Annotated in this window: 57 protein-coding genes and 1 pseudogene (2 of these 58 only partly in view); 28 read left to right on the top strand and 30 right to left on the bottom strand. The window is 59.3% G+C overall.

The genetic code is table 11. From position 1 onward, the window contains the following. Positions 1–613: the 3' portion of a M24 family metallopeptidase gene (locus tag ACN2TU_RS17740; RefSeq protein ID WP_435157216.1), read on the top strand. It extends 500 nt beyond the left edge of the window; 613 of the gene's 1113 nt are visible here — the last part of the coding sequence; the start codon falls outside the window, past its left edge; it ends in the stop codon at positions 611–613. Positions 614–696: 83 nt separating this feature from the next. Here ACN2TU_RS17740 and ACN2TU_RS17745 read toward each other — a convergent pair whose 3' ends face one another. From ACN2TU_RS17745 to ACN2TU_RS17765, 5 genes are all read right to left on the bottom strand, one after another. Next, positions 697–1500 (bottom strand): lamin tail domain-containing protein, encoded by an 804-nt coding sequence (locus tag ACN2TU_RS17745; RefSeq protein WP_435157217.1) that lies wholly within the window; start codon positions 1498–1500, stop codon positions 697–699. Between the two features lie 233 nt (positions 1501–1733). Continuing rightward, positions 1734–2606: an ABC transporter ATP-binding protein gene (locus ACN2TU_RS17750; RefSeq protein ID WP_435157218.1), complete on the bottom strand. Its 873-nt coding sequence runs from the start codon at positions 2604–2606 to the stop codon at positions 1734–1736. Continuing rightward, a complete protein-coding gene (locus ACN2TU_RS17755; protein ID WP_435157219.1) occupies positions 2603–3454 on the bottom strand; it encodes an NAD(P)/FAD-dependent oxidoreductase in 852 nt (283 codons plus the stop codon). Before ACN2TU_RS17755 ends, ACN2TU_RS17750 begins: the two co-directional genes overlap by 4 nt. Next, positions 3454–4545, bottom strand: coding sequence for a FecCD family ABC transporter permease (locus ACN2TU_RS17760; RefSeq protein WP_435157220.1), 1092 nt, complete (start codon positions 4543–4545; stop codon positions 3454–3456). Before ACN2TU_RS17760 ends, ACN2TU_RS17755 begins: the two co-directional genes overlap by 1 nt. Before the next feature lie 247 nt (positions 4546–4792). Next, complete coding sequence (locus ACN2TU_RS17765) at positions 4793–5971, bottom strand: ABC transporter substrate-binding protein (RefSeq protein ID WP_435157819.1); 1179 nt, start codon at positions 5969–5971, stop codon at positions 4793–4795. Between the two features lie 170 nt (positions 5972–6141). Here ACN2TU_RS17765 and ACN2TU_RS17770 point away from each other — a divergent pair, with 170 nt between their 5' ends. After that, entirely contained in the window at positions 6142–7290 is a 1149-nt protein-coding gene (locus ACN2TU_RS17770) for a hypothetical protein (RefSeq protein WP_435157221.1), read from the top strand. On the opposite strand, the gene ACN2TU_RS17775 is transcribed toward ACN2TU_RS17770, so the two are convergent. Both ACN2TU_RS17775 and ACN2TU_RS17780 read right to left on the bottom strand, forming a co-directional pair. After that, the gene (locus ACN2TU_RS17775) at positions 7256–8533 is read right to left on the bottom strand and encodes a TIGR00341 family protein (RefSeq protein ID WP_435157222.1); all 1278 of its coding nucleotides are present in this window, start codon (positions 8531–8533) and stop codon (positions 7256–7258) included. The two genes, ACN2TU_RS17770 and ACN2TU_RS17775, sit on opposite strands and share 35 nt — an antisense overlap. Positions 8534–8564: 31 nt before the next feature. Next, positions 8565–10958 (bottom strand): PAS domain S-box protein, encoded by a 2394-nt coding sequence (locus ACN2TU_RS17780; protein ID WP_435157223.1) that lies wholly within the window; start codon positions 10956–10958, stop codon positions 8565–8567. 466 nt (positions 10959–11424) lie between these two features. Here ACN2TU_RS17780 and ACN2TU_RS17785 point away from each other — a divergent pair, with 466 nt between their 5' ends. Next, positions 11425–13152 carry a MutS-related protein gene (locus tag ACN2TU_RS17785; protein ID WP_435157224.1) on the top strand — a complete coding sequence of 576 codons (1728 nt, stop codon included), beginning with the start codon at positions 11425–11427 and terminating at the stop codon, positions 13150–13152. Between the two features lie 11 nt (positions 13153–13163). Here the strand turns inward: ACN2TU_RS17785 and ACN2TU_RS17790 are convergent, their stop codons facing one another. Further along, on the bottom strand, positions 13164–13646 hold the full coding sequence (locus ACN2TU_RS17790) for an SHOCT domain-containing protein (RefSeq protein ID WP_435157225.1): 483 nt from the start codon (positions 13644–13646) through the stop codon (positions 13164–13166). 119 nt (positions 13647–13765) lie between these two features. Here ACN2TU_RS17790 and ACN2TU_RS17795 point away from each other — a divergent pair, with 119 nt between their 5' ends. The 7 genes from ACN2TU_RS17795 (at position 13766) to ptsP (ending at position 20569) form a co-directional block, all read left to right on the top strand. Further along, positions 13766–14731 carry a lamin tail domain-containing protein gene (locus ACN2TU_RS17795; protein ID WP_435157226.1) on the top strand — a complete coding sequence of 322 codons (966 nt, stop codon included), beginning with the start codon at positions 13766–13768 and terminating at the stop codon, positions 14729–14731. A 73-nt stretch (positions 14732–14804) separates the two neighbouring features. Beyond that, on the top strand, positions 14805–15770 hold the full coding sequence (locus ACN2TU_RS17800; protein WP_435157227.1) for an aldo/keto reductase: 966 nt from the start codon (positions 14805–14807) through the stop codon (positions 15768–15770). Between the two features lie 100 nt (positions 15771–15870). Further along, positions 15871–17409 carry a glycerol kinase GlpK gene (glpK, locus tag ACN2TU_RS17805; protein ID WP_435157228.1) on the top strand — a complete coding sequence of 513 codons (1539 nt, stop codon included), beginning with the start codon at positions 15871–15873 and terminating at the stop codon, positions 17407–17409. 1 nt (position 17410) lies between these two features. Beyond that, positions 17411–18325 (top strand): MIP/aquaporin family protein, encoded by a 915-nt coding sequence (locus ACN2TU_RS17810; protein ID WP_435157229.1) that lies wholly within the window; start codon positions 17411–17413, stop codon positions 18323–18325. Next, positions 18326–18586 carry a hypothetical protein gene (locus ACN2TU_RS17815; protein WP_435157230.1) on the top strand — a complete coding sequence of 87 codons (261 nt, stop codon included), beginning with the start codon at positions 18326–18328 and terminating at the stop codon, positions 18584–18586. It abuts the gene before it with no gap. A gap of 40 nt (positions 18587–18626) precedes the next feature. Then, a complete protein-coding gene (locus ACN2TU_RS17820) occupies positions 18627–18893 on the top strand; it encodes an HPr family phosphocarrier protein (RefSeq protein ID WP_435157231.1) in 267 nt (88 codons plus the stop codon). Further along, positions 18890–20569, top strand: coding sequence for a phosphoenolpyruvate--protein phosphotransferase (gene ptsP, locus ACN2TU_RS17825; protein WP_435157232.1), 1680 nt, complete (start codon positions 18890–18892; stop codon positions 20567–20569). The genes ACN2TU_RS17820 and ptsP overlap by 4 nt, the downstream gene beginning before the upstream one ends. Positions 20570–21080: 511 nt before the next feature. Here the strand turns inward: ptsP and dhaM are convergent. The 5 genes from dhaM to dhaK all read right to left on the bottom strand — a co-directional run bounded on the left by dhaM (position 21081) and on the right by dhaK (position 25072). Continuing rightward, positions 21081–21458, bottom strand: a complete 378-nt coding sequence (gene dhaM, locus ACN2TU_RS17830; RefSeq protein WP_435157233.1) for a dihydroxyacetone kinase phosphoryl donor subunit DhaM — start codon at positions 21456–21458, stop codon at positions 21081–21083. Next, positions 21459–22193, bottom strand: a complete 735-nt coding sequence (dhaL, locus tag ACN2TU_RS17835) for a dihydroxyacetone kinase subunit DhaL (protein WP_435157235.1) — start codon at positions 22191–22193, stop codon at positions 21459–21461. A gap of 95 nt (positions 22194–22288) precedes the next feature. After that, positions 22289–23476 carry an MFS transporter gene (locus ACN2TU_RS17840; RefSeq protein ID WP_435157236.1) on the bottom strand — a complete coding sequence of 396 codons (1188 nt, stop codon included), beginning with the start codon at positions 23474–23476 and terminating at the stop codon, positions 22289–22291. 127 nt (positions 23477–23603) lie between these two features. Then, entirely contained in the window at positions 23604–23960 is a 357-nt protein-coding gene (locus ACN2TU_RS17845) for a hypothetical protein (protein WP_435157237.1), read from the bottom strand. Between the two features lie 107 nt (positions 23961–24067). Further along, positions 24068–25072: a dihydroxyacetone kinase subunit DhaK gene (gene dhaK / locus ACN2TU_RS17850; protein WP_435157239.1), complete on the bottom strand. Its 1005-nt coding sequence runs from the start codon at positions 25070–25072 to the stop codon at positions 24068–24070. 197 nt (positions 25073–25269) lie between these two features. Between dhaK and ACN2TU_RS17855 the strand changes: the two genes are divergently transcribed. Both ACN2TU_RS17855 and ACN2TU_RS17860 read left to right on the top strand, forming a co-directional pair. Continuing rightward, a complete protein-coding gene (locus ACN2TU_RS17855; RefSeq protein WP_435157240.1) occupies positions 25270–25455 on the top strand; it encodes a hypothetical protein in 186 nt (61 codons plus the stop codon). 244 nt (positions 25456–25699) lie between these two features. Next, a complete protein-coding gene (locus tag ACN2TU_RS17860; RefSeq protein ID WP_435157242.1) occupies positions 25700–26140 on the top strand; it encodes a hypothetical protein in 441 nt (146 codons plus the stop codon). Positions 26141–26309: 169 nt separating this feature from the next. Here ACN2TU_RS17860 and ACN2TU_RS17865 read toward each other — a convergent pair whose 3' ends face one another. Both ACN2TU_RS17865 and ACN2TU_RS17870 read right to left on the bottom strand, forming a co-directional pair. Beyond that, positions 26310–26603 (bottom strand): hypothetical protein, encoded by a 294-nt coding sequence (locus ACN2TU_RS17865; protein WP_435157244.1) that lies wholly within the window; start codon positions 26601–26603, stop codon positions 26310–26312. Between the two features lie 388 nt (positions 26604–26991). Then, the gene (locus tag ACN2TU_RS17870) at positions 26992–27285 is read right to left on the bottom strand and encodes a hypothetical protein (protein WP_435157245.1); all 294 of its coding nucleotides are present in this window, start codon (positions 27283–27285) and stop codon (positions 26992–26994) included. Between the two features lie 202 nt (positions 27286–27487). On the opposite strand from ACN2TU_RS17870, the gene ACN2TU_RS17875 reads away from it, so the two are divergent. Next, positions 27488–28054: a HalX domain-containing protein gene (locus ACN2TU_RS17875; RefSeq protein ID WP_435157246.1), complete on the top strand. Its 567-nt coding sequence runs from the start codon at positions 27488–27490 to the stop codon at positions 28052–28054. Here ACN2TU_RS17875 and ACN2TU_RS17880 read toward each other — a convergent pair. After that, positions 28047–28640: an HdeD family acid-resistance protein gene (locus tag ACN2TU_RS17880; protein ID WP_435157248.1), complete on the bottom strand. Its 594-nt coding sequence runs from the start codon at positions 28638–28640 to the stop codon at positions 28047–28049. The genes ACN2TU_RS17875 and ACN2TU_RS17880 overlap by 8 nt on opposite strands. Positions 28641–28909: 269 nt before the next feature. On the opposite strand from ACN2TU_RS17880, the gene ACN2TU_RS17885 reads away from it, so the two are divergent. Beyond that, on the top strand, positions 28910–29137 hold the full coding sequence (locus ACN2TU_RS17885) for a hypothetical protein (protein ID WP_435157249.1): 228 nt from the start codon (positions 28910–28912) through the stop codon (positions 29135–29137). A 117-nt stretch (positions 29138–29254) separates the two neighbouring features. On the opposite strand, the gene ACN2TU_RS17890 is transcribed toward ACN2TU_RS17885, so the two are convergent. From ACN2TU_RS17890 to ACN2TU_RS17900, 3 genes are all read right to left on the bottom strand, one after another. Beyond that, complete coding sequence (locus tag ACN2TU_RS17890; RefSeq protein WP_435157251.1) at positions 29255–29740, bottom strand: GNAT family N-acetyltransferase; 486 nt, start codon at positions 29738–29740, stop codon at positions 29255–29257. Positions 29741–29818: 78 nt separating this feature from the next. Then, positions 29819–30349: a DUF192 domain-containing protein gene (locus ACN2TU_RS17895; RefSeq protein WP_435157252.1), complete on the bottom strand. Its 531-nt coding sequence runs from the start codon at positions 30347–30349 to the stop codon at positions 29819–29821. A 95-nt stretch (positions 30350–30444) separates the two neighbouring features. Continuing rightward, complete coding sequence (locus ACN2TU_RS17900) at positions 30445–30924, bottom strand: DUF456 domain-containing protein (RefSeq protein WP_435157254.1); 480 nt, start codon at positions 30922–30924, stop codon at positions 30445–30447. Between the two features lie 79 nt (positions 30925–31003). Between ACN2TU_RS17900 and ACN2TU_RS17905 the strand changes: the two genes are divergently transcribed. From ACN2TU_RS17905 to ACN2TU_RS17920, 4 genes are read left to right on the top strand one after another with little or no spacing between them, the layout of a single operon-like run. Next, positions 31004–31882, top strand: a complete 879-nt coding sequence (locus ACN2TU_RS17905; RefSeq protein WP_435157821.1) for an NAD(P)H-binding protein — start codon at positions 31004–31006, stop codon at positions 31880–31882. 5 nt (positions 31883–31887) lie between these two features. Further along, positions 31888–32577: a DUF7530 family protein gene (locus ACN2TU_RS17910; protein WP_435157822.1), complete on the top strand. Its 690-nt coding sequence runs from the start codon at positions 31888–31890 to the stop codon at positions 32575–32577. A 33-nt stretch (positions 32578–32610) separates the two neighbouring features. After that, positions 32611–33000, top strand: a complete 390-nt coding sequence (locus ACN2TU_RS17915) for a hypothetical protein (RefSeq protein WP_435157255.1) — start codon at positions 32611–32613, stop codon at positions 32998–33000. A 50-nt stretch (positions 33001–33050) separates the two neighbouring features. Continuing rightward, a complete protein-coding gene (locus tag ACN2TU_RS17920; protein WP_435157257.1) occupies positions 33051–33698 on the top strand; it encodes a hypothetical protein in 648 nt (215 codons plus the stop codon). Here the strand turns inward: ACN2TU_RS17920 and ACN2TU_RS17925 are convergent. Further along, a complete protein-coding gene (locus tag ACN2TU_RS17925; protein ID WP_266080104.1) occupies positions 33695–33994 on the bottom strand; it encodes a PadR family transcriptional regulator in 300 nt (99 codons plus the stop codon). The genes ACN2TU_RS17920 and ACN2TU_RS17925 overlap by 4 nt on opposite strands. Before the next feature lie 369 nt (positions 33995–34363). On the opposite strand from ACN2TU_RS17925, the gene ACN2TU_RS17930 reads away from it, so the two are divergent. From ACN2TU_RS17930 to ACN2TU_RS17950, 5 genes and pseudogenes are all read left to right on the top strand, one after another. Then, entirely contained in the window at positions 34364–37333 is a 2970-nt protein-coding gene (locus tag ACN2TU_RS17930) for an FAD-binding and (Fe-S)-binding domain-containing protein (protein ID WP_435157259.1), read from the top strand. A 108-nt stretch (positions 37334–37441) separates the two neighbouring features. Then, a pseudogene (locus tag ACN2TU_RS17935) lies at positions 37442–37651 on the top strand (hypothetical protein); the annotation flags it as partial. A 54-nt stretch (positions 37652–37705) separates the two neighbouring features. Beyond that, complete coding sequence (locus ACN2TU_RS17940; protein ID WP_435157261.1) at positions 37706–37987, top strand: DUF7521 family protein; 282 nt, start codon at positions 37706–37708, stop codon at positions 37985–37987. 138 nt (positions 37988–38125) lie between these two features. Beyond that, complete coding sequence (locus tag ACN2TU_RS17945; protein ID WP_435157263.1) at positions 38126–38887, top strand: HpcH/HpaI aldolase family protein; 762 nt, start codon at positions 38126–38128, stop codon at positions 38885–38887. After that, positions 38884–40170, top strand: coding sequence for a threonine synthase (locus ACN2TU_RS17950; RefSeq protein ID WP_435157264.1), 1287 nt, complete (start codon positions 38884–38886; stop codon positions 40168–40170). Before ACN2TU_RS17945 ends, ACN2TU_RS17950 begins: the two co-directional genes overlap by 4 nt. 396 nt (positions 40171–40566) lie before the next feature. Here ACN2TU_RS17950 and ACN2TU_RS17955 read toward each other — a convergent pair whose 3' ends face one another. Genes ACN2TU_RS17955 through ACN2TU_RS17965 form a run of 3 tightly spaced genes read right to left on the bottom strand, consistent with a single transcriptional unit; the run spans position 40567 to position 44073 of the window. Beyond that, the gene (locus tag ACN2TU_RS17955) at positions 40567–40794 is read right to left on the bottom strand and encodes a CDGSH iron-sulfur domain-containing protein (RefSeq protein WP_435157266.1); all 228 of its coding nucleotides are present in this window, start codon (positions 40792–40794) and stop codon (positions 40567–40569) included. Between the two features lie 57 nt (positions 40795–40851). Then, the gene (locus tag ACN2TU_RS17960; protein WP_435157267.1) at positions 40852–42684 is read right to left on the bottom strand and encodes a DEAD/DEAH box helicase; all 1833 of its coding nucleotides are present in this window, start codon (positions 42682–42684) and stop codon (positions 40852–40854) included. 33 nt (positions 42685–42717) lie between these two features. Then, the gene (locus ACN2TU_RS17965; RefSeq protein WP_435157269.1) at positions 42718–44073 is read right to left on the bottom strand and encodes an oxidoreductase; all 1356 of its coding nucleotides are present in this window, start codon (positions 44071–44073) and stop codon (positions 42718–42720) included. A gap of 396 nt (positions 44074–44469) precedes the next feature. Between ACN2TU_RS17965 and ACN2TU_RS17970 the strand changes: the two genes are divergently transcribed. Continuing rightward, entirely contained in the window at positions 44470–44700 is a 231-nt protein-coding gene (locus ACN2TU_RS17970; RefSeq protein WP_435157271.1) for a hypothetical protein, read from the top strand. Positions 44701–44739: 39 nt separating this feature from the next. Here ACN2TU_RS17970 and ACN2TU_RS17975 read toward each other — a convergent pair whose 3' ends face one another. Beyond that, on the bottom strand, positions 44740–45153 hold the full coding sequence (locus ACN2TU_RS17975) for a DoxX family protein (protein ID WP_435157273.1): 414 nt from the start codon (positions 45151–45153) through the stop codon (positions 44740–44742). A 110-nt stretch (positions 45154–45263) separates the two neighbouring features. Further along, the gene (locus ACN2TU_RS17980; RefSeq protein ID WP_435157274.1) at positions 45264–45872 is read right to left on the bottom strand and encodes a thioredoxin family protein; all 609 of its coding nucleotides are present in this window, start codon (positions 45870–45872) and stop codon (positions 45264–45266) included. Positions 45873–46039: 167 nt separating this feature from the next. On the opposite strand from ACN2TU_RS17980, the gene ACN2TU_RS17985 reads away from it, so the two are divergent. Continuing rightward, on the top strand, positions 46040–47635 hold the full coding sequence (locus ACN2TU_RS17985; protein ID WP_435157276.1) for a right-handed parallel beta-helix repeat-containing protein: 1596 nt from the start codon (positions 46040–46042) through the stop codon (positions 47633–47635). 53 nt (positions 47636–47688) lie between these two features. Here the strand turns inward: ACN2TU_RS17985 and ACN2TU_RS17990 are convergent, their stop codons facing one another. Both ACN2TU_RS17990 and ACN2TU_RS17995 read right to left on the bottom strand, forming a co-directional pair. Continuing rightward, positions 47689–48141: a DUF4112 domain-containing protein gene (locus ACN2TU_RS17990; RefSeq protein ID WP_435157277.1), complete on the bottom strand. Its 453-nt coding sequence runs from the start codon at positions 48139–48141 to the stop codon at positions 47689–47691. A 55-nt stretch (positions 48142–48196) separates the two neighbouring features. Beyond that, positions 48197–49603 (bottom strand): Nramp family divalent metal transporter, encoded by a 1407-nt coding sequence (locus ACN2TU_RS17995; RefSeq protein ID WP_435157279.1) that lies wholly within the window; start codon positions 49601–49603, stop codon positions 48197–48199. 169 nt (positions 49604–49772) lie between these two features. On the opposite strand from ACN2TU_RS17995, the gene ACN2TU_RS18000 reads away from it, so the two are divergent. From ACN2TU_RS18000 to ACN2TU_RS18010, 3 genes are all read left to right on the top strand, one after another. Continuing rightward, entirely contained in the window at positions 49773–50282 is a 510-nt protein-coding gene (locus ACN2TU_RS18000; RefSeq protein ID WP_435157281.1) for an LUD domain-containing protein, read from the top strand. Next, a complete protein-coding gene (locus tag ACN2TU_RS18005) occupies positions 50279–52528 on the top strand; it encodes an LUD domain-containing protein (RefSeq protein WP_435157282.1) in 2250 nt (749 codons plus the stop codon). The genes ACN2TU_RS18000 and ACN2TU_RS18005 overlap by 4 nt, the downstream gene beginning before the upstream one ends. A gap of 68 nt (positions 52529–52596) precedes the next feature. Then, complete coding sequence (locus ACN2TU_RS18010; RefSeq protein WP_435157824.1) at positions 52597–54264, top strand: AMP-binding protein; 1668 nt, start codon at positions 52597–52599, stop codon at positions 54262–54264. 15 nt (positions 54265–54279) lie between these two features. On the opposite strand, the gene ACN2TU_RS18015 is transcribed toward ACN2TU_RS18010, so the two are convergent. The 3 genes from ACN2TU_RS18015 to chrA form a co-directional block, all read right to left on the bottom strand. Next, on the bottom strand, positions 54280–55188 hold the full coding sequence (locus ACN2TU_RS18015) for an acetamidase/formamidase family protein (RefSeq protein ID WP_435157284.1): 909 nt from the start codon (positions 55186–55188) through the stop codon (positions 54280–54282). Between the two features lie 47 nt (positions 55189–55235). Continuing rightward, positions 55236–56228 carry a glutathione S-transferase family protein gene (locus ACN2TU_RS18020; protein ID WP_435157286.1) on the bottom strand — a complete coding sequence of 331 codons (993 nt, stop codon included), beginning with the start codon at positions 56226–56228 and terminating at the stop codon, positions 55236–55238. Between the two features lie 255 nt (positions 56229–56483). Beyond that, positions 56484–56640, bottom strand: the end of a protein-coding gene (gene chrA, locus ACN2TU_RS18025; protein ID WP_435157287.1) for a chromate efflux transporter. Its footprint extends 1190 nt past the window's final position; 157 of the gene's 1347 nt are visible here — the last part of the coding sequence; its start codon lies off the right edge, out of view — the gene reads right to left on this strand; it ends in the stop codon at positions 56484–56486.

Here is a 56640-nt window from a genome sequence, read left to right on the forward strand (position 1 = left end):
CGGCGAGGAAGCGATCGGCATGACCGAGCGAGAACTGGTCCGAGAAATCGAATCCCGACTCGGCGACGCGGGTGGCGAGGAACCGGCCTTCGACACCATCGTCGGTTCCGGATCAAACGGGGCGAAACCTCACCACGGCCACGGCGACAGACAAATTGGCTACGGCGACCCTGTCGTCCTCGATTTCGGCGCGTTCGTTGACGGCTATCCGGGCGACCAAACCCGAACCGTCGTCTTCGCTGGCACGCCACCCGAGGAGTTCGACCAAGTTCACCGCGCCGTCCGTGAAGCCCAACAAACGGGCGTCGAGGCGGTTGAACCCGGCGTCACCGCCGAAGCAGTGGATACGGCGACCCGCGAGGTCATCGAATCCTACGGCTACGGCGAGGGGTTCATCCACCGAACCGGCCACGGCGTCGGGTTGGACGTTCACGAAGGTCCGTATATCGTCTCGGGGAACGACGTAGAACTCGAACCCGGCATGGTGTTCAGCATCGAACCCGGCGTCTACATTCCCGGCGAGTTCGGCGTCCGAATCGAGGATTTGGTCGTCGTCACCGAAGATGGCTGTGAGCGACTGAACGATTCGCCACGGACGTGGCAGGCGTTGTAGGATAGCTTTCTTCGTTTTTCCTCGGTGCCGTCTGTTTCTCCGTACCGGATGATTTCGAAAAAATGAGAGTGCGTCGGAATCCGTCAGCAGTCGTTCGTTTCCTCGTTCTCGGTCATTTCCTCATCTTTGGACTTCGAGTCCTCGCTCGTGTCCTCCTCGGAATCGTTGCTGTCGTCGGCGTCCTCGCCCTCATCGTCTTCGGGCGCCGTCGTGGATTCATCCGAATCGCCGTCGTCCGACTCATCACCTTTGTCGTTGGACTCGTCCGTCGTGGTTTCCTCGGAGTCGTTTGAATCGCCGGTATCGCCATCGGAGTCATCGGAATCGTCGCTGTCGTTCGAGTCGTCCGAATTGTCGCCCGCGTTATCGTCGGAACTGTCGCTCGTGTCCTCATCCGAACTATCGGGTTCGTCCGTGGTATCCGAGTCATCGGAATCACTTGACTCATCGTCTCCGGGCGCTGTTGCACCTTGTTCGCTGTCGTCGACGCTCCCTAGCGTCAACGTGACGATGGCGTTTCCGTCTCGCAGTTCGACGATATCCGGCTCTCCGTTGTAGAGAATGGTACCGTCGTATCCGGCGTTGTAGTCCGCATCGATGTTCGTCTCGCTACCCGTTCCGACCGTTATCGACTCTCCCGGGCCGATGGTCGTTCCGTCGGGGAACGAGAACCGTTCGTAGTCGTCGCCGAACGAGACGGTCAATCCGGATAGGCCGTACGACTGTTCACCTTCGTTTTCGATGACGATATACTCCCCTTCATCGTCCACCTCCACGATGTCGAGGTCAAGTGCGGCGTCTTGGGCGCTCACGAGGTGGAACCCGGTTGCAGACAGCAACAACGCGAGTACTACCGCGATTACTGCACCACGTCCTTTCCGTTTCATGATTTACTCTGAATCTCTATGAACGAGCCGGGAATTTCTCGTTGGCATGCTGTAATTAGTCGTAATCTCCCGGTAATTCCGGCTCGTTCGTGTGATAATCATGTCGTCAATCGTATCTATATAATGTTGACCAAATAACAAATCATTCAGATTTAAAATATGATAATCATGAATAAAGTTGTTCGCTGAACTGATTGTCTTTTTGGACTGAATTTAGACGTTTTCGATCGGATTCATAGCGGTCGTCGAGGCGTGACGACCGGCCCTTCCGGTTCGATTCCGACCGTCGCTTCGACGCCGAACACGTCCGCCAGTAGCTCTTCCGTAACGACTTCGCTCGGCGGTCCCCAATCGTACGGTTCGCCATCTCGTAGGGCAACGAGGTTGTCGGCGTAGCGGGCCGCCTGCGAGATATCGTGAAGGACGATGCCGATGGTCAGGTCTTCTTCACGTGCGAGCGTTCGAACGACCTTCAGTACGCGCAGTTGATGCCGCAGGTCGAGGTAGGTTGTCGGTTCGTCAAGGAGGAGTACGTCGGTGTCCTGTGCGAGTACCATCGCAATCCACGCGAGTTGTCGCTGCCCCCCGCTGAGACTGCCCATCTCCTCGTCGCGGAGATGCGTGACTCCGGCGAGTTCGAGTGCCTGTTCGACCGCTTTGTGGTCTTCCTCGGTCTTCGCGTCGAAAAAGCCACGATGCGGATAGCGTCCGTGGTAGGCGAGGTCTTCGACGGTCAGGTTTCCGGGCGATTCGTTCTCCTGTGAGAGCAACCCGAGTTTCTGCGCGAGCGTCTTCGTTCCGAGCGAATGTACGTCGTTTCCGTCGAGTCGGACGATTCCCGACTCGGGTTCGAGTTCCCGAGAAAGTGCCTTGAGGAGCGTGCTTTTCCCGCTTCCGTTCGGTCCGACGAGTGCCGTGATTTCGCCTGCCGGAACGATGATGGATTCACATTCGACGATGATTCCCGAGTCGGGATAGCCGATTTCCAAGTCGATTCCGCGCAGCTCGCTCGCGTCTCCCGTTCGCCCTTCGTCGCGGTTCTCGCCTCGTTCGACGACTATTCCGCCATCGGCTTTTCGTTCGTCGTCAGGTTCTCGTTCGCTCATGGTTCGATTTCCTCCACGTGTTTCTGGATGAGTTTTCGTCCGTGTTCCGTACGTTCTTCTCGCTCCGACCCGTCCATTTCCAACGCTCGATACTCGCGTTCGAGCCGTTTTCGCACTCGCCGTTTCTCCTCAGAAGTCGCATCGTCTGGCGCACTCTCGCCGACGAAGTCGTCCAGCCACTCCCAGTCCGTTCCGCTGTATCGACCGTCTTCGACCGTCCAATCGTAGTAGTGGTCGGCAACGTCTTCCCAAAGTCCCTCGTCCTCGCTGCGCACGTCGCGGACGAGCGCCAGCGCAGTCCGCGCGCCGTCACCCGCACTCACGATGGCTTGATGTTCGGCTTCGCCCAGCCACCCCGTGACGTACAGCCCGGGGACGGGCGTTCTTCCGTCGGGTTCCACAGCCTCTAACTCGTCTTCGAACGGGGTCAGATACTCGTCATCGTACACGGACGCGGCGACGAGTCGATTCGTTTCGACTTCCCGTCCGGTCTGTGTCGTCACGCGAAAGCCGTCGTCGGTGTTCGCAACGCCGACGACCATCGATTCGACTATCTCCGCGCCCGCGAGTTCCGCCTGCTCCCTGCTCAGCGCGAGGAAGGTTTCCGGCGGGATCCCGCCGGGAAAGCCGAGATAGTTTTCGAGATGCACACACTGGCGAATCGCCGCAGTTCCCCCGTCGAACACCAACGTATCGAGGCCGTAGCGGGCGAGAAACACCGCGGCGGAGAGTCCCGACGCACCGCCGCCGACGACGACGACATCCTGGTTCGAATCCGGTTCAGATTCCATTCGTCCGTCCGCCTCGGTTTCCGTTCGTCCGTCCTCTGTTTGCTGTATTCTCGGCATTAGAGCTCACCCAGTTTTTGTCGCTTGCGCATGAGATAGAGGAAGTACGGTCCGCCGACCAGTCCGGTCACGATACCTACCGGCACCTGAATCGGGTTGAGTGCGAGTCGCGCCCCTACGTCCGCACCCACGACCAGTGCAGGACCTGCAAACAGACAACCGAGGATGAGTTTTCGATAATCGGTTCCGACGATGTTTCGGACGATATGCGGAACGATGAGGCCGACGAAGCTCACGATTCCGGCGACGGAGATGGCGGCGCTCGCGGCGAGAATCGCCAGCGCCGAGAGTGCAAATCGAACCCGTTCGACCGACATCCCCAACGACCGAGCGGTTCGCTCGCCGAGGAGGAGGAGGTTCAACTGGCGCGAAACGAGCAAGGAAATCGGGACGATGAACAGCGTCGGAACCAGAATCGTTCGAACCTGTTCCCATCCGGTTCCGGTGAGCGACCCGGTCGTCCACGCGAGGGCCGTCTGCACCACGCCAATGTCCTGTGCGAAGAAGAACAGTCCGCGCTGGAACGAGTAGAAAATCGTTCCGACGATGAACCCGGCCAGCACGAGTCGGACGGGACTCGTCCCACCTTTCCACGCGATAGCGTAGACGATGATGAACGCCACGATACCGCCCAGTGCGGCGAACAGCGGGAGGAACACCGACAGACCGCTGAAGACGATGAGGGTCAGCAGCACGGCGAAGCCAGCGCCATGGCTGACGCCGAGGATGTACGGGCTTGCGAGTTCGTTTCGCGTCACTGCCTGAAAGATGGCCCCGGAGATGGCGAGGTTGGCACCGACCAGAATTCCGACGAGGACACGCGGCAGTCGGAGACTCCAGACGACCGTCGTTTCGCTGCTCAAATCCACTGGAATCTCGTTCCCGAGTAGCAGTGCCAGCAGTACGTCGGGATTCGTTATCACTTTGGGGTCGAACACCGCTCTCCACGCCTGTTCGAGCGACATCGAAAACGCGCCGAAACTCACCTGTACCAGTGACCCGACGACGACGATGCCAATGCTAGCAGCGACGAGTGCCGTGAGCGCCCCGTCAAACGTCTCCCGAATCTCCGTCCCAAAATCTTCAGTCATATGTCCTCTTTGTCGTTGAATCGGTCGAATCGAATGCCATTGTTCACAGTTCCGTGGCTTCGAATCGTCGTTTCGTTTTTAGGTCTCCCTAAATACCGATAAGGGCTTTGGTTTTCTCTGTAGGAGTACAGATTGGATCATCGAAAAATGAGGAAGGTGTGATATGGGATGAAACGCGAGCGCGATGCCCACCGTGCTCGCGTCGTTCGAAGTGCGATACACTGACTCGGCTTCCGCAGTTTTCGCCTTAGCCGTTGACGATGCTGGCGACCTTTTTGCGGTCGAACAGCGATTCGGAAACGTCGTACACTTGCTTTGCCGCGCGCTCGGTGACGACGAGGTTCGTGATTGGGCCTTGGTACAGCGGGCCGCCGCGGTACACGTCGCCGTTTTTGACTGCCGTGAGTTTGCTTCCCACGGAGTGGTTCTTCATGAACGAGACGACCGTGTTCTGGAACTCCTTCGCGGTCTGCTGTTCGTGCCCGCGGAGCAACAGCATGTCGGGGTCGATTTCGAGTAGCGTCTCGAAATCGACCTTTCCGCGGTTGCTGTGGAAGTCTCGAACCGACGTGCTAGCGAGCGCGTCGCGAACCTTGAGGTCTCGCCACTGCTTGAAACTCGTTCCCTCGCTGATGAGATACGGGAGGAACGACGTTGGTTCGTTGCCCGATGCCCACATGGTTGCGACTTCCGGGCGGTCTTTTTTCTTCTTCGGAACAACCGAATCCACTTTGGATTGGAACTCGTCGTGGAGCGACGAGAATTGCTCGTATCGGTCGGTTCTCTGGAACGCTTCGGCCAATTTCCCGAACGCTTCGTAGAGCGAGTAGTACGTGTAATCCTTGTGCCACTCGTAGCCACGCGAGAAGATGCTGTTTCCGAAGAGCGGGCCGATGTTCTTCCTGACCTCGTCGATATCGGCCTGCTTCCAGCCTTTGAACCGGTTCATCAGGAAGTTCGGGTCGATGACGTGAACGTCGCCGTCCAATTCGTAGAACAACTCCTTGTTGACGCCGTCCTGATACAGGTCGACCATGTTGCTTTTGTCGACCGACACACCCGGAATGTCGTCGTAGTACTGCGTGTGGTATCGACTCGTGAGCCACAGCGCTTTGGGCGGTTCGAGTCCGAGGGCGACGCCCATGTCGGCCCAACTCCCGTTGTTTGCTACCCACGTTTTCGGGGTGGATTCGAACTCGACCTTGCCGACGGGTTCCATCGACACCGAGTACGGACCAGACTGCGTCGTTCCGTCACTCGTTCCGGTACCACTCGTCTCGCCACCACTCGTCTCGCTTCCGTCGGTACTCGTCTGCTTGCCTTCACTGTTGTTACCGGTACATCCGGCGAGCAGTGCCGCGCCAGCGACACCGCTCCCCGCGATGAACCGACGGCGCGTGACGGGTTTTGACTCGTCTGCTACCATACTCATGTTTTAGGCTCGCCTAATAATACGTAAAACTTCCCATTTTTCGGCGGGCCTAAAACCTCGGCCCCACCGCTTCGATAATTTTTCGCATCCCCCGTCGAACCTGACGGTCGAGTTTCAAGTAGTTGCTCGCCGTACCGCACTACGGGAAATGGGGAAACGACACGATGGGGAACAAAGACGACGACAGCAGGAGACGACCAGCAACACGCTTTGCATTCGACAGACGCCTCAGGACGATGGGTCGCCGCCGATTCGTTTCGACGCTTCTCGGGGCCGGGTTCGGTTCCATGGCCGGGCTACTCACGCCCGAGGACGTGGAAGCAGCAGGCCGAAACGAAGTTCCACTCGTGTACGCGCACGGGGAAAACTTCGAACCGCGCACGATGACCGTTCCGGCGGACTGGTTCGCCGACCTTCGGTCTGCTTTCGACGCCCAGCGGCGATTCGACGTGCGCTCGACGCCGGGCGTCGTTGGAAGTGCCGTCATTCCGGGGGAGTTCGGCGGCCGAAACGCCGCACTCACAGTCGACGTGACAGGGAGTGAGGCGGGTGGTGCAGTTCCGGAGCGTGTCGGCGACGTAGCAGTCGAGGTAAACCGCGTCGAATCGACACGGTCGGACGAAACTCGCTCCGACCGAGCAAGTTCCATCGCTGGAAGGTGGATTCCGGGCGGCATTGAATGTGCCAACCGAGAGGCCTCCGGAACGCTCGCTCCTGCGATGTACGACGGGGAAACGCCGTTTTTCGCCACCTCCAACCACGTCTACGGCGGTGACGAGGAGCGGTTCAAAGGCGAACCGTTCTTCGTCTTCGGGAACCGTGGCCCGCGGAAAATCGGGGAAGTTCGCAGAGGCTACCAACTTGACGACTTTGTCCGCATCGACCCGGTAAACGGGTTTCGCCCGCTGAGCGTGATTCACGGCGAATCACCGTCTCCAGTCGTCGGACAGTTCACGCGCGAGGGGCTTGCGGAACTCAAAGCACGCGGCTCGAAACTCGAGAAAATCGCGTCCAGGACGGGGCATTCGTCCGGAAAATTACAGGCCATCGATGGCATGACCTGCGCGTACGGGAAAGTGTGCAAGCGAGGTCAACTGAAGTGGGGGTCGCAGTCGGATTTCACCGACGGCGACAGCGGGAGCGTCAACTATCATCCAGACCCCGAAAATCCCGATTCGGGTCTCCTCATCGGTGGATTCAACAACGCCCGGACATGGTGGCCCGGTGAGGATTACATCTGGGGAACGTCGGCGTATCGCATCGTGAGCGAGTACGGCTTCACGTTCTCGCCACCGACCGCTGACGCTCGGTGAACTCCAGTTCGACCACCACTCGCCCATCGATCCGTCCCGAAATTTTATCGGCCAGATCCTTCGACAGCCGTGGATACGGTTCGTTGGTCGGACGACTGACGAGAACGGTAACGTGCTGGCTCTGGTCGACGATTCCCATGTCGTCGAACTCGACCTGTACTTTGACCAGTTCGAGATTTTTGTACTGGTTCTGCTGGAGCACGTTCTGTACCCCTTCGTTTACTGTGTTTTCCGTCTGCATTTGCTTGCTCATCACCAATCCTGCACCGGCAAACGAGACGAGCAGGATGGCGACTGCGATAAGCGTCGGGGCCGCCTTTCGAATCGAGGAACCTTTGACCGGTCGGTAGCCGAGCACCCAGAGCACGCTACCGCCCGCGGCATTGATGGAAACGGCGTTCACGACCAGCAGGACGAACGCCCCCAGTGCGATGACTGGCGGCCCCCAAGCGAGTCCGACGCCGACTGCGGCTGCCGCGGGGATGAGCGCCGCCGCAATCATGACGCCGACGAGCGAAACGGGAAGGGCGGTTGCGAGCCCGAGCGCCCCGGCCGCACCTGCGCAGATGCCGACCGCGAGCGAGAGGAACCCGGGCGAGACACGTTGACTTATCTGACTCACCGTCGCCACGTCGAGGGCCGGTGGAATGAACTGTGCGGATTTGAGCGCCCAGCCGAAAATCGTCGCGCTGACGATGGCGACGCCTAAACCGAGTATCTGTGAGCGCAACCCATCGAGAATCATGTGCCGGTCGTTCAGTACGAGACCGACACTCGTCGTCATCGCCGAACCAACCTGCGGTGCGATGACCATCGACCCGACGACGAGGGCGGGCGAGTCGAGCAGGAGTCCAGCAGTTGCGACGATTGCGGAGAGGATCGTCATCGCGTAGTACGTTATCGGACTCGGGTTCATCCCGAGTGCTTTCGTGCGAATTTCTTCCGTGGCGATGCTGTCGTTCTCGCCGCCCCCTTTGACGAACTTGTCCTCCAGTTCCTCGATATGTGGCGTCCGTGCCGTCTCCACACTTCCGATGACGGTGTAATCGTCGGGCAGACCGGCCTCTCGCAGGTCGGTGAGAACCCGGTCTACGGCCTGCGCTGGAAGTGGAAATTGGACGATAGCCGAGCTGTCGCCGTCGCTTTCCTCTCGGGTGAGCACGTAATCGATGTGCTCGTCGTCCAAGATGGCAAGGACGGCGTCCCGGCAGTCCTCCGGAACGAGAACCTGGATGAGACGCATGGCCGAAGCAACCGACCGGGGAATAAAAACCTCACCGGTCGAAGAACGTATCGACCAGTTTCGACTGGGTGCGACGGGGATGCTGATGAAACGTCGGCGGCGACACGTCGAGTGACGCCGCCACCTCTTCGCCCGTGCTGATGCGTGGCCACTCGAAAAATCCGACGAGGTAGGCCGTTTCCAGCGCCGTCCATTGGCGGTCGGTCAACGATTCGTCGAGCGTCGTGCGGAACTCAGTGACCGTCGGTTCCGGTTTGTCGCGTTCGCGCTGTGCGACGACTCGCGTGTCGGGAAACGCGTCCTGTATCGTCGCTATCGTTTGTCGGACGTTCGCATCGGTCGGTAGTTCTACGACCCCCCGTGCGCCGTCCTCGTCCGCGGTGGCACGTGCGATCGTCGCCCCTCTATCCGCGAGTGCCGTCATGAACGATATATTGTCGTGCCGTAGTTCGAGTACGCATTCGTCATCTCGTTCATGGACGACGCGAACATCGGTTATTTCGTCGAATCGGGATAGTGGGTCGAGGACGTCGTCCGATGACACCCCCGACACGGACACGAAACAGAGAAGCGACCCATCGGATGAGAGTGTCGTACCGAGCGGGTCGAGTTCGCACTCGATTTCCTGCGGAAGTTGGACGAAAAAGATGTTCGAATCATTCGATTCGACCTCTATTTCCGCCACACAGTCCGAGAGGAGCGCCTTTCTGCTTTCGATTCCCGCGAGTGCGAGACCGACCGTTTCGCCGAGTTCCGAGAGCACCGCGCATTCGCGGTCATCGAACGCGTCGGGTCTATCAGCATGGATGACGAGGACGCCGTAGCACGTTTCGTCGTATCGAATCGGGATGGCGGCGAGCGACCGATAGCCTTTATCGAGCGATTCGTCCCGCCACGGTTCGAACGACGGGTCGGTGGCGATATCCTCGACCAGCACGACGCGTTCGGTTTCCAGCGCTTTCGTCGCCGGTCCCCGAACGCCGTCTTCGGGTCTGATGGCCGATTCCAGATACGTATCGCCGTTTTCATCGCCAGCGTGTGCCACCGGGTGGACGATTTCGGCGCTCGCGTCGTACTCGCCGACCCACGTGAATTCGTACGGTTCTGCTGTCGCCAACCGTTGGGGAACCGCCGCTTCGATTTCTTCGCGTGTCGTTGCCTGTACCAGCGTCCGGTCAACGTCACGGATGACCGCGTTGATGCGATTGAGTTCTTCCAACTCCGCTCTGTGTCTCGAAAGCGTCTCTTCGCGCTCCGCTCGGTCGAGTGCCGACTGCACGTTCGCCGTCAGGATTCCCGCGAAGTCGAGGGCGTACTCGTCGAACTCCATTTGACACTGCGACCCAAACAGGATTATACCGTGGTCGTCGAGGGGAAGGATGAGTTCCGTTTCGACCGACGTTTCCGAGTTGTACGTTCCCGGCTGGTTTTTCAGATCTTCGAAGACGGCGGCCTCCCCTGATTCGAACACGGACCACGCCAGCACATCCCCGGCGTCGAAGGTTGGTATCTCGTCGAACGTCTTCGTCGTGTTCTCCGTTACCGAGACGGGGCGAAGCGTCTGCGTTTCGGACTCTTCGAGATACACTGCGGTAAGCGGGAAATCGAGCGTCTCTTCGGCGGCCGATACCGCGATTTCACAGATTTCAGTCTTCGTCTCGGCCCTCATGAGGTCGCGTGTCGCCGACCGAAGCGTGTCCAAGGTTCGTTCGCGGGCGGTTCGTTCCGACACGTCCTTGAAAATCGCGTGGATGACGCGGTGTCCGTCGAGTTCCGTCACGGTCGAACTGATTTCGACCGGTATCTCCGTCCCGTCCGGACGAGCGATTTCGAACCCCGTCGCGTTCTTCGTGACACCACCGTGCTCCGCGTGCCGGTCGAACATTTGCTGATAGAACGCACGCCGTTCGACGGGATGAATTTCGATGTGATGGAGCGTTAACAGTTCGTCCCGTGGTCGTCCGAGGAGGTCTTCTGCTGCCGGGTTCGCATCGAGGATAAAACCCGTCCTCGCGTCGGCGACGAGAATGGCCTCCGGGCAAGTTTCGACCAGGGTTCGATACCGTTCGCGCGAGGTTTTGAGTTTTGACTCGACCTCCTTCCGTTTCGAGATGTCGCGAACGATTCCGATAATCGTCCGATCTCCGTCGTACTCACCCTCGCGGAACGACAGCGCGATGGGAATTTTGTGACCATCCCGGTGTCGGGCGACCGTCTCGACGTACTCCCAATCGACCTGTCGCTCACCGGTTTCGATAAATCGTGCGAGGGAATCGTTGTGTCTCGGTTGCAGTCGTTCCGGTATCAGTTTCGTGAGCGGCCGCCTGCGAAGCGCGTCCGGTTCGTATCCGAAAACCCGCTCGACACCGTCGTTTACATACTCGATGTCCCCGTTTTCCCCTATTATGACGATGGCATCGGGCATTCCATCGAGCAGCGCCTCGGTCTGGGATAACTCGTGTCGACTTCGTCGGCTTTCGACGAGAGTGTCGATTCGATGTGCGAGGAGTTAGTCACTCCCGGGACGAGCGTAGTCAGTCGCACCGGCTTCGAGTGCATCGCGTATCACTTCCTCGTCGGCCGAAAGAACGAGAAACGGAGGTTTGAATCGTGCTGACGAACGGTCTCGAGCACGGAAAACACGTCGCATTTCGGCGGTGAATGTTCACAATCGATGCAATCCACCGTTTCGAGGTCGTCGGGAATTTTTTTCTCGTTCGCAAACCGCACAACGTTTCCCTCGATGTCGACTCGTTCGTCGCCGAAATAGAGGAGTCGATTCACCGTGTTATATTCTTCTGGTAGAGATATAATTTCTTTAACTATCTCTAACGACATTATATTTTGGACGAACGGGAATCGTTAATAGCGCCCCGTGTCAGCCACCAGGTATGAGGCTGGAGGATTACTGGGGCGTCGGGCCGAAGACGAGCGACCTGCTCGAAACCGAGTTGGGTGTCGAACGAGCGGTTCAGGCGATCGAAGCGAGCAACGTCCGCGTCCTCTCGAACGCGGGCCTGTCGAGGGGCCGAGCGACACGGATCCTTCGACAGGCGAACGGTGGCGAGGGAATGGCGGTGCTGGCGACTCGGGACAGTCGCTCCGTCTACAAATCGCTCCTCGACCTCGCCAGCGATTATGCGGTAACGCCCGACGCTGGCGACCGGATTCGCGTCATGACGCCCGTTCGCTCCTCCGAGGAAGCGAGCGACCGACTCGATTCGGTCATTGACGCCGTCACGTCATGGGACGAACTGGCCGACTCCGAACGCGAGTCGGTTCTCGCCGCGTTCGAGGAATACGACGGGAGCGAGCGCACTGCGGTCGAGACCGCCCTCGCCCTGCAAGCGACCGGAACGACCGAGGGGGCGTTCGCCCCCGTTACGGAAATCGACTCAGATGCACTCGATGCGGCAGTCGGTGCCCTCGGTAAACTCGACGGCGACCGCGTCGCGAAGGGAGCGGACGACGAACTCGACCGCCTTCGCGACGAATTGGCAGGAGTTGAGCGACTCGAAAGCGGTGCATTGGACGTGATCGAAGCGGTTCAATCCGGCGACGTGCGGAACCCGGACGAATTCCGCGAGAGCTACGTCGAATACGTCGCCCACGAGACCGATATCGAACCGCAGCGCATCCGTACCGCGACGGTGGGGGAAGCCACCGACGCCACCGACTTTGTCGGGGGCTCGCTCCGCGAACTCGTCGCCGAACAGCGTGACGCAGTCGAGGAACGCGAAGCGACGGTTGCAGCGGAACTCGAAACCAGCATCGAGGAAACCCGCGGTGCCATCGACGCCGCCGTTTCCGCTGTCAATGACCTCGCAGTCTCGCTGTCGCTGGCCCGATTCGCCCACGAATTTTCCCTCACCCGCCCCGAGTTCGTGGACGAAGGTTTCGCGGTCGAGGGCGCACGAAACCTCTTTCTCGCCACCGGAAACGGGGATGTCCAGCCGATCACCTACGGGATCGGTGAACACGGGGTCGCCGGGCCGCCGAAAGGCGACCGCGTGACAGTCTTGACCGGGGCCAACAGCGGGGGGAAAACCACCCTGCTCGAAACGCTCTGTCAGGTCGCGCTGCTGGCCCAGATGGGGCTTCCGGTGCCCGCCGAACGGGCACAGATCTCGATTTCCGATACCATCGTCTTCCATCGCAGACACGCCAGTTTCAACGCCGGAGTGCTCGAATCGACGCTCAGAAACATCGTGCCGCCGCTCACGAACGACGGTCGTACCCTCATGCTCGTGGACGAGTTCGAGGCGATTACCGAACCCGGAAGCGCGGCCAACCTCCTGCACGGACTCGTCGGTTTGACGGTCGATAGGGGTGCGCTCGGCGTGTTCGTCACCCACCTTGCGGAGGATTTGAATCCGCTCCCCGACCAAGCACGGAAAGACGGCATCTTCGCGGAAGGGTTGGACGACGACCTCGAACTGCTGGTGGACTACCAGCCACGATTCGACACGGTCGGCAAATCGACCCCCGAGTTCATCGTCTCGCGCCTCATCGCCTCCGCGAACGACCGCGCCGAACGCGCCGGATACGATATTCTAGGACGAGCGGTCGGCGAGGCGGCGGTTCAGCAGACGCTCAGTTCGTGGGCCGAAGGCGAGTAGAATCGACCTGTTTACTCCCGTTCCCGAAGCCGTTCGCGTTCGTCCTCTCGGAACCGGTCTTCGACATCCTCTATCGTCTCGACTTCCATGAGCCGTTCCAGTTTTCGCTCGAACTGTTCGTCCGTGAGTTCGCCGCGAGCGTAGCGGTTTCGCAGGGTTTCGAGTGCCTCCTTGTTGTTCGATTCCGTCGGTTCCCTCGGTTCGGATGGTTTCTCGGATTTTCCCGACTTCGCTTCCCCGAGTCCGCCGAACCCGTTCCACCAGTCGGGTTTGTCGGATAAATCGCTCCACATGTCGTTCCACCAGGTATCGACTTCGTCCTCCTGGTCGAACAGCATGGCGACGATTGGAATGACGACGACGTAGCCGAAGAGCATGGCCGCGAGCCACCAGTCCTGTCCGGTAAAGAGGGCAACGAGCCAGAAGCCCGTGACCAGCGTTGACGTGATTCCCGTTGCATTCTCGGCGAGACGTTCACGGGGGCTGTCGCTCATGGTTGAGAATTCTGCTGCTAGTTATAAAATATCACCTTTGTTATGTGGGCACTAGTCGGTGAATCTATGCACCACGACTGGCGCATAGATTTAATCCACGAGAAGCCATTCTTGATACCGTGTCTCCCAGGTCGTCAGCTTTTGTCTTGCTTGTCGTCTGCACAATCGTCCTCGCAGGTTGCTCGACCTCACAACCGGGGACGACCACGGAAACCACGGGAACGACTCTGTCGGGTGGAACCGGAAAAACAACTGGCGTGAGTTGGTCGGTGACGATAACACGAATTGTGGACGGCGACACGGTCGAGTTCGAATATAAAAATGGAACACAGGACACGGCTCGACTGCTCGGCGTGGACACGCCGGAGGTGCATACCGCCAACGACCCGAAGGAGTTCGAGGGCGTGCCGAACGACGATTCGGGGGCGAGTTGCCTACGCGACTGGGGCCACAAGGCTAGCGAGTTCGGTCGCACCGAACTCGCGGGCGAGCGGGTGACTATTTTCACCGACCCGAACGAGGGGCCTCGTGACAGATACGACCGATTGCTGGTGTACATTCGCGACGACGGAAAGCTGTTCAACTATCGATTGATCGCGCAGGGCTACGCTCGCGTGTACGACAGCGAGTTCACGAAACGAGACCGGTTCTATTCGGCGGAATCAAAGGCCCAACGCGAAAAAATCGGTCTGTGGGAATGTCGCGATGGGCAGGGAGAAACTCGAACTACTAACGGTGCTGTCGGCACGACCGGTCTCACCATCGCCCGGGTTCACGCCGACGCTGACGGCAACGACCACGACAACCTGAACGACGAGTATTTCGTCCTGCAAAACAGCGGAAACGACGCAGTCGATATTGCCGGGTGGACGATTTCCGACGACTCCGGCCACACCTATCGCGTTCCTTCGGGTGTGTCGATGAAACCGGGTACTACTCTCACGCTCTACTCCGGAGCCGGCTCGAATTCGGCGACGGAACTGTACTGGGGGTCGGATAGCGCGGTTTGGAACAACGGTGGCGATACGATTATCGTGCGGAACGCAGGTGGTGATGTGGTGTTGCGGAAGCAGTATTCGGGCTGAATAGCGGAAACGAACGCAATCCATAACTCACCGCTTCCCCGACTTTTACCACCCTTCCCGATGACTCCCTCGCATGAAGTACAGAAATCTCGGTGCGACCGGCACGAAAGTCTCGGAGCTGTGTTTCGGAACGTGGCGATTCGCCAAGGAATCAAACGGAACGGTCGAAACCGACCGGGAGACGGCCCACAACCTGCTTGACACGGCGTGGGAGAACGGCATCAACTTCATCGACACCGCGAACGTCTACGGCGACCCGAACGGAACCAGCGAGGCTTGGATCGGCGATTGGCTCTCCCAACACGACCGCGAGGATTTTGTCATCGCCTCGAAGGTCTACTTCCCGTTCGACAGCGACAACCCGAACGGGCGCGGCCTCTCGCGCAAACACATCCGGAAGCAGATTCAGGGGACGCTCGACCGCCTCGGAACCGACTATCTCGACCTGTACTATATCCACCGTTGGGACGAAACGACGCCGATCGAGGAGACGCTCTCAACCCTGAACGGCCTCGTGGAGGACGGCAAGGTGAACTACCTCGGTGCCAGTTCGATGGCCGCGTGGCAGCTGACCAAGGCGCTTTGGGAGAGCGACGTGAACGATTTGGCGCGATTCGACGTGACCCAACCGATGTACCACGCTGCGGCGGGAGACGACGTGCAGGATTACCTCGATGTCTGTGCTGACCAAGATATCGCAGTGTGTCCGTACTCGCCGCTGGCTGGCGGGTTCCTGACGGGCAAATACGAACACGACGGTGATATTCCAGAGGGGTCTCGCGGCGACTTGACCGACCGCTTCGAGGACTACTACATGTCCAAAGACGGCTGGCAGGTATTGGGTGAAATTCGGTCTATCGCGGACGACCTCGATGCGACCCCGGCACAGGTCGCACTTCGCTGGCTCATCCAACAACGAGAGTTCGACTGTATCCCGATCGTCGGCGCGCGTACACCTGACCAACTGGAAGAGAACGTCGGTGCTGCCGATATCGAACTGTCCGAAGAGCAGTACGACAGAATTTCCGACGCTCGCTAACTAGGCGAAACTGGTGGGAAAACGTAATATTTCTCGGTGCCGTCTATGTTGGGAGGTGCGGCGGGGGAAGGGGGAGAACCGACGCACCGTGGGGGGAACAATGACAGACACATACGTCGGCGCGATAGACCAGGGGACGACCGGCACCCGTTTCATGCTGTTCGACCACGACGGTCGGGTCGTCGCCAGCGCCTACGAGAAACACGAACAGAACTATCCGGAACCGGGGTGGGTCGAACACGACCCGCTCGAAATCTGGGAGAACACACAACACGTCGTCACGACCGCGCTCGACGACGCCGACGTTTCCGCGAACCAGTTGGAAGCCATCGGCATCACCAATCAGCGCGAAACGACCCTGCTGTGGGATACCGACTCCGGACGCCCGGTTCACAACGCCATCGTCTGGCAAGACCGCCGGACGACCGACCGGGTCGAACGAATCGAAGATGAAGGAAAGGTCGAGATGGTTCGGTCGAAGACGGGCCTCGAACCGGACGCTTACTTCTCGGCGACGAAAGCCGAGTGGTTGCTCGACAACGCAGATCCCATCAAACTCCAGCGCGCTCGACCGCAGGACATCCGAGAACGGGCAGAGCAAGGAGAGGTGCTGTTCGGCACTATCGACTCGTGGCTCATCTACAACCTGACGGGCGAACACATCACGGACGTGACGAACGCTTCCCGGACGATGCTGTTCGACATCCATGAAATGGAGTGGGACGAAGATCTCTGTGCCGAATTCGACGTCCCCATGGCGATGTTGCCGGAAGTCAGGCCGTCGAGCGACGACCAGACATACGGTCCGACCGATTCGGAAGGATTCCTCGGCGCGGAAGTCCCAGTTGCTGGTGCGCTTGGCGACCAGCAGGCCGCCCTGTTCGGGCAGACCTGCTTCGACGCCGGGGACGCCAAAAACACCTACGGGACGGGCAGTTTCTTCCTGCTCAATACGGGCGAGGAAGCGGTCGAGAGCGAGCACGGTCTCCTCACAACGGTCGGTTTCCAGCGTTCCGGAAAGCCAGTACAGTACGCTCTCGAAGGCTCCATTTTCGTTACCGGTGCGGCCATCGAATGGCTGGCCGATGTCGGCTTCATCGATGATGCGGCGGAGACTGAGTCGATGGCTCGAAGCGTCGATTCGACTGATGGCGTCTTCATGGTACCCGCGTTTACCGGACTTGGCGCACCGCATTGGAACCAGCGCGCTCGCGGAACGCTCGTGGGAATGACTCGCGGCACCCAGAAGGAACACATCGTTCGGGCCACGCTCGAATCCATCGCGTTCCAGACCCGCGACGTGGCGGAAGCGATGAAAGCGGACAGCGGTATCGAGGTAGAATCGCTGAAGGTCGATGGCGGCGCGGTGAAGAACAACTTCCTCTGCCAACTCCAGGCCGACATTCTCGGTGCCGACATCGTCCGCCCCGTCGTGGATGAGACGACCGCACTCGGGTCGGCCTACGCCGCCGGACTCGCCGTCGGCTACTGGGAAACCGTGGACGACCTCCGCGATAACTGGCAGGTAGACCGCGAGTTCGGCGTCGACATGACAAGCGACGAGGCCGACCGAAAGCACGACCGTTGGAAGGATGCCGTCGAGCGCTCGCTCGACTGGGCGCAGGAAGGGGGTGATTGAGATGGCAGAAGAGTACTGGCGCGCGAAGTACCTCAACGAACTCGTCGGAACCTTCATCCTCATCCTTCTCGGTGACGGTGCGGTCGTCGTCTCGGTGCTAACTGGTGGCTTCGACCTGTTCGGCGTCGCCGTACTATGGGGATTCGCGGTGATGTTCGCGGTCTACTGGGTCGGCGGCGTTTCGGAGGGACATATCAACCCCGCGGTGACGATTGCGAACGCTGTCTGGCGGGACTTCCCGTGGAAACACGTTCCCGGCTACATCGTCTCGCAAATCGTCGGGGCGTTTCTCGCCGCCGCGACGCTGTTCGTCACGTGGTCGGGTTACTACCAGCAGTTCAATGAGGCGAACAACGTCGTCACCGGCGAACCGGGGAGTTCCATCACGGGGATGACCCTCTGGACGTTCTTCCCGAATCCTGCGTTCGCTGGCGTGAAAATCGGCGATTTCCAGACGCTGAACGAGGCGGCGTTCCTCGTCTCGTTCCCGCAAGCGTTCTTCAGCGAGGTCGTTATCACGGCCATCCTCGTCGGGGTCATCTTTGCGCTCGTGGACGACTGGAATCCGATGGGAACGAGAGCGACACCTGCAATCTCGGCGTTCCTCATCGGTTTGCTCGTCGCAGCACTGGTGCAGTACGAAGCACCAGTGAGCATGGCAGCACTGAACCCTGCCCGCGACCTCGGACCGCGAATCTTCGGCTATCTCGCCGGATGGGGTGAAATCGCGTTCCCCGGCCCGCGCGGCGGCTGGTGGCTTCCGACCACATCGACAATCGTCGGTGGTATTATCGGCGGCGGTCTCTATGACCTGCTGACACGACGGTACGTCAAGGAATTGGAAGAGCAGGACATCGAGCCGGAAGAACCGGCGGTTCATGACGAGGAGCGAGAACGCCCGGCAGGAGGGAGTTAGGTGACCACCGTGTCCGACGCCGACGCAGACGAACCGAGGCACTCGATGGGTGAGTACCTTCGTCTGGTATTTCTCGACCCGGTAACGCTCGCCGGGTTGGTCGTTCTCGTGGCGGGAATCGTGCTCGTTGTCATTTCCGACCCCGGCTCACCCGTGCAGAAGCCGATGCTTGGTGGGTCGCTCATGTTGGTCGGAACGGTACTGTTCGCCCTCGGATACACGCGGGCACAGTGGGGACTCAAACGCTGGGGACAGCGATAGCATGAAGCATGTTCCTGTTCAAACAAGCACATAGATTCCAATGGAGCGCACCGTTACCATCGTTCCCGAAGCGGGACTGCATGCCAGACCTGCGGCGCGATTCGTCACCACCGCGAACGAATTCGACGCTGATATTTCGGTCGCAACAGCGGATAGCGACCCCGTGAACGCACGAAGCATGATTTCGGTCACCACCCTCGACGCTCGGCAGGGCGATGCAGTGTCTCTCGTCGCGGAGGGTGACGACGCTGCGTCCGCTCTTGACGCACTGGAAACCATTCTCACGACACCGGAGGGAGAGCAGTGAGCATCGAGCTTTCCGGGATTGGTGTGACGCCTAGAGCGGGATTCGGAACTGCAATCTGGCACCGCGGCACGACCGATTTATCCGATCTTCCCGACCCGAAAACCGTCGACACCGACGAGGAGTTGGCCAGGTTCGAAGCGGCCTGTGAGCGCGCCCACGAGGAACTAGCGGACGAACACGACCGAGCGCGCGACCGCGTCGGCGAGGAGGAAGCAGAAATATTCACCGCACATCGGGCCTTTCTCGACGACCCCGAGATTGCCAGCGGCGTCGAAGTCGCCATCGAAAACGGGATACCCGCACCCCACGCGGTTCGACAGGCCTTCGAAGACCCTATCGCCAGGTTCGAAGGGTTAGAAGGAGGGATGGCCGAGCGAGCGGACGACCTTCGGGATGTCCGCGACCGACTGATGCGAATCCTGACCGACCGCGAGCGAACCGGCCTCGACGACCTTCCCGAGAATACCATCCTTCTGGCGGAGCGGCTCGGCCCGAGCGACACGGCACGACTCGATCCGGACACGGTTGTCGGGTTCGCCACCGAGTTCGGTGGTCGAACCTCACACGCCGCGATTTTCGCTCGCTCGCTCGGAATTCCCGCTGTGGTCGGTGTCGGCGACGAACTCGCCCAAGCGGGCGATGGACGAGCAGTGCTAGTCGATGGAACGGATGGCCTCGTGGTCATCGACCCGGATGAATCCAGTCGAAATCGCATCACGAAGGACGAGACGGAAATCATCGAAGATCACGTTTCCACCGCGGATGGACGGGAAATCGAAGTCGCGGGCAACGTCGGAACCCTCGCCGAATTCGATGCGGTAGCCGATCAGGGAGTCGATGGAATCGGCCTGTTTCGGACGGAGTTCCTGTTCCTCGACCGTGATTCTTCACCGAACGAGGACGAGCAGTACGACGCCTACGTCGAGGCGTTGTCGGCGTTTCCGGACGAGCGAGTCATCATTCGCACCCTCGATGTCGGCGGCGACAAACCGATTTCGTACCTCGACACACCGGACGAGGGTAATCCGTTCTTGGGAAATCGCGGGATTCGACGGTCGCTCGGCACCGACGGCGACCTCTTCGAAACGCAACTGCGCGCCCTGTTGCGCGCCGGAACGGAGGGGAACCTTGCCGTGATGTTCCCACTGGTTTCCCGAATCGAGGAACTCGACACGGCCCTCTCCCGCGTCGAGGAGGTCGCCGAGGAACTGGCTGACGACGGATTTGATTACGAAATTCCGGAACTCGGCGTGATGATAGAAACCCCGGGTTCGGTGTTCGTCGCGGAGTCGCTGGCATCGCGCGTCGATTTCTTCAGCATCGGGACGAACGACCTCACGCAATACGTGATGGCTGCCTCGCGAGAGAACGAACACGTCGCCGACCTGCACGACCCGCTTCACCCGCCGGTGTTGCGGGCGATTCGTCGAACGGTCGAAGCGGGCCACGAAGAAGGTATTTGGGTCGGAATGTGCGGCGAGATGGCTGGCGATCCCGAACTGACGGAACTGCTCGTCGGTCTCGGATTGGACGAATTGAGCATGAGCGCCGTGACGGTGCCACAGGTGAAAGCACGGGTTCGGGACGTGAATGCCGAGGACGCCAGCGAACTCGCGAACCACGCTCTTACCGCCGAGACACGGGAAGCGGTGACGAACGTGCTGGAATCGGAGTGATTACAGGTTGAACAGGTGCAATGCCACGTTCTTCAGGGCGTGGATACGCGCCGTAAGCTTAGTTCGATTTCTGCTGGTCACTGCACTGCCGGATATTCCACGAACGGTAGGATTAAGCGTCCTCCCGCCGCATCTATGGCTACCGGAGTTCACTCGTTGGCGAACACGGTCTTTGACCGTACCGATGCTTCGCATCGACTCGTCGCGTGGTAACAAATCCGACGCCCACTCCACCACGTCCGGGCCGACAGGTCGTCTGACGCTGATGGTGGTACCCAGCAGGCTGAATACCCTGTCGTGGACGGGAATGCGGTATCCCCGGGTGAAACGCCCATTGCAGATGGATGGGAAGGCCGCTTTGATACGGCTCTACGCGCTGTAATGCACGTCCTTGGTCATAATTGGACGGCTACCGTTGAAGGAGGACGCGAAAGCGTACTTCGCTCCCGAGGAAACGCGCAAGCGTAATATCCTCGTCGTGGATTCCCGTATCTTTAGACGCGGGAGTATATCAAATATTTGAAATCTCTCCTGCCTCCTCCGCCGCTTCGCGAACGCTTTCCATGGTCGCTTTCGGACTGATCGCGGCGACGGCGGCATTGACTGTCCCTTCGAGAACCGGCGCATCGGCGATTTCTGCGTCGGTGTCCGACATTTCGATGGCGAGTTCGGCGTTCATCACCGCGCTCCCCAAATCGACCAGCACGATAGCCTCCCCGTCCGAAATCGAATCGAGGGCGTTCCGAATATCCTCGGCACTCGTACCGATTCCGCCGTCGGTGTCGCCACCGACCGCTTCGATTTGCGTGTCGCTCGCCATTTCCGCGGCGACTTCTATGATTCCATCCGCGGCGCGTTTGCTGTGTGAGACGACGACGAGACCGACCATCTACGACTCCTCCTGCGTTTCGCCCTGTTCACCCTCTGCATCTTCGTCCGGTACCGTCGGCGAGGTTGCGTCCGGTTCAAGGTCACCGTCCCCAAGATATTCGACTGCGGTTTCCCGAATTGCCTCCACGATGAACAGGGTACTGGTCGCGCCGGGGTCTTGGTGGCCAACCGACCGCCATCCGAGGTACGACGCTCTCCCCTTGGTCGCCCGTATCGGCGTCGTGAAGTTCACGCCGCGCTGGCAGGCATCGACCGCTTTGGTCAGAGCTTCGACCGGTTCGAGGTCGTCCTCCTCGATGGATTTCTTGTAGGTGTGAACTGCGGGCGTGAGGGCATCGACCATCGTTTTCGCGCCAACCGCCGCGCCACCGCGGTCTTTTACCTTTTCCAGAAACGCCTCGGCGAACGCCACGCTCGATTCGGCCGTGATTCCGTCTTCGAACTTCGCGCTGGCGGTCATGAACGACCCGCCGTACAGCGGTCCGGCGGCCCCCCCGACTTCCGAGACGAGGGTTATCCCGACCGTCTTGACGAGTTCGTCGGGAGGTGCGTCGCCCATCTCGCCGATTTTCTCGTGAACCGCCTCAAAGCCGCGATTCATGTTCGCCCCGTGGTCGGCGTCGCCAATGGCCGAGTCGAGGTCGGTCAGGTAGTCCTTTTCGTCGGCCATCATCTCCGTGACGCGCTCGACTGCGTCGCGGACGGCGTTCCGTTGGGTTGCTGTGTCTCCCATTTGGTAGTAGCACGATACGAGGTGGGGTAAACCCTTCTCCCATTTCGTCAGCGACTTCCTACCGGTTGGCTGACACTGGGGGTACCGACGAGGCGTCACGTTTGCCGTCGAACTCCCACGAGCAACACGGTCGCTACGAGCGTCGTGCCGACGAGCAACCCCCAGCCAAGGCCATAGCCACCTGTCTCGACCAGCAGGCCGAACAGTGGCGGCGCGACCAGTCCACCGGTATTTATCGCGGTCTGCCCACCAGCAGTCGCGCCGCCGATGTCGTCGGCATCGACGAGTTCCGAGAGGCACGAGTAAAACACGCCAGTCGAACCATGAATCGAGAGGCCAAGGCCAACGAATAGGACGATAGCAACCGGGAGCGACCAGTCACCGACAGCGAGAACGACAAAGAGGACGACCGCAAGTAGTATTTGACCGAGAGCGACAGTGGCCGAACCCTTCGCGCCGCCCAGACGGTCGGCAAGGTTTCCGGCACCGATTCGGCCGACGCTCCCCGCCACCTGCGTCACTGCGAGCACGATACCACCAGCGGCGGCACTCGCACCGACGGCGTCTTGCACGTAGAGGACGGTGTAGCCCAGCATCGAGAAAATGGAGGCTCCGACGAAGAGACCAGCCACGACGAGACGCTTGTAGGCACGATTCGTCCGGAGTTGCGAGAGATTGGGCAACGAGAACTTGCCGCTCCCCCGCGAGCCGTCATACAGGGCGACGAAGACGAGTACGTATCCCGCCGCCAGAGCCCCGACAACCCAGAATCCGACCTGCCACGCGACGACGGTGGCGACGCCCGTAATGACGAGCGAAGCCGCCCCGCTACCCGCAGTGACTCCGACCTGTTTCAAGCCCATCGCGAGACCTTGCCGTCCGTCGGGTGAACTGGCGACGATGGCGCGGTTCGAGGCCGGCATTGCCGTCGAATAGGCGACACCCAGTATCCCGCCAGCACCCAGAAGGAGCCCGTAGGACGGTGCGAGTGAGACGCCAACAGCCGCGACAGCGAGGGCGAGGAGTCCGACTATCATCGTGTGTTTCTCACCGAATCCATCGACGGCCGCCCCGCTCGGAAACAGCATGAGCGTATATCCGAGCAACGCCGCCGTGAGGAAGACGCCGACGAGCGTTTCCGAGAGCGAAAACGCCTCGCGGAGAAAGCCGGTCGCGGCGAAAATGGTGTAGTAACAGAAACTCGCGGCTGTCTGCCACCCCGCGACTGTCACAACCGACTGCCAACTTTTCGAGGCACGTACCGACTGCGACTCGGTTCCCATCGTTTACACCTCTGTAGCTTCGGGTGGTAAGAATACCGAGTCCGGTTGGTTATTCCGGTATCGCCCCTCCGATTCGGAAATTACGACCGTATTCTCGTTCGGTTGGCCGACCAGTTCGCTCACCGCATCAGCGATGGAATGCGCGACGAAGGCGCTCTAGCAGGCTCTCGGTTATCGGAAGTTCGCGGGTGATTTCGTCGAGTTCTGCGTCCGAGAAATGCGAGTCGTGACGAGCCTCCCGCAACCACTGTTTCCACTCACTACTCGTCAGGGTGCCTCGCGAGTCGGCTTCCCACTGGTCAACGAGTGCTTCCCGGTCGGCGAATGGGATGTCCATCCCGCTGTTTCCCCAGTACAGCGGCGACAGTTCGAACTCGTACTCGTTCCCGTCCACAAATCTGACGCGGTATGGGTACCCGTTGTATAGGATGATGTCGTCCTCGGTGACATCGTCCCCGTTAGGAAGCGTTAGCGTCCGTGTCATTTCGTTCGATTCGACTACGTGCGGCGCGCTTGTCAGGGTTTTCCTCAAATGAACGCGAGTTGATAGCCGGTGGTTGGAGAGCCGATACTGGAAAATCGTGTTGGAAGCTACTGCTGCACCGTCAACGCTGTCGTTTCCGCCGGATGTGACAACAACTCCTTCAGTTCGTCGTCCAGCACGAGCACCGTCACGGAACAGCCCTGCATGTCGAGCGAGGTCATGTAGTCGCCGACCCACGCGTCCCACGTCCGTAGGTCGCGGTCGTCCAATATCGACTGGAGTTTGCGGTTGACGATGTACAGTTCCGATAGCGGGGTGCCGCCCATCCCGTTGACGATGGTTGCGACTTCCGACCGCGATTCGGGTGCGAGATCCTCGAGCACCTTCTCGGTCAGGCGTTCCGTAATCTCGTCCGCCGACATCATCTCCACGCGCTCGACGCCAGGTTCGCCGTGGATTCCGATGCCGAGTTCGATTTCGTCGTCCGCGAGGTCGAAGGTAGGTTCGCCCTTTTCCGGTGTGGTGCAGGAGGTCAGGGCGGTTCCCATCGTCGCCACGTTGTTGATGACTTTTTGTGCGACGCGCTTGACGTCGTCCAAATCTCCGCCCTTGTCGGCCATCGCGCCTGCTACTTTGTGGACGAAGATGGTGCCACAAACGCCACGTCGGCCCGAGGTGTACAGCGAATCCTCGACGGCCACGTCGTCGTTGACGACGACTTCGGCGACCTCCACGTCGCTTTCCATCTCGGCCAACTCGCCCGCGGTTTCGAAGTTCATCACGTCGCCCTCGTAGTTTTTGACGACGTTGAGGACGCCCTCTCCTGCGTCGCAAGCCTGAATCATCTCGCTGATTTCGTCGGCGGTCGGCGAGGTGAACATCTCGCCCGCCGCCGCCCCGTCCAACATTCCCGGCCCGAGATATCCGGCGTGTGTCGGTTCGTGACCGCTTCCGCCGCCGCTGACGACCGCGACTTTTCCGGCAATCGGTGCGTTCCGTCTGACGAGAACCTTCGAGTCCGGCAGTCGTCGAATCTCGTCCGGGTGGGCAGAGACCATCCCGTCCAGCATCTCGTCCACGACTGCGGACGGTTCGTTGATGAGCTTTTTCATGTCCCATGCTAGCAACCACCTGTTACCGCATAACGGTTTCCTCACATTGCGAGAGAAGTTCTGACGAACACCACGCAGCTTTCCTCCGGTTCCGAGTGGCGAAAAATATCAGATACAATAGTAAAAAAGCGAATATCGATGTACTCAGAGCGTTTATCAACTATTGGAACATCGATATAAAAACGATACCTCGAAATATGGGAGGGTTCGAACCGAGCGACCGTGATTTGCAGGTTCGACGCGGGGCGACGTGGGCACTCGCGGAAGTCGCACAACGAGATCCTGCCGGAGCGTGTCCTGTGGTCGAGCGCGCTGGCGAAGCGAAAACCGGCACGCTACGAAACCGTGGACGACCTGCTTGTCGCACTCGAACAGTGCATTGAAGTGCGTGATAAAAATTTGATTAGTCTGATATATTAAGTAATCGCGCTCAGTTCTCGATAGACAGATGCCTATCCCACTCGCACAGGTCGGCACCGCGGGCGTCGTCCGGTTCATCGGTTCCGGCTTTCTTGCAGTCTCCACCGGAATTTTCGGGTTCTACGCGTTTCGAAATCTCCAGTTGAACCGGTTGGAGTCCAACGCCCGTTTTGGCGCTATCTCGTCTCGATTGGGTTTGTTGGCGTTGTGTACGGCCTCCTCGGGGTGGCTGGGACGCTGTCGGGCGGACAGTGGGTCGTCGCGCTCGGTCACACGACACTGCTCTTTAGTACGGTGTTTCTCTCCTTCGCCATGCGCGAACTCTACTATAACAACGCGCTCGCCTCATCGTCGGACGACCAACGGATACCACTTTTCCGACTGCGGCGCATCGAACTGGCGTTCGTCAGCGTCATCGTCGTGGAACTGTTCATCGTGCTCCTCATCGACCAGGGCTCGGTCGTGGCGCTCGTCAAGGGTGGCGGAAGTCTGTCGTTTTCGGTGAACGTCTCGAATCGCTCACGCAAGGGACATCAGTTGATACGCTCCGACGACATCTGCTTCCGGTGCTCGTCTGCTCGGGACTCCTTGGCCTTGCTGACCGCGGTGTGCTTTTCGGACTGGAGTCACTCGTCGTCCAGAGCATAAAAAGCGTGTTCGTCGTGATGATCGGCGCGTTTTTCCTTACGGCGACGATTCGACTCCAACAAAACGTCCGAGACCTTTCCGGAACCCGATAGGTTGAACCATCCATTTCATGTGGTAACTAATCGGATAGCTATTTGCGGTGGAGAACTGTAAACCGAGGAGAGGATTCTCACACTCGGCGAAGTCGTCCGCTTTTGCAGTAGGGGCAGTCGGCATCCAGTCCGGGTCGGGTGCTGACGCGGCCGCACATCGTACACGCTCTGACGAGTCGCTCCCGCCGTTCGCACGCCTTCTCGAGCGATGCGAGTTTCGCCTCGGTTTCCGCGAGTCGTCGTCGAAGCGTTTCCAATTCGGCCCGCAGGTGGCTGTATCGCTCCGATCGTTCGTCTTCCGTTCGATGGTTCGATGGATCGATTCGTGGCTGTCGTTTCCGTAACCACGGTGGGCGTTCGTTCGTCGGCATACTCCTACTCGAAAACAATGCCATGGAAGATTATGAAGTGGTCGGGCGGCGTCCGTTAGAGCTTGCTATATAATGTACTTGCAAATGAAGGCCGAATCGAAAATAGTCGATGCTGTGTACGACCGTTCGTGGCTAACGGTTGACGCGAGTCACCGAGGCCCAGTCAGGTGGTGCACCAATACGGTGCGCTTTTCGGCGATACTGCTCCCGAGAGTGATTCGTAGGGTGTGCCAGTGCCCCGTCCGCCGTGGTGACCACTGTACGACTGTTCGGCGCTTTGCGACGCATTTCATCCCAATTATCGGACTCAAATAAAAACGGCTGCTACCGCAACGACCGCACACCACGCGAAATTCGACGCCGTGGTTTTCAACGTTTCCCTGACTCGTTATTCTGACCAGTCCTCAGGTCGGGCAATCGGAAGCGGCGCGTACTGACGCTTTCGAGCGTCGGGAACGTACAATCGCTCCTCTACGAGTTCTTGCTCTTTGAGTTTCGTTAGTGCATCCCTCGTCGTTCGAGCGGGTAACAGCGATTCTTCGCGCAGTTGGCGCTGTGTTCGTGGTGCATCTTCCTGTAAAACCCTGTATACGAGTTTCGCACTTGGTGGGAGTTCAAGAAGCCGTTCAAATCGTTTCTGGGGGGATATGTTACTGCCGGAGCGTCCGGCAAAAACGACCACTGGTTTTCGACATTCCAATACTTCCTTTGAAGCTCGTCTAGTTATTTATTCCGAAAAACCGATATTCGTATCGAATATACACAATGTACAAAATATATTTGGCTTATCTCGGATTCCCTAACCACAATATATAAAGTTGCTATAGCGAACGATTTATTAACAAACTGCTACCGCTGGAAAAACCTGAACACCGAGATCAACTATGGCTGCTGACGAACCAACGATTCTTGTCGTCGATGACGAGAAAGACGTGACGGATCTCTATGCGACGTGGTTAGAGGATTCCTTCGAAGTCCGACGAGCCTACGAGGGGCGTGAGGCGTTAGACTTGCTCGACGACGAGGTGAACGTCGTCCTCCTCGACCGTCGAATGCCCGGTCTCTCCGGCGACGAAGTTCTTGCCGACCTTCGAGACCGCGACTTACGATCGCGTGTCGTGATGGTCACCGCGGTTAAACCCGATTTCGACATTATCGAAATGGGATTCGACGACTACCTCGTCAAACCAGTTTCGAAAGACGACCTCTACACGACCGTCGAGGGGATGCTGACGCGCGTGGAATACGACGACCAGCTACAGGAATACTTCTCTCTCGTTTCGAAAAAGGCGGTTCTCGAATCCGAAAAAAGCGAGGAAGAACTCGCCGAAAACGACGAGTACCAACGCCTGACAACCCGGGTCGAAACGCTCCGGGAAACCGTCGATGACGCGCGATCAACGTTCGAAGACCACGACGACTTCGTCGGTGCCTTTCAAGACCTCACGTAGCCCGTTCCGTTCCGCCGACTGGCATTTCTCGTTCCGCTTCTCTGCCACCCATGGCGAGGCCAACCATCGACAAGCCACTGGTGAGCAGACTGACGCCGAACAGGAGTCCGAGTGCCCATGCGGCGCTCGCGGGCCATCCAGCGAAGAGCAGTCCAGCGAGCAGTAGCGAAACGACGCCGCTGGCCACGACCCAACCCCAGTTTTTCTCCGGCCGGAGTGCAATCCCCATAACGATTTCCACGACACCGATGACCGCGAGATAGGCGATAACCAGTATCGTCAGCGTCGCCAGTCCGAAGACTGGATTGACGATGAGCGACACGCCTGCGACGGCGTAGACGATTGCGAGAACTACCTGCCACAGGACGCCTTTCCAGTTGCCCGCCGAGAACGCGTGGACGGCGTGGAGTGCCGCTCCCACAAGCAGTGCCGCCCCGAGCAGCACTGACAGTGTTAATCCCGCTAAAAACGGGAAGAAGATCGCGAGGACGCCGACGACTGCGATGATCGTTCCGGTCGCGAGAAGTGTCTTCCAGGTTGCGCCCGCTGTGCTCTGTTCGGTTGTATCACTTACTTCCGTACTCATTTCCCTCCACCCGAGGGCGAGATACGACGGCTATCAACAAAACTACACTGGACACCTCTCGATTCGATGACTGAACTTTCTGATGACCTATCCGAAATAATGACGGAAGTGACCTCACAGGTTCCGAACAGGGGTGTCGATGACACGGACGATATTTTGACCGCGCTCGGTGTGGAGGATGGGAGGTTCGAATCTCCGGAGACGCGGTTCGAACACCGTCTCCTCTCCGCCATGGTGGACGCGCGTCGTGATGGGATGGAGTACTGGCGATGTTTGAACTCGTGGAGCAGTATCAACGCGCTGCGATCCGCGCAGCGTTCACGGAGGGTGAGTTTGCCCCCGACCACGCGGATATCGGCGAGGACACGATCCAGTATTCGCGGGTAGTTCACGCGACGGCGCGTGCACTCGACGATGAAGCGGGAAAACAAGGGCTGCTTTTCAACCTCGCCAGTGCCTATCAACTGTTCGAGGACGACTGGTCGGAAGAGAAGTAGTTATCCGAATGAGAGCAGCATCTGGCCACATAGCCCGAAAGAAAACCTCGTGTACCCCTACCTGAGGTTTTTCCGATTTGTCGGTGATGATGTATATGGTTTGTGTTCTTGTTTCTCTCAGAACGCGTACGTGTAGACGTTCTCCGTGTACGTTTTTCCACCCATTTCGACCTCGGCTTCGTCGGTTTTCTCGAACCCGAGTTGCCTGTAAAACTCGTTCCCGATGTCATTGTCGGCGAGCACCATTGACCGCATCCGTTTCGTGCTGAAATCCTGGAAATCATCCCGAAGTCGTTCGTGGAGTGCAGTTCCGACGCCCGCCCCCCAGTCGTCCGGGTCGACGTAGAGTCTGAGCACGTCACCTTCGTCCTCGTAAAACACGGCGTGACAGAAGCCGACGAGTTCGTCGTCGGCGACGGCGACGAGAAACGCAGTTCCGGGCCTGTCCAGCGCGTCGGCAAGCGAATCGTTCGAGTACCACGACGACACCGTCTCCGTGATGGTCTCGTCGTTCAGGATGTCATCGTACGCTTCCGACCATGCTCGATGTGCTATTCGCCGAATCGCACCGAAATCCCCCTCGTCTGCGGGTCGAATTTTCATTCCCCTCATCTCCGTCCGTAGTTCACCATATGTCGTGGTAACAGTTCTGAATCACAACCGCAGTTGGAGAAAGAAAATTCAGTTTTCTACCGACGGTCGGTCGCCATCGAACACGAATTTCGTTCCCGGCTTGATTCCGGTTCGGTTGGCGAACCCCTGTTTCATTTCGACCACGTATTTCGCGGGTGCGTCGCTCCGATAGCTTCGGAGTTCGGAATCGCTGGCGTTCGGTTGCGGGTCGGCGTGCTCCACGTTGATGACGGTGCCATTCGGTGCGATGAAGATGATGTCGAGTGGCATTTTCGTGTTTTTCATCCAGAACGACTGTGATTGTGCCTCCTCGAAAACAAACACCATGCCGTGATTCTGTGGCATCGACTGTCTGAACATCAACCCGCGGGCCCGTTCGTCCGGCGAGTTCGCTACTTCCAACGTCACTGCTGTTCGGTTGTCCGTGACGAACGCGGCGGAGACGTTCGATTCAGTGTCGGTTGTCGTCGGAGTCGTTGACTGTTTGCCCGACTGCAATAGCTCACCGCTTCCGAGTCCCCCCAGACAACCGGAGAGAACCACGAGGCAAGCAACCAGTAGGGCAGCGGTCACACGCATGTCCCCAGAAACGGCGTCAATCGACAAAAACCCGTGGTGTGGTGCGGTTTGTATTTCGGTTCTCGGTTCCTCGTGGACACTCGGTTTCGGTTCCGTCAGAGCAGTACCGCGACGATAAATCCGATGAGCAGCGACCCGGTCACGAGCAGTTGGAAAACGACCGAGGCGAGCAGGCCAATTACGGCGTAAGTCGCGGTTCGCATACCCGTTTTCGCATCCCGTGTCTGATAGAACTCGACCGCAAACGTTGCGAGTGCGACACCGACTATCATTCCAACTGGCCCCGTGACCAACAGTGCAACCAAGCCGACGACGCCTGCGGCCACTGCACTCCAGAACGATCCGCCGCCAGCTTTGGCAGAAACCGCACTCGCCGTGTGTTCCGCGACGAATGCGACGAGACCGACGACCGTCGCTCCGATGACGAAAAGGAGTCCGGGTTGGGTAAAGCCAGTCCCCCACCAGTAGGCGTAAATTCCGGCGAGCGACAGCGGAACCGCCGGAAGGAGCGGAAGGACGCTTCCGAGAACGCCGGCGAAGAGGAGGGCGATGGCGACGAGAAAGAGCCAGTCCATACGAACATATCGTACTCGTAAATCATAACCTCACGGGTTGCCCGATAGCTTTTGAACGATAGCGCGCCGAGTATAGATGATGACGGTACTCGTCGCCGGGGCAACCGGGTTCGTCGGTCGCCATCTCGTCCCCCAACTCCTCGCACATGACGAAGACGTAGTCGCATTGGTACGTGACGCTTCGTCGTACGACCCGCCGGAGGGTGTTTCGGTCGTGGAGGGCGACCTGAACGACCGTGAGAGCCTCGAAGGAATTTTCGAGGGGGTGGACGCCGCGTACTATCTCGTCCACTCGATGGGCGAAGAGGGGGATTTCATGGAGCAAGATCGAACTGCGGCGAGAAATTTCGTGGACGCGACACGCGGGACGGACGTGTCTCGCGTCGTCTACCTCAGCGGCCTCGGTGGCGAGCGAGCGACGCTTTCCGACCACCTCAAATCGCGCCGCGAGGTCGAGCATATCCTCGCGAACGGCGACTACGACCTCACCGTTCTCCGGGCGGCCATCATCATCGGCGCAGGGAGCGTGAGTTTCCGCATCGTCCAGCAGTTAGCGGAGCGCTTGCCCCTGATGATTACGCCACAGTGGGTTCGAACCGAGTGCCAACCCATCGCAATCGACGACGTTGTCGCCTACCTCGTCGGCGTGCTCGAAACGCCGAAGACAGCGGGCGAGACTTTCGAAATCGGCGGTCCGGACGTGTTGACGTACGGTGAGATGGTGCTCACAACGGGTGATCTCCTCGACAAACACGCGACGATGGTTCCCGTCCCCGTCCTCACACCCAAACTGTCGGCCTACTGGGTTGACCTCGTGACCGACGTGCCGAAGGAAGTCGCCCATCCGCTCATTCTCGGCCTGAAGACGCGGACGGTGGTCGAAGACGACCGAATACGCTCGCTTGTGCCGATCGAATTGACGCCGTTCGAGGAGGCAGTCCGCCAGTCAGTCGCATGAGTGGGATGAACCGGGTGCCGTATCAGTGGACCTACGAGAGCATCGTCGATGCAATTCCAGGTGTCACGCTTCCAGACTGGCTTGCGCTGACGATTCAGTTCGTCCTCTTCGAAGGTCTGCTTCTCGTCTTCGCATGGCGCTATGACCTCTGGAACGCAGTTCCAGCGGGCACATCGGCAGTCGTCGTCGCCACCGCTGGAAGCGCCCTGATGCTCGCAATCGCTCGCCGGATTCGACGACTGACGACGCCACCCGCCTATCGAAAACTCCTCTTCGGGTCGAGCATCGAAGTCGTCCTTGGCCTGTTGGCGTACGTCGGACTGGTCACGTATTTGTTCGTCTACAATCCCCGGCAAGGTGGGACGCCGCTGCTCGAGTCGCTTCTCGGGACGACCCCCCCGATTCCGGCGGTGTTCCTCACTCTCCTCGTTCTCTGGGACGTGTGCTACCGAATCGGCACCGCGTGGTGGGCCAGTGTCACGGGATTCTGGGTTGCGGTACGTCACCCGACCGATACTTCAACACGAGACCAGCTTCGACAGGTCGACTCGTTCGTCATCGGGTTTTCGCTCCTCCAACTCGTGCTCGTCCCCTTCGTCTGGGGATACGAGTTGTTGGTTTTCGCACTCGTTGGTCACGTATTGGCGGTGTTGTGTGTCTCTGGCAGCGCGATTTTTGTTCTCTCCCGTGGCTGAACTATTTAACCGATGACGGCATATTCGGGGAGGATGGCAGACGATACGTCCCCGTCGTTTTCGATTCCGAATCGCCCGCGTCGACGATACCCGCGCGATGGCGGTGTCAGATACGAGGGGGAGACCATCTTTCGCCTGTCGCCCAGTTCCGACTGCTCCGAAGCGCACCTGACCGCTCTCGTGTGCGATGTGTTGGACGATGAACCGTACACCTACGGCGATTGGTTCGACCTTCCCGTTCCCGTGTATCTCGTCCGTGACCACAACCGAGAAACGACCTTTCGTGTTGTCGTCCGGTACGAATCGGTCGAACTGCACGCGCTTCCGGATACGCGCTCGGAGGGCCTCCGAGCCATGTACGATCGCATCTCTGCCAGGTCGAACCTGATGTGGTCGGTTTCGTGTGAATCGAAACCGAAATGACAGGATTCCAGGGGTACAAATTAAATACCATTGCGCACAGATGCAAACTAATGGCGCTTCACGCAGATGCCCGCGATTGGACACTCCGCACTGCCCACAACCGAGACGAGATGTGGGCGCTCGCCGACGAAGAAGGGATTCGAGAGGCACGACTGGCTTACCCCTCCGGATGGCTCTTTTTAACTCGCGATGCCGCGACCCGCGAACTCGTCCGCCTCGCTGCCGCAACGGGTGGCGAGTGGGGGGCCGACGAGCTCGCGCACGAACTCGACCAGAGTCCGGAAAGCTTTGAGCGAAGTCTGGACGACCTCGTCGAACTTGCCGTCTTTCGCGAGGAAGATGGGGCGTACCGTCCGAACTCCGAAAGTGTCGTCGCACAGACGGCCGAACGGCTGCGCGTCACTGCCGACGAATACGGTGCAGAAGATGGTTTCCGCGACATCGCCAGTCCGGAGTCCGTTCGGCTGATGCTAGATGCACTGCTTTCGATCGACTCGGACGACGAACTCACGCAGGACGACCTCCACGAACTCGTCGGCCTGTCTCGAAAATCGGAGTGGATGCACGTCGAACGCCTCACGAATCTCGGCGTGCTCGTAGAGTCCGGCGATAGCTACGTAATCGACGAGTCGAGTCCGGTGTTCGGCAACGTCAGAGCGCTAAACGCGGCCGTTCTCGGAACAGCGCTCTCACCCTAGACGGTTTGAGTCTGGGCGAGATCTTCGCCGACGTATTGCTCTTCCCACTCCCGACGTGCCTCGATTTCCCGTGCCCCTCGGCGCGTGAGCGTGTAGTAGTTCGTCCGTCGATCTCGCTGGCCTTTCTCGACCAATCCTTTGTCCACGAGTGAATCGAGATTCGGATACAGCCGCCCGTGATGAATCTCCTTCTCGTAGTATGCTTCGAGTTCTTCTTTGATGGCGAGACCGTGGGGTTCGTCTAGTCCAGCAATGACGTACAGCAAGTCTCGCTGGAAACCAGTCAGGTCGTGCATGGTTCTCCCTGATACTACAGATTCATGCAATAGACAAAAGAGTGATGGCCAATTCGAGCACACTCGTTCGCTTGCTTGCGGTTTGGACTCTGCCCTCTATCCTCTTCTCCGGCGTTCTAATCTATTTTCTCAGTGACAACTTCTCTCTCTATCCAGACTGCGAAGATAGTCCCCCACTCGTCACGTCTCGTGGGTGAACTCTGCGAAATTTGGATTGCGTCGTCCAGTACCAACATGACGACCGGTGTTCATGTCGAACGATTCCGCGGAACGATCAATTCCTATCCATTTTATTATATATTTGAGGAGAACGATATGGTGTCCCGAACCTGCATCGGTTTTATGTCGATCTGTCTGGTTTTATCTAGCATGGCAACACGGGACGAAAATCCCGACTTCGAAACGTACCGCAAGTCCCTCGGCCACGAATCGCCCGACGCCCGCCCCGAACTTGCGTCCGACCTCCGCTCCGCCATCGATGGAGCGGTTCGCTTCGACGAGTACACGCAGGTGTTGTACGCCACCGACGGGAGCATCTATCAGGCCCGTCCCGTCGGCGCCGTCTTTCCGACGTGCGTCGAGGACGTACAGGCTGCGGTTCGCGTCGCAGCGGCACACGACGCACCGATTCTCCCGCGCGGTGCCGGGTCGTCGCTCGCCGGACAGTCCGTCGGCTCCGGCTGTGTCGTCCTCGACTTCTCTCGGCACATGGACGAAATCCTCGACGTTGACCCCGACTCCCGACGAGCAGTCGTGGAACCCGGCGTCGTGCAGGACGATTTGGATGACCACCTCGCGCGTTGGAACTTGAAGTTCGCGCCCGACCCTGCCTCTTCGAATCGGGCAACCATCGGCGGCGGAATCGGTAACAACTCGACTGGCGCGCATTCGGTTCGGTACGGCATCACCGACGCATACACCGCGGAACTGGATGTGGTGCTCGCCGATGGTTCGTTGATTCACACCCGTGAAATCGTGGTGGGCGGCGAGGAGTGGGACGAAATCATCGAAAACGGCGGTCGGGAGGCTGAACTTTACCGCACCGTCTGGCAGTTGTTCGAAGACAACCACGACGAAATCGAATCGCGGTATCCGACGCTCAAACGCTCCGTCAGTGGCTATAACCTCCACAAAGTCGTGTACGAGCGCGACGGCGAGACCTACATCAATCTCTCGAAACTGTTCGTCGGGTCGGAAGGTACTCTGGGCGTGGTCGTTCGCGCGACCCTCGATTTGGTGACGCGACCCGAGGAAACCGCGCTCGCGCTTTACTGTTACGACGACCTCGTCTCCGCGCTGTCGGCGGTTCCAGACGCGCTCGATTTCGACGTGAGCGCCGTCGAACTGATGGACGACGAAGTGTTCCGTCTGGCGCGCGAATCGACGGAGTTCGCCGAATACGCCGACCCGATTCCGGCGGATGCGGAGGCCGCACTGATGCTCGAATTCGATTCCGAACTCCACTCGGATTTCGAGGCGGCCATCGCGGAGACGAACGCCCATTTCGTTCACGCCGGAAACGCATTCGACGTGTTGGAGGCGTACACCGACGACGACCAAGCGCGCCTCTGGAAACTCCGAAAAGCCGCGATTCCGCTCCTGATGAGCATGGAGGGCGACCCAAAACCGTATCCCTTCATCGAGGATGCCTCGGTTCCGCCCGAGGAATTGGCGGAGTACGTTCGGGAGTTCATGGCGATTCTGGACGACCACGACACCACGGCGGCTTACTTCGCCCACGCCGGAAGTGGAACCCTTCACATTCGCCCAATTCTGAACCTGAAAGACGCCGACGGAATCGAGACGATGCACTCCATCGCGGAGGACGTGACGTCGCTCGTCCTCTCCCACCACGGGTCGTTCTCCGGCGAACACGGCGACGGCCTCGCCCGAACCGAGTTCAACCCGAAACTGTACGGCCCGCAACTCTGGAGCGCATTCAAGGAACTCAAAACCGCGTTCGACCCGGACTGGCGATTGAACCCCGGCAAAGTCGTCTTTCGTGAGGACGACGAGGCCGACATGCGGGAATACCTTCGGTACGGCCCCGAATACTCCTCGCTCGAACCGCGAACCGTGCAGGACTTTTCGGACGAGGGTGGCTTTTCACACCTCGTCGAACTCTGTAACGGCTGTGGTACTTGTCGGCAAACTGGAAGCGAAACGATGTGTCCCTCCTACCGTGGGATGAAAGACGAGATGGTGACAACGAGGGGACGGGCGAACCTCCTCCGGGCCGCCATCAGCGGCGAAATCCCCTCCGAGGAACTGTACACCGACCGGTTTCAGGAGGAAGTATTAGATCTCTGTCTCGGCTGTAAAGGCTGTGCCCGCGACTGTCCGACCGGCGTGGATCTCGCGAAGCTGAAAGCCGAGGTGAAACACGCCCGTCACGAAAAACGGAGCGCAAGCTTCCGAGATCGATTTTTCGCCGAGGCTGAGCGCGTCTCCGCCCTCGGAAGCGCACTCGCGCCGATTTCGAACTGGATGACGAACCTTCCGGGCGCAGGAGTGCTCGCCGAGAAAACGCTCGGAATCGCCGCCGAGCGCGACCTCCCCCGATTCACCCGCGAGACGTTCGCCGAGTGGTTCGAATCGCGGGGGGCGAGAATCTCTCCGGACGTCGCAACCGAACGCGTCCTTCTCGTCCCGGATACGTTCACGAACTACAGCTATCCCAAACCCGGAAAAGCCGCCGTTCGAGTTCTCGAAGCCGCGGGGGTTCACGTACAGGTGCCGAGCGACCTCGCGCCGAGTGGCCGCGCCGCGTACTCCGAAGGATTCCTCCACAGTGCGCGTGAGAAAGCACAAATGAACGTCTCTTCCCTGGAAAATCGTGTCGAAGATGGCTGGTCGGTCGTCTTCGTCGAACCGTCCGACGCGGTGATGTTCCAGGACGAGTACCGCGACTTGCTCTCCGACTCGGCCGTCGAGACAGTCGCGGAGAACACGTTCGGTGTTTGTGAGCTCATCGACCGAAAGCGATTGGACGACGGAATCCGGTTCCAGGAGGTCGATGAATCGCTCGCCTATCACGGCCACTGCAACCAGAAGGCGGTTCGGAGAGACCACCACGCAGTCGGCGTCCTTCGCCGTGCGGGCTACGAGGTTGACCCCCTCGACAGCGGTTGCTGCGGGATGGCAGGGAGCTTCGGCTATCGTGCCGAACAGTACGACCTCTCGCAAGCGATCGGTCGAATCCTGTTCGAGCAGGTGGACGAAAGCGACGCGGAAACGGTCGTCGCGCCCGGCGCATCCTGTCGAACGCAACTGGAAGGTCGCGGCACGCGTCCGCCACACCCGATCGAAAAAGTCGCGGAGGCCCTGCACCGCCCGTAGCTATTTATCCATTTCTGACGCCTCCCATCGAAACGGAGACTGCCTCGAACGACGACCGAGAGTTCTACCTCGTTCTACTGGACAACGGACGGATAGCCATGCGAGGCGACGGATGTGGAGTGCTGTGGCATGGCGGGTAGTTTCGGCTACAAAGCCAATTACTATGATTTGAGCGTCGCGGTGGGCGAATCGGTTATCGAGAGTTCGACAACCGAACCCGTCGTGGCAAGCGGGGCCTCGTGTGTCGAACAGTTCGACGCGGTATCGAATACGTCGCCAAACCATCTTGTCCAACTACTGAATGGAAATATTGAATAATTTTAAATCTATTGCCTGAATTGTAGGTGACGAATACCGAGGGCAACTCACGAGATGCAACCTATCGAAATCACGTATATCGTACTCAGTGCCGTTCTCGCGGCGACCGGTCTTACCATGGTGGGACTGGCGATGCGGGCGTATTTACAGACCAACCGCCGGTCAATGCTCGTCCTCTGCATCGGCTTTTCGATTCTCGTTGCGGCCGCAATCGCGACCACGTTCAGTGCGTTCATGTATGATTTCCAAAACACTCGCGTGCTGTTGACGGTGAACTACGCCGTTTCGACGGTCGGCTACCTGTTCGTTATCTACAGTGTGACTGGTGCGGACTGACCGGAGCGGAGTGACGGTATCTGTCTGACCGGAGCGGAGTGACGTAGGTTACTTGACCGGAACGACGTGTCTATCGACCGGAAGCGATGGTTTTGTGGACTGAATAGCTATTTTTCCCCTCCGACCGTCGGGTGATACATGACCGAACTCAGACGCGCAGTACGCGCAGGTGACCCCGTCGTCGGGACGTGGATTTCTATCGGACATCCGGCCGTCGCCGAGATGAGTGCCGAACTCGGCTTTGATTTTGTCGTCATCGACACGGAACACTCCTCGATGTCGATTTCGACGGTCGAAAACCTCGTCCGTGCAGTGGACGCGGCGAGTGGGGAAACGAAGTCGGTTGTCCGTCTCCCCGATGACGACCCGACCCGAATCAAGCGCATCCTCGACACCGCCGTTTCCGGTGTCATCGTCCCGATGGTGGAAACGGCGGAACAGGCACGTGGAGTGGTCGAAGCGACACGCTATCCACCGGATGGGAGGCGAGGAGTTGCCGGGTCACGGGCGTCCACGTATGGACTCGAACTGGCCGATTATTTCGAACGGGCGAACGACGAACTCCTCGTGATGGTGCAGATAGAATCGGCGAAAAGCGTCGGTCACGCGGGGTCGATAGCGGCCGTGGACGGCATCGACGCCCTATTCGTCGGCCCGGCAGACCTCTCCGCGTCGCTCGGGCGGTTCGGTGAGACGGACTCGCTCGACTCCGAGATTTCCGCTGTCTTGGATGCGGCCGGGGAATCCGATACTGCCGTCGGAACCATCGCCCTCGACCCTGAGGATGTCGAGAGATGGGTCGAGACGGGATTCGACTTTCAGGTGGTCGGTATCGACCTCGACTATCTCATCGACGGGGCACGACGCGCGAAGCGACGCTACGAGGACGCGACTCGATGACCCTCGTCTGCTATCGCTGCGGCGACGAGGCGGAGACCGGTGCGCGCTGTGCGTGCGGTGAGCCGCTCTGGGTACAAACCGACGCCACCGAGTTTTCGTGGCCTGAGTCTTCGGAACAGGGAATGTGGCGGTATGCCGACCTACTCCCCACAGAACCGCTACCGGGAGTTGGGTCAGTAGTGGGTGGAACGCCGCTGCTTCGAACCGAACAACTGGACGAGTACGCCGGATGTACCCTTTGGGTCAAAGACGAGAGTGCCAATCCGACGGGAACGTTCAAAGACCGGGGCAGTGCGGTGGGTGTCGCCCGCGCGCTCGAAGCGGGCGTGGGCGATGGCGGAGATGATGCTCGCGACGGTGCGGATGCGAACCGTAACTGGGTGGGGACGGTTTCGCACGGAAATATGGCGATGAGCATGTCGGCGATGGCGGCCAGTGCTGGCGTGAACTGCCTCGTTCTCGTACCCGACGACATCCCGCCGGAACGACTCGGACACATCGCACAGTACGCTCCGGAACTCGTGCAGGTCGAAGGCGAGTACGGGCGACTCTACTACGACAGTCTGGAAATGTCCGGCGTTCGGTTCGTCAACTCCGACACGCCGTATCGGGTGGCGGGCCAGAAGACGACGGCGCTCGAAATCTGTGAGGCGTTTGCGACCGCTCACGACGGATCGGCACGTTCGCCGTTCGCTGGTTCAGCAGTCCCGAAGTCGCGTTGCTTACCTGATGCAATCGTTGCGCCGGTTAGCAGCGGCGGTCACGCAAGTGCCATCTGGAAAGCCCTCCGCGAACTCCGCGAGGCGAACCTGCTTGACTTGATACCGCGACTGTACTTCGTGCAGGCGGCTGCTTGCGACCCGATTGCACAGGCGTTTCGCGCCGGTGCCGATACGGTGACTCCCGTCGAAGGTGACGAAACGGTCGCGTATTCCATCGCCAACGGCGACCCGCCGAGCGGCAACCGCGTTCTCGCCGCAGTTCGTGCGGTCGGTGGCGCGGTGCTGTCCGTCTCGGACGACGAAATTCGCGATGCAAAACGACGATTCGCCCGTCGTGCCGGTCTCTGTGTGGAACCCGCCTCCGCGACGACTCTTGCCGGGATTCGGCAACTCTCGAAGTCGGGCGAACTTTCGGCGGACGATTACGTCGTCGCGATCGCGACCGGTACGGGATTCCGAGAGCGGTCGGCGATGCCGACGACTCCACGGTCAGTTCCCCTTTCCGACCTCTCGGAAGGCGTCCGGTCGCTAGTATCCGGCGTACAGCGCGCCAATATGTAGTCGGTCGCAATCGTGTCGCCGTTGACGACCACCTCAACGCTCGTGAACAGTATCTCCGGCCCGTAGGGTTCCATTACCGTCCCGTTCATCGGCCCGAGCAGTCCCTTTCCTTCGTCGCCCGTCACGGTGTCGCGATAGTAAACGACGAGGTGGTAGGTGACCCACTTCGGCTTGACCGAGACGGTTACGTTGTTACAGGTGTACTTGATGTCGGCGGTTGGGACTGTTTGGTTAGCTGACCGTTCGTGTGGCACGGATACTGCGAGTCCGGAACCCGACCAGACTGCTATCACCAGTATCGAAACCATCACTGTTGTTCCCCACGCTTCCCCAGAATGCATACTGTCAGCACGTCACCAGGCCGGATATCCGTTGTTGCCATCTCTCGGCCCGATGTTATTCGTCGGCGTAGACGACATTCTCGATTTCTCGCCGCTCGCCGCTTTCGTATCGGTACACTGCGCCCGGCGCTTCGTCGTGGGTTGCTCGATGTGAGCTATCACAGAACGGATAGTTCGATGAGAGTCCACAGAGACAGATCGCGATATCTCCCTTTTCCTCGTCGATATCGTCCTCGTCGATTCGCAGCGGACTGGTCGCAGTGTGTCTGACTTCCCGGGCCATAAACGGGATTGTCACCCTCGCTACTTCAACCTCGGCATGGGATGAATGCTCTGCGAATTACTCCTCCGAAACCGTCTCGTCCGCAATCGTCTCGTCCGCAACCGACTCCTGAATTCGTATTCCTTTCGACGCGAGATGACGCAACTGCTGGCGGGCGAACTCCTCTTCGCGCGTCCCGCGGGTCGCCAGCACGTACATTCTGGCGCGCCCGGCGGGGCGCATAGTTCGTCCGGCGCGCTGGGCACCCTGTCGTCGTGACCCGCCGAGACCGGAGGCGACGATTGCGAGTTCGGCGTCCGGCAGGTCGATTCCTTCGTCGCCGACTCGGGAGATGACGAGAGTATCGAGCCGTCCGTCGCGGAACGATTGCAGGTGGCGTTCGCGCTCAGGATGGGGCATCTGTCCGCTGATGAATGGAACGGAGAGTGCGTCGGAAATATCGTCGCCCTGTTCCAGATACTCCACGAACACCAGCGCTTTTGCGGTGGGATGTTCGGCCAGCAGATAGCGGATTTCGTCCATCTTCGCGGGGTTCGATGCGGCTATCTGGCGCTTTCCGCGCTGGTCAGCGTTCGCGTACTCGCCGTGATACGTCTCGTCGTCCCAGCCGACGTACCGGATTTCGACTTCGGGTTCGGCGACGAATCCGGCATCGAACAGCGCGTCCCAGTCGGTGCCGATGGGTGGGCCGATGAGCGTGAAAATGTCTTTTTCCTTGTCATCTTCCCGGACGGGGGTTGCGGACAGTCCGAGTCGGTGTTTGCTCTGGAGGTTCGCACTTCTGCGGAAGACCCGACTCGGAATGTGCTGGCATTCGTCGTAGACGATGAGACCCCACCGTCGCTGGTCGAACAACTGACGATGTCTATCCATTCCGGCGGTCTGGTAGGTTGCAATCGTCACGGGGCGGACGTTTTTCTCACCGCCGTGATACTCCCCGACTTGCTCCGGAGTGAGGGTCGTGTGGGCAAGCAGTTCGTCGCGCCACTGTCCGGCGAGTTCCCTGCTCGGAACCAGAATCAGCGTTTCACCAGAGACGGCTTCGAGCACGCCCATCGTGGCGACCGTTTTTCCGCTTCCCGGCGGGCCGACGAGGACGCCGGCTTTCAGGTCGATGAACTCCTCCACCCATTCGCGCTGGTAGTCGCGCAAGGAAAGCGAGCAGTCGATGGCCAGTTCGTCGCCCGTATCCAAATCGCGCTCGTCCTGTACCGGATAGCCCGCTTCGTAGAGGATTCGTTTGACTTCGGCAACTTTCTCCTCGGCGACCCAACTTTCGTTGTCCGAAAGCGGGGCGCGCAGGTGGCTTTCGTCCAGTTTCTGCCGAGCGACGTTGCCCATTAGGTCGTCGCTCGCGGCTTCGAGAACGACGTAATCGTCCTCGTGCGTGTAGAGTCGGAACTGTTTTGCCCGTTTCCACTGCTGCTCTATGAACTGCTCCAAATCCGGCGACGGTTCCGGCAGCACCTGTCGGACGGTTCGCATCAAATCGTCGAGGGAGTCGTAGGGCGCAGACCAGATGTCCTCCTGTCGAACCTGATAGCTGTAGCCACCCGAACGAGTCGTGTCGGTGAGGTGCGCGAACTGCGAGAGTTGCGCCCGCGTAAACTGCCGTGGCTGGTCGGCGATGATTTCCCGACGCTTCGGAAATACGACGACTCGTTCCCGGTCGGCCAATCGCTCCCACTCGGTCGGAAACCAGACGACTGGGTCGCGTTCTACGTCGAGTCGGGTGATCTCTTGCTCGTCGGCGAGTCGCTCCAGCGTGCGATTCGCCTCCTCGTGCGAACAGTCGAGCACCCGAGCGACTTCCTCGGCGGTGAGCACCGGGCGACCGATATCTTCGATGGCGTCGTACACGTCCGAAATCTCGTAGTCCTCGTCGGTCACTGCCCCACGGTTGGGTCTCCCGTGGAATACCCGTTACGACTCCGTTCGGCCGTCGGACGATTCTCGACGCTCGGATCTTTCGCGGTCGTAGGCACCCGCCTTCCGCAATGCACCACGCTTTTTCAGGACGCTCGGGGTTCGGCAAACCCCGTGTGCACCGGTCGCTTGCGGGACGGTGCAGTTGTTGCAGTTCTCGCAGGCGACGGAGTTTTCCGCTTCTCCGTCGAGAATCCGAGCCGGAAGTCGCGGTTCCGCATAAAACGGCCGCCCCATCCCGACCGCGTCACAATCGCCGCTTGTGAGCAGTCGGTCGATTCCGTCTCGGGTTCTGATGCCACCCTCCGCGAGTACCGGAACGGAAACCCTCTCTGCCACGCGTCGGGTGAACGGGCGGTTCCACGCCGGTTCGAAATCGTATTTCTTAGATTGCAGCCAGTTGAGGACAGCGACCATGCCCGCTCGCCACTCGCTTCCGAACGCTTCGGCGTAGCCGTCGCGGAATCGCTCGTCACGCCACGCCCGAGCAGGGAACGCGCCGCGGACGATGCTTGCATCCCAAAACACGGACGCCTGTACCGGAACGAGCGCGTCGAAGCCGACCTCGGCGAGTCGGTCACAGATTCGAACCCCGTCGGCGAGCGAGAGATGGGTGCGAACGAACGGTGGCGCGGTCGTTTCGGCGGGCACTTTCGTCATAATCGGCACGTCAGGGCCGACCCGATCCCGAATTTCGTCGTGAACGAGTTCGAGAAAACGGGTTCGTGCGGCGAGCGACCCGCCGAACTCGTCGTCCCGGCGATTGTAGAACGGCGAGAGGAACTGCTGGACGATGCCCATGTTCGCTCCGGCGATGTGAATCCCGTCGTAGCCCGCATCGATGGCGTATTCGGCGCTTCGACCGAAATCCGCCGCGAGGTCGTACACCGCTTCGGTGCCGAGAACGCGCGCGTCGTAGTCCAGAAATCCGACGCGGTCGAGCGCCCGGAGCACTGCGGGCGGGCGCGAGACGGCGAGTTGCCGGAGATGGGGGTTTTCGGCGCGATAGCCCGCGTGCCATGTCTCCATGCTTCGAAGCCCGCCGTGTTCCAACTGGACGAAAATTCGACTCCCGTGGTCGTGAATCGCGTCGGTCAATCGCTCCAACGTTGCGACGAACTGCGGGTCGTGAACCCGCGTCATTCCCGGCGCGGCACAGCCACCTTTCTCGCTGACGATCGTCGCGCCCTGACAGATGAGGCCGACCCCCGACTCGGCGGCCGGTTCGAGTTCTCGAATCAAGGTATCAACCGCCTTCGGCCCGTTTCCGGCGCATTCGAGTAGTGGCGCGCGATAGAGGCGATTCGGCAGTTCGACACCCCCGATTTCGAGAGGGTCTTCCAGTTCGGGCACGTTAGTTTGCGCTTCGGCCGGTTCCGGGGTAAAGGTTTGTGGCGACGCGTGGGGTGGCGACTCGGAACTGATTCGAACGACGTCGTGACAATGTTGGCTGAAACCGAATCGTTGACGAGAAATGGACTGTCGTCGCTAGGCCCAACCCACGCCGGACACTCATCCGCCAGCGGCTCGTTTTTCTCGCAGGCACGAAGCGTCTGTTCGGTACGCCCAATGCTCGATACGCTCAACCGGTTCGCCCGTTCCCACCGGGAGAGCGTTCCACGTCGCATTTTGCGGTTGTTTCTTCGTCGGAGAAACGATCTTCGGTCGAAACAGACAGTTCGACTGTCGCCCTCTGCTCGACCTTCTATTCGAGAACCATTTATCTGTTTGCACGTCGTGGCCCTAACTATGCGTTCCATTCGCATCGAACGTGCCATTAGTCGCGCTCGTCATGCCGCAATCGGTGGGGCAATCGGTGGTGGTCTCGGGGGGTTAATCAGCAGCAGGGCCGCAAGTACTGGCGGCGCTGTCGGTGCATTCGTCGGTGCAGTCGTCGGCGAGAAACGGCCGACCGCTCGCGCCCGATTCGAACAAGTGAAAGAACAGGGGCAAAAGAGAGTCGAGCGAGTTCGGCGATAACCGAACTCTCCGGGGGTGCCGTTTGGACCGAGCCGAAGCCTACTTGTTTTTCTCGCCGATTCCGAGGAACGCGAGGGCCGCACCGGCGAGTGCGACGTTTTTCAGGAAGTGGTTTTTCTCGTTCTGGCGCTCCTGACCGTCGTGGCTCCAGAAGTCGTGTATCGTCGGAGTGACGCCGGCGAAGAACGCGACGATGGAACTCGCCGCGAGCGCGGGGAAGCGCCAGAGGCTGATGCCGATACCGCCGAGGAACAGGAGGCCGTGCGAGGAGACGACCGACTCCTCCGGCATCGGGATTCCCTTCGATTCAGCGTAGGCAGTTTGGGCTTCGATATTTCGAAGCCCGGAGATAGCAGTGAACAGGATGACGCCGCCGTACAGCAGTCGAGCGGCTCTGAACGCTGTTGTCTCGGAAATGTCATTTCCTGATGCGTCGTCTTTCGTTTCGGACATACTCATACCATTCACAGACATCGAGTTATACACGATGCCCAATCGATTCGGTTACTTCCATGTCTCTTCCTTACCCGGGTGTTACCTCGATTTCAGTCACTGCGACGACGTCATTTCCACTTGATGGAACAACCGCGCGAGGGCAGGAACTCCAGATCGACATCCTCGCCCGCCAAGACGGACTCGATTGCGTCGTGGATGTGGAACTCGGTGGGTTCACCGTCGGGATTCAGCGCGTCGTCCAGTCGTCCGTGGTACGCGAGGGTGAACTCCTCGTCTCGCGGCACGTCACCGCTCGACCGGTCTGAGGCGTCCTGCGCCTCGCTCCCCTCGTTTCGCAAGAGGTAGGGGTCAGGCGTACAGACCGCGCCGTAGGCCTTCGCCACGTCCTGCGTTTCGTCGTGGAGGTAGGCATCGTACCCAATGCGTCCCTCCTCGACCCACTCCTGCATCGCTTCGAAGGAATCATCCGGATACTCCTCGGCGTCGTTCGGATTCACGCCGACGACTGCCACGTCGTCGTGCTCCGCCGCGATGTCGTTCAGCAGGTCGAACTTGGCCTGTGCGTAGGGGCAGTGGTTGCAGGTGAACACCAGCAAGACGGCTTCGTACTCCGAGAAATCACCGAGCGTGTATGTTTCTTCGTCGGTGCCACGGAGTTCGAAGTTCGGCACCGGGTCGTCGCGCTCGATTTCTGCCTCGGATTCTTTCATTACCATAGGTACAGATTGTTCATGGAGCGTAAAAATACGTTTTCCCGAACTCGCTCCGTTCTCGCAGCAACACCGGTCGGGTATTCGACGTTACTTTCGCCCGGATCGACTATGTTCCGGTTACGGACGCTCTGTCGCCCAATAACAAAGCTCGTGACTCCCGATGGATGCGCATGCGAAATTCATCGCCGACCGAATCCTTCGCAGTCCTGTTCGTCGTTCTACTGGTCTCCCTGTCCGTCACTCCGTGGGGTGGACTCGCCGAAACCGCCGGGATGGGGGTGACCGCTCCCGCTCAGACACAAATCGACTCCTGTACCGTCATCTCCAAATCCGGTGTCTACGCCCTTTCGAGCGATATCGATGACAGTGCCGCAGGGACGTGCATTCGAATCCGCGCGAACGATGTCGTTCTCGATGGACGCGGTCACGCCCTGGACGGCATCGGAAACAACGGAACCAACGGTCTCATCGTTCGTGGGTCGGCGAACGTCACCATTCGGAACCTCTCTGCGACGGAATGGGGGACGGGAATCGAGTTCACGAACAGTGCCGACACAATGGTTCGAAACGTGGTCGCTGCTGACAACGGTCGAACGGGAATCCGTCTTGTCGATGCGACGAACACGACACTCACGAACGTTACGGCGACAGACAATGTCGCTCCCGCGCTCTCGCCTTTCCCCGGTCCATCGAAGTCGGCAGGGATTTTCGTCGCCGATAGCCGCGACATCCATCTCTTCGATGCGAACGTCTCACGGAACGTCGGCGGAGTTTCGCTCGTGAACACCAGCAACGCAATCGTCGGCAACAGCGTTGCAACCGCAAACGAAGTCGGATTCTTCGTCCGCGGTGCGAACGATACCGTTCGCGGGAGTGTCGCCGCCGGGAACAACGTCGGATTCTTCGCCGACAACGCGACGGATAGTTCGTTCGTGAACGTCTCCGCCGTCTCCAACAGGGTCGGTGTCGGCGTCGAAAACACGACCACTGCCCGTCTGAACGATGGAAATGCGAGTTCGAACTTCCTCGGGGTCAGCGTCGTTCGCTCACGCGGCGTATCGGTCGTCAACACCACCGCCGCGAGCGACTTCGTCGGCATCAACTTCCTCGAATCGGAGCGCAGTACGGTCGTCGAAAGTGAGATTCGCAGAAGCGAGTTCATCGGTGTGGGAATGGTCGAAACGACGGCAACCCGACTTTCGAATACGACGGTCGAAACCACGGTGGGTAACGAGTCCGTGCCCGGCGCGACGAGCGCCGGTCTCTACCTCAACGGTTCAGCGACCCGACTCGACGGCGTGACGGTCGCAGACAACGAGAACTGGACGATATTTGCCGAACGGGATTCGAATCTCGACGCGAGGCGCGTTTCGCTCGATGGAACCCCCGTTTCGTTCGATGGCGCGGATTTCGCGCTCGATTCGACGACGCGTCCACCGACTCCATCACGGCCGTCGGAACGAGTGATCGTCGGTCAGTCGTTCGTGGTCAGTCAAACGACGACTGACGGGTCGCTCGACGTGCGAATCGGATACGACCGACGCGCCACGTCCCGTTTGAATATAGCCGAGCGAACGCTTCGACTGTGGCGCTATAACGGCAGTTGGTCGGAAGTGTGTGAAAGTCGGGTTACTCCCGAACGCCACGTAGTTTCGGCGACGCTCACCCGTCCGGAACGCGCGGTGTTCTCCGTGGTGGGGGAACGAACTGAGTCCGGAACGGATGAACGCAAATCAGGTTGCGTCGCTTCCCGCGATTCGACATAGCGGATTTCAGGAGAGTTCGATTCGAACTGTTCCCGGAACGGTTCGCTATTTCCTTATTCGACTTCGATTTCGATGACATCGTCCCCGCTTTCGAACCAATCGTCTTCCGGGTTCTCCGCGAGTTCGTTCAACACGAGTTCGAGGTTTCGTTTGTTCGCCTTCCAAACCGCATCGATGATGCCACCGACTATCGGAAGCGTTCCACCGACGACATCGATCGTCACGTTCGCAATCATCCGAAGCAGGGTGGTAAACGAAACACCCAACCGGGCCGCTTCGAGGACGATGTACAGCGAGAGTCCGGCACTGATCGCGTCACCGACTCCCGGGAGCGCGCCGAGAATCGGATCTATTCCGACGCGAAAATCCGTGCCCGGCACGCGAACGAGGTCGTCGAAAACTCGGGCGACGGTTCGCATTCGCTCGATTGCGGCCCTATCGACCGACTCCGGCAGTTCTCCGTCAAAATCGAACTCTTCCCGTAGGTCGTCCCTGTCGGCGTTCATGGGTTCACCAGTTCTGGAAACGCAATAAATCCGACGGCAGGTTTCGGACTCGGTGTTACTTGATTAAGCCAAGCTCGCCCATCGCGCCGAGGAGACCGAGGACGAACACTAGTACCATGGAAATCAGATAGTACAGTTTCGCCCCTGCCGACGGTTGGAATGGTTCCGGAACTTCGTTCATCACGATGAAGTAGTTCGCCGCGTACCAAAACAGCGCCAGCACCGCGACGAGAACGGCGGAGATAACGACGAGCGTAACCGGCAGCTGTCCGATGAGAACGACCGGTGTGATACTCACCGCGGCCATGGCGAGGACGACCCCTCTTCGAGTCGATTCGGTGTCCATCCCTGGCTTTTCGAGCACCAGCGGAAGCGTATCCGATATCATTCGGGAGGCACCATCCAACAGGGTGATGACGGTGGAGTATAGCGCGGCAAATCCACCGACGACCATCGCCCAATACGACCAGCCGCCGAAGGACTGTTCGAGCAGTTGGCCGATTTTGATGGCGAGGTTCGCGTCAGTCGGTGGATTCGGGTATAGTACTCGCGTCGAGAGTAGAATCATGCTAACGATGAGGCCGAACGTGAACAGGTATGCGAGGTTGAAATCTCGCCGCCCGGTGCGAATCCACGCCCCAATGTACGACTCGTATTTTGGGTCGGTAACATCGACGCCATGCTCGCTGAGTTGTTGTGCACCCTGCTTTTTCGCCATCGTCCAACTACCCAGATTGACCGTCGTTCCCAGTCCCGTCGGAGCGAACCCGGCGAGGGCGGCGAACAGTGCGAGAAATGCTCCTGAAGTAACGTTCGGCGTTGAAAACGCGGTTTCGGCGACTCGACCTGCCGACGGCGGTGCGACGAAAACGCCGAGAACGACGAAGACGCCGAGGACGACCACGAACAGTTTGAGAATGCTCTCTATCGTGTCGTAACTGGAAAACAAGACGAGTGCCGTCGCGAGACCGAGGAGCAGGAGGTACATCGTCAACATATCCACGCCCGGTACGACCGCCGCTCCGAAACTTGCGGCGGCCGTTCCCACCGCACCGAGGATAATCGTCTGTGGTATTCCGACCGCAAGAATCGCCATCCACTGCGCCCAGTGATCCGGCCCCGGTAAGTTGCCGTATCCTTCGATGGGATGGCGGCCGACACCGTAGTTGTATCTGATTCCCAGTTCCCACGCACCGTACTTGATAGCAAAAACGAACGTCGCAAGCCACACCGCAAACACACCGTACAGCGCCCCGAGTGTCGGTGCGAGCACGATATGGCTCCCACCGATTGCGATCAAGGCCCACAACATGGATGGGCCGAAATGATTCCGTACGAACCCCTTCCAATTTCGCTCGGGATACCGCAACTCGTCGCTGGAAAGAACTGCGTGTGTTCGGGTTTGTGTCGGTGTCGCCTCTTCCGTTTCGATAGCTGTATGGTCTATGGTATCTTCGGTCATGACATTACCATCTCTGTGTGAACAGTGAACATAAAACAATGGGGTGTGATAATAGGGCGGCAAACCGTTCGAGAAGGCAAAGATAATTACTCGATACCGCTCTCCATGTTATGATGGAACATACCCTGATATCAACGACACACGCTCCTCCGCTCTCCCAGTCGAAACCATGAGTGGAACCCCTATCGATGAATTTCAGGCATCTCTCTCCGACCTCGATGTCACCTCGAGTCGGACGACTGCCGACGCGTTTCGTGGGGATATCATCGACGCGATTGTCAAACCAGCAGTCGGCGTCCGGTTGCCGTGGCCCGATGTTTCGCTTGCGGAGACGCCAATAAACGTGGAACCGACCGCAGGTGACCTCCGCACCGCGAAAACCGGAGTGACGAGCGTGGCCTTCGGCATCGCCGAATACGGTACGCTCAGCATCGGCTCGTCGCCAAACGGGGATGAACCAGTTAGTCTCTACCCGGAGCGACACGTTGCCGTGGTCGCCGCCAGCGATGTCGTCCCCGACATGAACGCCGCGTTTGCGCGACTCAGCGAGCGATTTCGGGACGGGGACACGAGTTTCGTGTTCGAAACCGGCCCGAGCGCGACTGCCGATATGGGCGCGCTCGTTCGCGGCGTCCACGGCCCCGAAGACGTTCACGTGGTGGTAATTACGGACAGATGAGCTCCGACAGACGACGAAAGGCGGCGCATATCCGACACCTCCTCGAAACCGAGGGCGATTCGGTTAACCACCAGACGGTGAATCTGAACACCAACCGCATCGACACGGTTTCGCAGTTCGACGAATTCGAATCCCTTCGGGAGCAAGCACGGGCCATCAAGGAGGAGACCATCGAAACCCTCCCGGAACGAATCGACGAGGTTCGAGACGCCGTGGAAGCGAACGGTGGGTCGGTCTATCTAGCGTCGGACGCTGACGACGCGAACCGGTATATCGAACGCGTGCTGGGCGAGAAGGACGCGGAAAGCGTCGTCAAAAGCAAGTCGATGACCACCGAGGAAATCGAACTTAACGACCACCTCGAAGCGAACAGCATCGACGTGTGGGAGACCGACCTCGGTGAGTTTGTTCTGCAAGTCGCCGACGAAACGCCGTCCCACATCGTCGGCCCGGCGATGCACAAATCACGGGACGAAATCGCCGACCTGTTCAATCTCCGATTCGACCCGAAGGAACCCCTCAAAACGGCGGACGAACTCACTCGGTTCGCGCGCGAGTACCTCGGCGAACGGATTTGCGAAGCCGATGCCGGAATCACGGGCGCGAACTTCGTCCTCGCCGAGAGCGGCAGTATCGTCCTCGTCACGAACGAGGGGAACGCCCGAAAATCCGCGGTGACGCCGGACACCCATATCGCGGTCGCTGGCGTCGAGAAACTCATTCCGTCCATCGATACGCTCCAGCCGTTCGTCGAACTCATCGCCCGTTCGGCGACCGGACAGCCGATTTCCCAGTACGTCACGATGCTCACCCCGCCGGTGGCATCGCCGACGCTGGACTTCGAGTCGGACGACCCGCTCGTCGACGCCGGAAACGAAGACCGCGCGTTCCATCTCGTCCTGCTCGACAACGGACGAATGACGATGCGCGAAGATTCGCAACTGCAGGAGACGCTCTACTGTATTCGGTGCGGTGCCTGTGCCAACTCCTGTGCGAACTTTCAACACGTCGGAGGACACGGGTTTGGTGGCGAAACGTACTCCGGTGGCATTGCGACGGGCTGGGAAGCAGGCGTCCAAGGGCAGGAGAGCGCGGCGGAGTTCAACGACCTCTGTACCGGTTGCTCGCGCTGTATCACAGCGTGCCCAGTCAAAATCGACATCCCGTGGATAAACACCGTCGTCCGCGACCGAATCAATCGGGACGGAGAGACACCGGTTGACCCGCTCATCGACGCGTTCGTCCCGGACGGCGAACCGGCAGGATTGGATTTACAGAAGCGTCTGTTCGGTAATTTCGGCACGCTCGCCAAGCTCGGAAGCAAAACAGCCCCGATATCGAACTGGCTGTCCGACACGACCGCGGGACGAATGGTGCTTGAGCGAGCGTTCGGCATCGACCGCCGACGAGCACTGCCGGAGTTCCGGCGCGAAACGCTCGTGGAGTGGTTCGAAAACAGAGAAATCACTCGTGCGGACATCGAATGCGCCGGATCCAGCCGTCCGGATACAACGCTCAACCGACGGGTCGTGCTGTATCCCGACGCCTACACGAACTACATCCAACCGGAACGAGGGAAGGCGGCCGTTCGAGTGCTCGAATCGTTGGGCGTCGGCGTTACCGTTCCCCGACTTCCCGCGAGCGGCCGCGCACCGCTGTCGCAGGGGATGATTTCCGCGGCGGAGAAAAAAGCGTGTGCCGTCCATGACGAACTTCGACTGTATCTGAATGCTGGGTTCGACATCGTCGTCGTCGAACCCAGCGACGTTGCGATGTTCCGGGAGGAGTACGGAAAATTTCTCGACGAACCTGCCGCAAACACCATCTCCGAGGCCAGCTACGAGATTTTGGAGTACGTGTACGGCCTACTCGCAAACGGTGCGGATGTGGCGTCGCTCCGCGCTCCCGGTGACAATGGAGACGAGCGACTGGCGTACCACAGCCACTGCCAGCAACGAACGCAGGGACTGGCCGAGTACACCCTTGCGGTGTTGGACGAGTTGGGGTACGACGTCGTCACGTCCTCGGTCGAGTGCTGTGGAATGGCCGGAAGTTTCGGCTACAAAGACGCCTACTACGAATTGAGCATGGATATCGGTGAATCCCTCCGCGACGATTTGGGCGTCGATGAATCGGCTCGGGAAGTCATCGCAAGCGGAACCTCCTGCGTCGAACAGCTCAAATCGCTCATCCAACGCAAGCCGCGTCATCCGGTCGAACTCATCGACCCCACCGTTTCGAGCTGAGTGTCGTCGTCCGATTTTCTCACGGTATGACACACGAACTTATACGGGCCGCTCCGGAATATCACGGTATGTCGTGGCATCTCTCACTCGACGGTGCTTCCTATGAAGAAGCGAGGACGGCGTTTTCGTGGGAGTCCATTCCAGAGGACTACAACCTCGCGTACGACCTGCTTCGGAAACACGACGATGCGAACGCAACCGCCCTGGAACAGTGCTACCCCGACGGTCGGCACGAAACCTACTCCTTTCACGATTTGGATACGCTTTCGAATCAACTCGCCAACGGACTTTCTGCCCTCGGCGTCGAACGAGGCGACCGAGTCGCCGTCGTCGTTCCACAGAAACCGGCGAACTCACTGACTCATCTCGCCTGTTGGAAACTTGGCGCGATTTCGCTTCCGCTTTCGATTCTGTTCGGGGAGGACGCCCTGCGGTATCGACTGAACGACAGCGAGGCAACCGTCGCCGTCGTGGATTCGGCAGTCCGCGACACCCTCGAACGAATCCGAGACGACTGTCCGGAGTTGGATCACGTCATCGAAGTCGATGGCGACGGTTCAGGAGAGTACGGCGATACCCACGATTTCGACGAGTTTTGTGCTGGCCGGTCACGTTCGTTCGACATCGTCGAAACGACCCCCGATACTCCCGCCATCATCATCTACACCAGCGGTTCGACCGGCCCGCCGAAAGGCGTGCTTCACACGCACGACCTTTGGCTTGGCCACTGCCCGGCGTTTCAGATGTATTTCGAGCGAGCCAACGACGGTTCGGAATCCGACGAGGATTCGGTGTTCTGGACGCCAGCGGACTGGGCGTGGATCGGCGCGCTGGGCGATTTGGTGTTCCCGGCATGGCATTACGGCCACTCCGTCGTCGGCTACCCGATGGGTGGATTTGACGTTGAAACCGCTTTCGAACTGTTAGAACGGTTCACCGTCACGGATACCTTCCTCCCACCCACTGCGATTCGAATGATGATGAGCGTCGAGCAACCCACCGAGAGATACGATTTGGCGCTCAACAGCATCTGCTCCGGCGGTGAACCACTCACTCCCGAAATAATCGACTGGGCCGACGAGGAACTGGAAGGCGTCTCGGTCAACGAACTGTACGGCCAAACCGAGGCGAACCTCCTCGTGTCGAACTGTCGCGACTGGTTCCCGGTTCGTGCCGGAAGTATGGGAAAGCCCGTTCCCGGCCACGAAGTCGCCATCATCGACTCCCTCTCCGGCGAGGAGAAAGCCGTCGGCGACGTGGGAATGATCGCCGTCAAACGTGATGACGACCCGGTCGTCTTCAAATCGTACTGGAACCAGCCCGAAAAAACGGTGGCTGTGACCATCGGTGACTGGCATCTCACCGGCGACCTCGGATACCGCGATTCGGACGGCTATTTCTGGTTCAAATCGCGCGATGACGACGTGATAATCACGAGCGGTTACCGTGTCGGCCCGGGCGAAGTCGAAAGCGCGATTTTGGAACATTCGGACGTAGAACAGGTCGGCGTTATCGGTGTTCCGGACGAAACCCGCGGGGAAATCGTCAAGGCGTTCGTGCAACCGGTCGCGACCCGTCAGGGGAGCGACTCCTTCCGAGAGGAAATTCAAAATCTCGTGCGCGACAAACTAGCGAAATACGAATATCCACGGGAAATCGCGTTCGTCACTGAACTCCCGCAGACGACGACCGGTAAGATTCAGCGGCGGAAACTCCGCGAGGACGAGAACGAATGATACCGGATTCCTCCCCTAAAACGGCGAGGAGAGATACTCCTTCGGAACCGCATTTCTGACCGTAACGAGCGGGTCGACCACCTGTGAAATTTCGAGTCCTCCGACGAGACTGGAGAACAGATGGGCGTCGGTCTCATCGACTCCGTGTTCCTTCGCGAGTAGGGCAGTCATGTCCTCGTTCGCCAATTGACACGCTGCTTCGAGGGTTTCCGCGCTCGCAATCGTTTTCCATGCGTCCGCGGTTTCGACCACGGGTCGCGAGAGTTCGAACGCGGGATTCGACAGCACCGTCACCGTGATGTCGATGTCCGTACCGATTTCCGCCCCGGTTCCGCACATTTCGCCATCTGCCATCGCCGCTTTCGAGTCACCCATCGCAAGCAGTCCTCCTTCCTGAAATACGGGAAAGTAGGCTGTCGTGCCGCCGGTCATGTCCGTCGTATCGAGATTTCCACCGTGGTCGTGCGGCACGAGCGTCGTATATGATTTGTCCGCCGGGGCGACGCCGATGGTGCCGATGCAGGGTTGTATCGGCACCTCGATGTCACCGAAGCGAATCACGTCGTCTTCGACCGGCGTCACTCTGGTTCGCGGTTCCTCGATTTCGTCCGATTCGTGGAGGAGACCGAAATCGGGAATCGTCAGTACCCGTCCGCGGTCTTCGTTGACCCGTACGTCCTCGATTTCGACTTTCAGCACGTCGCCGGGTTCCGCACCCGAAACCGCGATTGGGCCGGTCGCACCGTTCACTTCCTCGGGAACCTCATCCACAATGTCGGCATCCTCCTGAACCGCGCCGCCGATGCTGTCTATCGTTTCGACGGTTAGCGATTCGCCGTTTTCGGCAGTGTACACCGGTTCGAGGCCGGGCGTGAACTCGTAGATGAGACCGTCAGCGTCGTGAGACACCATCTGGCGTGACATAAGCTACTCTGTCACACGCGGTTGCAAAAAACCATGCTTGGGAGACGCTATTGCCGAATTTCTCCCGGCGGCCCGCCAGCCAAGCGTTCCCGGTCGTGTGCTTCCTCGAAGTCGAGTTCCGGCCCCTTCGGAACGATTCCCTTCGGATTGATGTCAGTGTGACTCCGATAGTAGTGTTCTTTGATGTGATCCATTCGAACCGTTTTGGCGACACCCGGCAGTTGGTACAACTCCTTCAGATAGTTCCACAGGTTCGGATAGTCCACGATTCGTCGCAGGTTGCATTTGAAGTGCGTCGCGTACACCGCGTCGAAGCGCACGAGCGTCGTGAACATGGCGAAGTCGGCCTCGGTCAATTGCTCGCCGACCAGATACCGCTGGTCGGCGAGCACGTCTTCCCAGTGGTCTAATGCGTCGAAGAGTTCTGTCACCGCCTTCTCGTACGCCGATTGAATGTCCGCGAATCCCGACCGATAGACGCCGTTGTTGATGGGTTCGTAAATCGCCTCGACGGTTTCGTCAACGTCATCCCGGTACTCCTCGGGGTAGAACGTCACATCCCGTTGCGCCACGTCGTCGAGTGCGGTGTCCAACATCCGCATGATTTCCTCCGATTCGTTGTTGACGATGGTGTCTCGTTCCTTGTCCCACAACACCGGCACGGTCACGCGCCCGGTAAATTCCGGGTCTGCTTCGGTGTACACGTCGCGCAGATACTCTTTCCCGTTGACGGTGTCCGCGGTGCAACCCAATCTGTCGGGCGAAAACTCCCAGCCGTCGTCCTGGCGATACGGGTCAACTACTGACACCGAAATCGCGTCTTCAAGTCCTTTCAGCGTTCTGGTTACCAGCGTTCGGTGTGCCCACGGACAAGCGTACGAGACGTACAGATGGTACCGTCCCGATTCCGCAGGAAATTCGGCATTCTCGTCTGCCTCGACCCAGTCCCGAAACGTGGTTGTCTGTCGCTCGAACTCGCCGTCCTCGTTCGTCGTCTCGTAGGCGTCCGTCTGCCACGCCCCGTCCACGAGCATTTTCATGGTCAGTGATACGACTGTCCCCGCCTTAGCCACGCGGTTCCCCCACATTCCTTCCGGGTTCGTTCGGATCGATTGGCTGGGTAGCTGGGAAGCGGGTTAGGATGGCTACCGGGATGTAAAGTCTGTCGTATTTCCATCTGCATCTTGGACAAGCTATTCATATGGCTATCTTTCCATCTATCTGTATATCTATCCAGAAATCCAAAAGACATGGCCGACTTTGAACTCAAATATATCGACGCTATCCAGTTCCTTTCAGAGCAGATAGAACGCCGCGATACCAAGACTTCCTCCCCCGACGATGAGGGTCGCCGCCTGTACGCCGCGGACGAACAGCACGAATGTCACGACTGCGAGGATGCCGGTCAGTGGGTCGAGAATTGCTTCCTGTGCCAACGAAACGGTCGCTCCT

The sequence above is a fragment of the Haladaptatus marinus genome, from assembly GCF_051194195.1.

Excerpts from the sequence above, each read along its gene's own strand:
- ACN2TU_RS17925 (WP_266080104.1), bottom strand. The coding sequence starts at position 33,994 with ATGCACGACCTGACTGGTTTCCAGCGAGACTTGCTGTACGTCATTGCT.
- ACN2TU_RS17890 (WP_435157251.1), bottom strand. The coding sequence starts at position 29,740 with ATGAAAATTCGACCCGCAGACGAGGGGGATTTCGGTGCGATTCGGCGA.
- ACN2TU_RS17980 (WP_435157274.1), bottom strand. The coding sequence starts at position 45,872 with ATGGTAATGAAAGAATCCGAGGCAGAAATCGAGCGCGACGACCCGGTG.
- ACN2TU_RS17845 (WP_435157237.1), bottom strand. The coding sequence starts at position 23,960 with ATGACACGGACGCTAACGCTTCCTAACGGGGACGATGTCACCGAGGAC.
- ACN2TU_RS17765 (WP_435157819.1), bottom strand. The coding sequence starts at position 5,971 with ATGGTAGCAGACGAGTCAAAACCCGTCACGCGCCGTCGGTTCATCGCG.
- ACN2TU_RS17785 (WP_435157224.1), top strand. The coding sequence starts at position 11,425 with ATGAGGCTGGAGGATTACTGGGGCGTCGGGCCGAAGACGAGCGACCTG.
- ACN2TU_RS17780 (WP_435157223.1), bottom strand. The coding sequence starts at position 10,958 with ATGCCCGATGCCATCGTCATAATAGGGGAAAACGGGGACATCGAGTAT.
- dhaK (WP_435157239.1), bottom strand. The coding sequence starts at position 25,072 with ATGAAAAAGCTCATCAACGAACCGTCCGCAGTCGTGGACGAGATGCTG.
- ACN2TU_RS17750 (WP_435157218.1), bottom strand. The coding sequence starts at position 2,606 with ATGAGCGAACGAGAACCTGACGACGAACGAAAAGCCGATGGCGGAATA.
- ACN2TU_RS17775 (WP_435157222.1), bottom strand. The coding sequence starts at position 8,533 with ATGCGTCTCATCCAGGTTCTCGTTCCGGAGGACTGCCGGGACGCCGTC.
- ACN2TU_RS17910 (WP_435157822.1), top strand. The coding sequence starts at position 31,888 with ATGAACCGGGTGCCGTATCAGTGGACCTACGAGAGCATCGTCGATGCA.
- ACN2TU_RS18015 (WP_435157284.1), bottom strand. The coding sequence starts at position 55,188 with ATGTCACGCCAGATGGTGTCTCACGACGCTGACGGTCTCATCTACGAG.
- ACN2TU_RS17915 (WP_435157255.1), top strand. The coding sequence starts at position 32,611 with ATGGCAGACGATACGTCCCCGTCGTTTTCGATTCCGAATCGCCCGCGT.
- ACN2TU_RS17900 (WP_435157254.1), bottom strand. The coding sequence starts at position 30,924 with ATGGACTGGCTCTTTCTCGTCGCCATCGCCCTCCTCTTCGCCGGCGTT.
- ACN2TU_RS18010 (WP_435157824.1), top strand. The coding sequence starts at position 52,597 with ATGTCGTGGCATCTCTCACTCGACGGTGCTTCCTATGAAGAAGCGAGG.
- ACN2TU_RS17880 (WP_435157248.1), bottom strand. The coding sequence starts at position 28,640 with ATGAGTACGGAAGTAAGTGATACAACCGAACAGAGCACAGCGGGCGCA.
- ACN2TU_RS17955 (WP_435157266.1), bottom strand. The coding sequence starts at position 40,794 with ATGGCCCGGGAAGTCAGACACACTGCGACCAGTCCGCTGCGAATCGAC.
- ACN2TU_RS17905 (WP_435157821.1), top strand. The coding sequence starts at position 31,004 with ATGACGGTACTCGTCGCCGGGGCAACCGGGTTCGTCGGTCGCCATCTC.
- ACN2TU_RS17755 (WP_435157219.1), bottom strand. The coding sequence starts at position 3,454 with ATGCCGAGAATACAGCAAACAGAGGACGGACGAACGGAAACCGAGGCG.
- ACN2TU_RS17810 (WP_435157229.1), top strand. The coding sequence starts at position 17,411 with ATGGCAGAAGAGTACTGGCGCGCGAAGTACCTCAACGAACTCGTCGGA.
- ACN2TU_RS17865 (WP_435157244.1), bottom strand. The coding sequence starts at position 26,603 with ATGCCGACGAACGAACGCCCACCGTGGTTACGGAAACGACAGCCACGA.
- ACN2TU_RS17760 (WP_435157220.1), bottom strand. The coding sequence starts at position 4,545 with ATGACTGAAGATTTTGGGACGGAGATTCGGGAGACGTTTGACGGGGCG.
- ACN2TU_RS17855 (WP_435157240.1), top strand. The coding sequence starts at position 25,270 with ATGGGAGGGTTCGAACCGAGCGACCGTGATTTGCAGGTTCGACGCGGG.
- ACN2TU_RS17820 (WP_435157231.1), top strand. The coding sequence starts at position 18,627 with ATGGAGCGCACCGTTACCATCGTTCCCGAAGCGGGACTGCATGCCAGA.
- ACN2TU_RS17885 (WP_435157249.1), top strand. The coding sequence starts at position 28,910 with ATGTTTGAACTCGTGGAGCAGTATCAACGCGCTGCGATCCGCGCAGCG.
- ACN2TU_RS17995 (WP_435157279.1), bottom strand. The coding sequence starts at position 49,603 with ATGACCGAAGATACCATAGACCATACAGCTATCGAAACGGAAGAGGCG.
- ACN2TU_RS18000 (WP_435157281.1), top strand. The coding sequence starts at position 49,773 with ATGAGTGGAACCCCTATCGATGAATTTCAGGCATCTCTCTCCGACCTC.
- dhaM (WP_435157233.1), bottom strand. The coding sequence starts at position 21,458 with ATGGTCGGTCTCGTCGTCGTCTCACACAGCAAACGCGCCGCGGATGGA.
- ACN2TU_RS17940 (WP_435157261.1), top strand. The coding sequence starts at position 37,706 with ATGCAACCTATCGAAATCACGTATATCGTACTCAGTGCCGTTCTCGCG.
- ACN2TU_RS17840 (WP_435157236.1), bottom strand. The coding sequence starts at position 23,476 with ATGGGAACCGAGTCGCAGTCGGTACGTGCCTCGAAAAGTTGGCAGTCG.
- ACN2TU_RS17970 (WP_435157271.1), top strand. The coding sequence starts at position 44,470 with ATGCGTTCCATTCGCATCGAACGTGCCATTAGTCGCGCTCGTCATGCC.
- ACN2TU_RS18020 (WP_435157286.1), bottom strand. The coding sequence starts at position 56,228 with ATGAAAATGCTCGTGGACGGGGCGTGGCAGACGGACGCCTACGAGACG.
- ACN2TU_RS17975 (WP_435157273.1), bottom strand. The coding sequence starts at position 45,153 with ATGTCCGAAACGAAAGACGACGCATCAGGAAATGACATTTCCGAGACA.
- ACN2TU_RS17990 (WP_435157277.1), bottom strand. The coding sequence starts at position 48,141 with ATGAACGCCGACAGGGACGACCTACGGGAAGAGTTCGATTTTGACGGA.
- ACN2TU_RS17920 (WP_435157257.1), top strand. The coding sequence starts at position 33,051 with ATGGCGCTTCACGCAGATGCCCGCGATTGGACACTCCGCACTGCCCAC.
- ACN2TU_RS17950 (WP_435157264.1), top strand. The coding sequence starts at position 38,884 with ATGACCCTCGTCTGCTATCGCTGCGGCGACGAGGCGGAGACCGGTGCG.
- ACN2TU_RS17895 (WP_435157252.1), bottom strand. The coding sequence starts at position 30,349 with ATGCGTGTGACCGCTGCCCTACTGGTTGCTTGCCTCGTGGTTCTCTCC.
- ACN2TU_RS17800 (WP_435157227.1), top strand. The coding sequence starts at position 14,805 with ATGAAGTACAGAAATCTCGGTGCGACCGGCACGAAAGTCTCGGAGCTG.
- ACN2TU_RS17790 (WP_435157225.1), bottom strand. The coding sequence starts at position 13,646 with ATGAGCGACAGCCCCCGTGAACGTCTCGCCGAGAATGCAACGGGAATC.
- ACN2TU_RS17985 (WP_435157276.1), top strand. The coding sequence starts at position 46,040 with ATGCGAAATTCATCGCCGACCGAATCCTTCGCAGTCCTGTTCGTCGTT.
- dhaL (WP_435157235.1), bottom strand. The coding sequence starts at position 22,193 with ATGGGAGACACAGCAACCCAACGGAACGCCGTCCGCGACGCAGTCGAG.
- glpK (WP_435157228.1), top strand. The coding sequence starts at position 15,871 with ATGACAGACACATACGTCGGCGCGATAGACCAGGGGACGACCGGCACC.
- ACN2TU_RS17930 (WP_435157259.1), top strand. The coding sequence starts at position 34,364 with ATGGCAACACGGGACGAAAATCCCGACTTCGAAACGTACCGCAAGTCC.
- ACN2TU_RS17945 (WP_435157263.1), top strand. The coding sequence starts at position 38,126 with ATGACCGAACTCAGACGCGCAGTACGCGCAGGTGACCCCGTCGTCGGG.
- ACN2TU_RS18005 (WP_435157282.1), top strand. The coding sequence starts at position 50,279 with ATGAGCTCCGACAGACGACGAAAGGCGGCGCATATCCGACACCTCCTC.
- ACN2TU_RS17770 (WP_435157221.1), top strand. The coding sequence starts at position 6,142 with ATGGGGAACAAAGACGACGACAGCAGGAGACGACCAGCAACACGCTTT.
- ACN2TU_RS17875 (WP_435157246.1), top strand. The coding sequence starts at position 27,488 with ATGGCTGCTGACGAACCAACGATTCTTGTCGTCGATGACGAGAAAGAC.
- ACN2TU_RS17745 (WP_435157217.1), bottom strand. The coding sequence starts at position 1,500 with ATGAAACGGAAAGGACGTGGTGCAGTAATCGCGGTAGTACTCGCGTTG.